This window comes from Janthinobacterium sp. SUN026 (assembly GCF_030397625.1).
Taxonomy (GTDB): Bacteria; Pseudomonadota; Gammaproteobacteria; order Burkholderiales; family Burkholderiaceae_D; genus Janthinobacterium; species Janthinobacterium kumbetense.
In genome coordinates, this window is record NZ_JAPQNU010000001.1 from 1,982,451 (window position 1) to 2,040,121 (window position 57,671).

Consider the following 57,671-nt stretch of genomic DNA (forward strand, 5'->3'; position numbering starts at 1 on the left):
GCGGGACGTGGTGGCGGCCGTGGGACGCGTGAGCCAGATGGTGGCCGACATCACGGCCGCCAGTGCCGAGCAAAGCACGGGCATCGGCCAGGTCAGCCAGGCTGTCGTGCAGATGGATGAAGTGACGCAGCAGAACGCCGCCCTGGTGGAAGAGGCGGCGGCCGCATCGCAATCGCTGGAAGGCGAGGCGGCGAAGCTGCTGCAGGTGGTCAGCGTGTTCCGCCTGCAGCAGGGGCCGGCGCACACCTTGCCGCGCCGGAGCGCGCCGGCCGTGCCGCGCCTGCTGGCCTAGTGGCGCGCCTGGCAAGGTTCTGGCGCGGCTGCGTCGTGCTGTGGCGGGCGCGGTGCCGGGCGCGGGAGGGGCAGGGCGGCAAGCCGAGGGCGTCGGCGCGCAGCCGGGAGTTGCAGGCGCGCCTGGACGGCGCCATCGTCGACGGCGAATTCCGCTTTCACTACCAGGGCAAGTTCGACACGGCGCAGCTGCGCCTGGTCGGCCTGGAAGCGCTGCTGCGCTGGGACCATCCGCGCCACGGCCTGGTCTACCCGAACGAATTCATCGGCCTGGCCGAGCAGACGCAGGCCATCGCCGCGCTGGGCAACTGGGGCATCGATGCGGCCTGCCGCCAGCTGGCGCAGTGGCGCGCGGCGGGCCTGCCCCTGGTGCCGGTCGCGGTGAATGTCTCGGCGCGCCAGCTGTGCCAGCCGCAGTTGCCCGACTTCGTGCTGGACTGCCTGCGGCGCCACGCCATTCCTGCCCGCCTGCTGGAGCTGGAAGTGACGGAAAGCTGCCGCATCGACGACATGGCGCAGGCGGCGCAGGGCTTGCGCCGCCTGCGCGCGCTGGGGCTGGCCCTTTCGCTCGACGATTACGGCACCGGTTATTCGGGCTTGAGCCATGTCCGGATGCTGCCGATTCACACCATCAAGATCGACCGTTCCTTCATCCGCGACGTGGATAGCTGCGGCAGCGACGCCGTGATCGTCGCCTCGACCCTTGCGCTGGCGCGCGGCCTGGGCTTGCAGGCGCTGGCCGAGGGCGTGGAAGACGGTGCACAGCTGGCGCAGTTGCGGCGGCTGGGCTGCCCGCAGGTACAGGGCTTCTATCTGCACCGCCCGGCGCCCGCGGCCGAGGTGGCCGCGCTGCTGTCCGCTGGCCTTGTAACGGTGCCGCAACATGGCGCCATGCGGCATGGCGCGGATGCTCAGTAGAATATGGCCACTGCAAGCCGCGTGCTTTAACACCTACACCCCCACGCAAGAATGATAAACAGTCCCGTCCCGGCCTATGTCTTTGGCCCGTTTCGCCTTTTGCCGCTAGAACGCCTGCTGTTCGAGGGCGACCGCGCGCTGCGCCTGGGCAGCAGGGCCATGGACTTGCTGCTGGCCCTGCTGGAGCGCGCCGGCGACATCGTCGACAAGCATGAACTGGTGGCCATCGTCTGGCCCAATGCCGTGGTCGACGACGCGACCTTGCGCGTGCACCTGGCGGCGTTGCGCAAGGCGCTCGGCGACGGCCGCGACGGCCAGCGCTACATCACCACGATCCCCGGGCGCGGCTACGGCTTCCTGGCGCCGCTGGCGCACACGGGCCGGCCGGCGTCCGGTGCGGCGGGCGCCGAGCCGCGGCATAACCTGCCCGTCATGCTGACGCGCATGCTGGGCCGCGCCGAGGTGCTGCAAACGATGGCCAACCAGCTGCTGCAATTGCGCCTGCTGTGCATTGCCGGCCCGGGCGGCATCGGCAAGACCACCCTGGCCGTCGGCCTGGCCACGCGCGTGCTGCGCCGCTATGCCGACGGCGTGTGTTTCGTCGACCTGTCGCCGCTGGACGAGGGCCGCCTGGTGCCGCTGGCGCTGGCCACGGCGCTGGGGGTGGCGGTGCCGGCCGGCGACGCCATGCCGGTCCTGCTGGCCTACCTGCGCCCGCGCCACATGCTGCTCGTGCTCGATAACTGCGAGCACGTGATCGGCGCGGCCGCCACGCTGGCCGACGCCTTGCTCAAGGGCGCGCCGCTGCTGCACGTGCTGGCCACCAGCCGCGAGCCGCTGCGCCTCACCAGCGAACAGCTGCAGCGCCTGCCCGCGCTGGAATTGCCGCCTGCCGATGCCGTGCCCGATGCGGCGGCCGCCCGGCATTTCTCCGCGGTGCAGCTGTTTTGCGAACGCTGCGCGGCCGTCGACGATGCCTTCGTGCTGGCCGACGCCGACGTGCCCGTGGTGGTGGACATCTGCCGGCGCCTCGACGGCATCCCGCTGGCGCTGGAACTGGCGGCCGGGCGCATCGGCCATTTCGGCCTGCACGAACTGCGCCGCCAGCTCGACGACCGCTTTCGCCTGCTCACGCGCGGCGCGCGCAACATGCCCTTGCGCCACCAGACCCTGCGCGCCACGCTGGACTGGAGCTACGGCCTGCTCGACGCGCGCGAGCGCCAGGCGCTGCAGGCGCTGAGCGTGTTCAGGAGCCGCTTCCGCCTGGAGTCGGCCAGCGCCGTGGCGGGATGCGACGTGTTCGACACACTGGCCGACCTGGCGGCCAAGTCCCTCGTCAGCATCGAGTTTTGCCGCCAGCACGTGTATTACCGGCTGCTCGACACGACGCGCGCCTATGCTGGCGCGCAGCTGTCGGCGGGCGGTGGCGCGGGCGCCGTGCTGCTGCGCCATGCGCGCCATTGCCTGGGACTGGCCGCACGCATCGCCGCCGACTGGGGCTGCATGCCGCCGGCCCACTGGAGCGCGCGCTACGGTCGCCATGTCGACGACCTGCGGGCCGCCATCGACTGGGCCTTCGGCGAGGAGGGCGACGTGGCGCTGGGCGTGGCGCTGACCCTGGCCGCGCAAACCCTGTTCTATCAGCTGTCGCTGATGGATGAATACCGCGTGCGCGTCGAGCGGGCGCTCGAGCGCATGGCCACGCATGCGGTGGACGACCCCGACAGCGAAATGCAGCTGCATGCCTCGCAGGCGCACCTGCTGCTGCATACGCAGGGCATCACCGGCACCATGCTGCGTTCGTTCCAGCGCGGCTATGCGCTGGCCATGCGCACGGACGATGGCAGCCGCCGGGCCGAGGCGATTTGCGGCATGTGGATCTGTTGCCTTAAGCTGGCCGATTTCCAGCGCGCCGACAGTTACGTCATAGAGCTTGCCGTCCTGTGCACAACGCGCGACGACACGGCGATGCACCTGGTGCTGGCGCGCATGCGTTCCGTGGGCGAGTATGTGCAGGGACGCTACGCGCAGTCGGCGGCGCTGGCGCGCATGGTGCTCGCGCATCCCGGGGGCGCGGCGCAGCTGGGCTTCAACAATGCCTTGCTGGCCGATCACCAGGTGTGCCTGCGCGGCACGCTGGCGCGCTGCCTGTGGATGCAGGGCCGCCCCGACGACGCCCTGGCGCTGGCGCGCGAGGCGGTGACGGTGGGCTTCGAGCACAATGGCGTCACGCTGTGCGTGGCGCTGGCCATCCATGCCATTCCCGTCGCCCTGTGGTGCGGGCGGTGGGAACTGGCGCAGGCGTGGACTTGCCTGTTGTGCGAGCACGCGGCCCGCTATGGCTTGTTGTACTGGAGCGCCTGGGGCGCCGCCTACCAGCGCCTGCTCGACGGGGGCGAAGCGATGACGTCATTCCCCTGGCCGTCGGTGCGCAGCTGGCCGATACAGGTCGATTTGATGGCCACCCTGCACGACGCGGCCGCCGATAGCCAGGCGCTGCGGCGCGCGCGCACGGGCCTGGCGCCGTGGAGCGCGCCGGAAGTGCTGCGCCGCGACGCGCACCACCGCTGGCGGGCGCTGGCGCAAGACGATGCGGCCGGGCTGGAAGCGGTGCGGGCGCAGCTGGAAGAAGCGCTGCAGCTGGCCAGGGGCCAGCAGGCGCCGGGCTGGGAACTGCGCTGCGCCACCAGCCTGGCGGCCGTGCTGTTGGCGCAAGGCCGCGGCGCCGCCGCGCACGCCGTGCTGGCCCCTGTGCATGCGCTCTATAGCCAGGGGCGCGACACGACGGACGTGATGGCGGCGGCAGCGTTGCTGGCGCAGCTGGCCTGAGCGCTATTCGTAGGCGCCCAGCCGGCGCTGTTCCTCCGGCGTGAAACTGGCGTCGCGCAGCTGCTGCAGGGCCGCCGCATCCTGCGCGCCGCCGGGCAGGCTGTTTTTTTGCGCCTGGTAGGCGATGATGCGTTGCTGCCACTGCGATTCCTCGCGGTCCAGTTCCGCCAGACGGGCCGCCGCCGCCGGCGTGAAGGTGCTGGCGCGCAGGCGGTAGACTTCATTCTCGCCGCCGCCCTGTGCCCGCAGGGCCTTGACCGATTCATCCAGCCTGGCCACCTGCAGCGGCGCATCGCGCGCGGCGCGCTGGGCCGGCGACATTTTCTGGTCCAGCGCCGTCAGTTGCGCCTGGCGCTGGGCTTCATCGAGCGTCGTGTTGCCGAGGATATCCATGCGCGCCACGGCGTCGTCGTCATACGCGTCGCTGGCGCCGAACAGGCCGGCGCTTTCCTCCGGCGTAAAATAATTGCCGCGCAGGGCGCGCATGGCTTGCAGGCGCGCGCGCGCCGCCACGGCGGGATCGGCCTGCGCCGGCAAGGCCTGTTCCGCGCCGGCCAGCGCCTGCTTGTAGGCCAGATACGCGCCCAGCAGGCGCTTCGCTTCGCGCGCGGGCACGGGCGCCAGGCGCTTGTCCAGCTCCGCCTCGATCTGGCTGCGGATGGCGGCCAGCGGCTTTTCGCCGAGGCCTGCCAGGTAGTAGTCGAACAGGTGGCCCAGTTCCGCATCGACCACCAGCTTGTCGCCGGCGGCCACCGTCACGTCGCCGTCGGGCCGCGTGCCTTGCATCGAGCGCACGAACGCGAACAGGTCCGGTTCCGCCTTTTCCGGCGGCGGGGCGGGCGGCTCGCCCGGGCGCAGCACCAGGTACAGGGCCAGGGCAGCCAGGCTGCCGCCGATGATCCATTTCGCGTGCATGCGCTTCTCCTTACAGTCCCAGGCCTTGCAGGCGGTTGGCTTGCTGGCGGAAGACGGTGACGGGGTTCGTCTCGAACAGGTTGACGATGCCGACGAACTGGTTGACTTCATCGAGGTGGTTCATGGCGTAGTCGTCGCGGATCACCTTGCCCAGGTGGCTGGAGCAGCTGCTCACCAGGCCATCGTTCTTGACGCCGCCGAAGGCCAGGCTGATGGCCGCCAGGGCAGGGTCGCCCACGTCGAGCACGTTCGTGTACGGTTGCGCGCCGCTCCACGAGAAATAGTACACGCCTTGCACCTGGTAGGCGCCTTCGCCGCAGGCGGAGGTGGGCACGCCCTGTGGGTGGCGGCTGTTGAAGGCCAGCGAGCCGGCCGTGGACAGCGACGCCAGCGACGCGCCCGCGTTTTGCGGCAAGCCCTTGTTGCCCGACAAAATGCCGATCAGGGAGGCGAGCGCGTTGCCCAGCGCGCCGCTGGTGTTGGGAATGGCGCCGCTGAGGATATCGGCCACCTTCGAGCCCTTGTTGACGCCGGCCACGCTGGTGACGGACGCCACCAGGTCGGGGCGCACGGAAGCGACATAGCGGGCCGTGGGGCCGCCATGGCTATGGCCGATCAAATTGACTTTGCTTGCCCCCGTGGCGGCGAGGATTTGGCGCACCTGCGATAGCAGCTGCTCGCCGCGCACTTCCGTGCTGTTGGCGGCCGACACGGTGGTCACATACACTTGCGCGCCGCCGCTGCGCAGGGCGGCGGGGACGCCATAAAAATATTCGACGGGACCGAGCTTGTCGAAGCCGAACAGGCCATGCACGAGCACGATCGGGTACTTGGTTTGCGTGTAGCCGGCGGCGCTGGCGCTGCCGGGCAGGATGGCGAGGGAAAACAGCAGGGTGGAAAGCAGTTGCCAGAAGCGAGTCTTCATTTTGTCTCCGTTATGTATTATTAATAGTGGAAATGAGTGGAAATGTCGATGCTGTAGCGATGAACCGTGCACTCCTGTACATTCTCGATGCATTAAAAATAGCGAGCGCTCGGTTTTTTGAATGTAGCACCGCTGGATTTAAATTGCATTTGAATTGCATGATGCAGCGCAATAACTGTGGGAATTTGGCGTTGCTTATGCGCCCATTGCATAGTTGAAAAGTCAAATAGTTGTTTTCCTGAGCTATAATCGGCCCGGCATCAGCCGTCCCGCCATCTTGCAATGCCGCGTACCGGCATGGCATGGATATCGCTCCTACACCGTTACTTGGGAATGCACTTGTCGACCCATTTTAATTTTGAACAGTTTCAGCAGATGACGCCTTTAAATGGCGAAAACATCTGGGAATATATTCTTGACCGCCACGCGGAGCGCATCGGCGTCAAACGCCGCAAGCCGGCGCTGGAAAATCTTGAACGCATCTTCGTCGCCACCTTCCGCCTGGCCAATGACGTGGGTTTCCGCGCCATGAGCTTGCGCGATTTGTGCCGCGAGACCGGCTTGTCGATGGGCGGCCTGTATGGCTACATCACCAGCAAGGATCAACTGGCCGAAATGATCGAGGACGTGGTGCGCCACGCCACGCAAGCCTTGCCCTTGCTGTTTGCCGACGTGAAGTCGCCGCTGGACCGCCTGGAAGCGATGATACGCTCGTCGATCTACCTGTCCGAAGTGCTGCAGCCGTGGTTTTATTTTGTCTTCATGGATTCGCGCGTGCTGCAGGTGGAGCAGCGCAGCATGGCGAAGAATTCGGAACTGTATGTGCAGACCCTGATCGCCGCCACCATCGGGGAAATCGAACCGAAGCCGCAGGGCGATCCCACCTTGCTGGCCGCGCACTGCCTGGCCCTGTTCCAGGACTGGTACGTGAAACGCTGGAAGTACCGCGCAGCGAAGGTCAATGTCGACGATTTCGCCGATAGCGTCGTCAGTACGGTGCGCGGCTACCTGAGCATGGTCAAGGCGCCGTAAGAAGGCCGCCGAAAAAAAAGCCAGGATCGCTCCTGGCTTTTTCACTAGTTCGTTTCCACCGGCACCGTCTCCGGCACGGCCGCCGGATCCGTCGGCGTCTCCGCCTCCATATCCAGCGTCCTGATCCCGTTCATGTCGATGAATTCGTCGTACAGCCACTCGCCGTCGACCTGGCTCAGGCCCGCCGGCACGGCGCGCGTGATTTGCGGGCGCGTCGACAGGGCCGTGCGCATGTAGTCGATCCAGATCGGCATGGCCAGCGAGGAACCGAATTCGCGTCCGCCCAGGGACTTGGGCTCGTCATAGCCCATCCACGCCACCGCCACGATGCCGCCGCCATAGCCGGCGAACCAGCCGTCGACGGCGTCGCTGGTGGTGCCCGTCTTGCCGGCGATGTCGCTGCGGCCCAGTTTTTTCGTCGCCGCCGCGCCCGTGCCGGTGCGCGTGACTTCGCGCAGCATGCTGTCCATCACGAAGGCGTTGCGCGGGTCCAGCGCCAGGGTCTTCTCGTCGTTCGGCGCGGGCGGCTTGGTCTGCATCAGCACCGCGCCCTTGGCGTCGACGATGCGGTCGATCAAATACGGTTCCACCTGGTGGCCGCCATTGGCGAACAGGGCGTAGGCGCCCGCCATCTGCACGGGCGTGACGGAACCCGTGCCCAGCGCCATCGTCAGGTTGCTGGGCTGGCGGGCCGGGTCGAAACCGAATTTTTCCATGAAGTCGTGCGTGTACGACACGCCCAGCGCGCGCAGGATGCGCACCGAGGCCACGTTCTTCGATTGCGCCAGCGCGTAGCGCATGGTGATGGGGCCATCGAACTTGAAGTCGTCATTCTGCGGCGCCCATACCTTGCCGCCCGCTTGCATTTCCAGTGGCACGTCATTGATCAGGGTGGCCGGCGAAAAGCCTTTTTCCAGCGCCGCCGAATACACGAAGGGCTTCATGGCCGAACCGGGCTGGCGCCAGGCTTGCGTCACGTGGTTGAATTTTTGCAGGTTGTAATCGAAGCCGCCCACCATGGCGTGGTAGGCGCCCGTTTCCGCGTCCAGCGAGACGAAGGCGGCGGCCACCAGCGGCACTTGCGTGATGGCCCAGTTGCCCTTGGCGTCCTGGGTGATGCGGATCACGGCGCCCGGGCGCAGCTTGATGCCGGCGCCCGCCTTGGCGGACAAGGCGGGGGCGGCAAAGCGCAAGCCTTCGCCCGTGATGGCCTTGGCGTCGCCGTCGCCGATGTCGGCCACCACCTTGCCGCTAGAGACCTCCGTGACGACGGCGGCGATCAGGCCGTCGCTGTCCGGGCGTTTTTGCAGCGCAGCATCGATGGCGTCGTCGCGCTGCTCGGGGTCGACCGGCATGTCGATGAAGGTTTCCGGGCCGCGGTAGCCGTGGCGCTGGTCGTAGGCGATGACGTTGCGGCGCGTCGAGGCGTAGGCCGCATCCTGGTCCGCCTTCAAGATCGTCGTGTAGACGCTGATGCCCCTGGTATAGCTGTCTTCCTTGTATTGGGCATACACGGCCTGGCGCGCCAGTTCGGCCACGTATTCGGCGTGCGTGTCGAAACCCTGCTTGCCGCGGCTGTTGATATGCAGCGGCTGCGCCAGCGCCTGCTGGTACTGGCCGTCGCTGATGTAATCGAGGTCGCGCATGCGCTTCAACACCAGTTGCTGGCGCGCGTGCGCCTTTTTCGGATTGCTGATCGGGTTGTGGCGCGAGGGGTTTTGCGGCAGGCCCGCCAGCATGGCCATTTCCGCGATCGACAGTTCGGACAAGGGCTTGCCGAAATACGTCTGCGCCGCGCTGCCGAAGCCGAACGAGCGCTGGCCCAGGTACATCTGGTTCATGTACAGCTCGAGAATCTGGTCTTTCGACAGGGCCGATTCGATTTTCAGGGCCAGCATGATTTCATTGAGCTTGCGCGAAGCGACTTTTTCGCGCGTCAGGAAGAAGTTGCGCGCCACCTGCATGGTGATGGTGGAGCCGCCGCCGTGGCCGAAGCCGTGGCGCAGGTTCGACAGCACGGCGCCGCCGGCGCGCACGAAGTCGATGCCGTGGTGTTCGTAGAAGCGGCCATCCTCGATGGCCAGCAGGGCCTTCTTCATCATTTCCGGCACTTGCGCAATCGGCACGAAGTCGCGGTGCTCTTCGCCGAATTCGCCGATCAGCACATTGTCGGCCGTGTAGACGCGCAGCGGGATCTTCGGCTGGTAGTCCGTAATGACGTCCAGTTCGGGCAGGCGCGGGCGCACATACAGGAACAGGTAGGCGGCCAGCAGCAGGGCGGCGGCCAGCGCGGCGCAGCCGGCGATGATGAAACCGCGCACGGTGGCGCGGCGGGAAGGCCAGGGGAATCCGGTTCGTTTGGCAGTCAAGGCAGTCTCACGTGAGCGTGCAAGGCACGGTGGCAGCGATTATAGACCAATGCGCTGGTGCTTCCCGCGCGGGCAGGGCGGCGGGCGGGCCTCGGGGACCGGGAGCAAAAAACCTTTTCATCGAAACGCGGCTGTGCGATAGTCTCGGCTTCAAGAAAATAGCCCGGGCGTCAATCCGGGCTGTTTATTTTTAAAAATTAAGGAAATATCCATGGCAAAAGATGCAACACCGAGCGTCGTGAGGCCCTACATCCCGGCCGATGCGAAGCTGCCCGAGATGACCTTCCGCGCCCTGTTCATGGGCGTCATCCTGGGGATGGTCTTCGGCGCTTCCTCGCTCTACCTGGTGCTGAAAGTGGGCCTGACCGTCAGCGCCTCGATTCCCGTCGCCGTGATCGCCATCACCCTGTTCGGCCTGACCAAGAAGGTGGGCGGCAAGGATTCGTCGATCCTGGAAAACAGCATCACGCAAACGGCCGGTTCGGCAGGCGAATCGCTGGCCTTCGGCCTGGGCGTGACCATGCCCGCCATCCTCATCCTCGGCTTCGACCTGGAAATCTCTAGAGTCATGCTGGTCGGCGTCCTCGGCGGCCTGCTGGGCATACTGATGATGATCCCCATGCGCCGCACCATGATCGTCGACCAGCACAAGGAACTCAAATTCCCCGAAGGCACGGCGTGCGCCGAAGTGCTCAAGGCGGCCGCCACGGAAGAATCGCGCATCGCCGCGGGCGAAAGCATCGAGAAGGATTCGGCTGCCGCGCTGGACGCCAAGCGCCGCGCGAAGATCATCTTCGGCGGTTTTGCCGTCGGCTTGCTGTATAAAGTGTTCAATATCTCGTTCAAGGGCTGGAAGGATACGCCGGGCGTGGAATTTGCCGCGCCGCTCAAGGGCGGCTCCATCGGCGCCGAAATCTCTCCTGAATTGCTGGGCGTGGGCTACATCATCGGCCCGCGCATCGCCGCCACCATGGCGGCCGGCGGCGTGCTGTCGTACCTGCTCTTGATCCCGATGATCAAGTTCTTCGGCGACAGCCTGACCACCGTGCTTTCGCCGGGCACCAAGTTGATCAGCGAAATGGGCGCGGACGACGTGCGCAGCGCCTACGTGCTGTACATCGGCGCGGGCGCCGTGGCCGCCGGCGGCCTGATTTCCCTGGTGCGCGCCATGCCCATGATCTGGCGCAGCCTGTCGGCCGGCCTGAAAGGCATCGGCAAGGGCGTCAAGAGCGATTCCACCCTGCGCACGGACCAGGACATCCCCCTGAAATGGGTCGTCATCGGCTGCCTTTCCATCATCGCCGTGATCACCTTCGCCACGCCGCTGCACATGAATTTCCTCGGCGCGCTGCTGATCCTCGTCTTCGGCTTCCTGTTCGCCACCGTGTCGTCGCGCCTGACGGGCGAAATCGGCTCGTCGTCGAACCCGATCTCCGGCATGGCCGTGGCCACCTTGCTGTTCACTTGCCTGATCTTCCTCATCATGGGCTGGACGGGCGGACGTTACTATGTGACGGCCCTGTCGGTGGGCGCCATCGTGTGCATCGCCGCCAGCAATGCGGGCACCACGTCGCAAGACTTGAAAACCGGCTACCTGGTGGGCGCCACGCCGCGCCTGCAGCAGTATGCGATCCTGGCGGGCGCCTTGTCGTCCGCCCTGATCCTCGGTCCGATTCTGCTGAAACTGAACGAGGCGAGCACCGTCTATGTGCCGGCCGCGCAAGTGGCGCCTGGCCTGACGGTCGATGCGTCGAAGCTGACGGTGACGGGCGAGCTGCATGGCCCGCAAGCCGAGACGGACCACAACACGTATAAAGTCTGGCAAAAGACGGATACCGTGGGCGGCCCGGCCGGCAAGTATTTTGTGAAGGAAGATGGCCAGCTGGCTTACCTGGTCGATCCGGGCATCAATGGCCATTACAGCAAGCGTCCCGACGGTTCGGAAGTCAAAAAATACGATGCGCCGAAGGCCGTGCTGATGTCCTACATCATCAAGGGCATCCTCGACCAGCAGCTGCCGTGGACCCTGGTGCTGTTCGGCGTGATGATCGCCGTGGTGCTGGAAATGGCCGGCATCCCGTCGCTGGCGTTTTCCGTGGGCGTGTATTTGCCGCTGTCGTCCACCTTGCCGATCTTCGTCGGCGGCCTGGTGCGCTGGCTGGCGGACCGCCGCAACAACAAGCTGGAACACAACGCCAAGCTGAACGAGGAAGAGCGCCAGCTGGCGGGCGACCGCAGCTCGGGCGTGCTGCTGGCGTCCGGCTACATCGCCGGCGGCGCGCTGGCCGGCATCATCATCGCCATTACGGCCGGCGTGCTGACGCACTTCGACCAGATGATGGCCGACTGGGCCGAGCACGGCAACCCGTTCTACGCGGGCCTGCATTCGGATGCGTTGTCGCTGCTGCCGTATGCGCTCATCATCGTGCTGCTGTATATCGTGGCGCGCGAGAAGAAAGCGGGCAGTTCGCAGGCTTGATGTCATAGCCACTCCAAGGAAAACCGCCCGGGTCGCACCGGGCGGTTTTTTTATGTGCGGCCGATGGGCCGCGCCGCCAGTTGCGCCGCGCTCGCGTAGATCGTTACGTGCTCGGACGCCAGTTGGCGCAGGTGGTCATAAAAGGCCTGCGCCGGAATGCACCACGACGCCGCGTCGCCCACTTGCCCGTTGACGCGCAGGCCGGCGGCATCGAATTCCCGCTGAAAGTACTCGCGCAGATCCTCCCGGCCGGGATGGTCGATGCGGCGCCGTGCGATAGCTGGATCGAAAGGGCGCACGGGCACGTCCCAGCGCCGGCCGGCGTGGTCCAGGCAAGCGAGCAGCTTTGTCTCTTCCTCCCACACGGGCACGGGAAAGGCCTCGCCCATGGCGTCTTCCAGCGCGTGATAGAACGTCACCGGCCCCATGGAAATGCCGAGGCCCAGCACCTTCGCATGGTCGCAGCCGATGAAGCGCTGCCAGGGAGAGCCCATGCCGAAGATCGAGGGCGCGCGGTGGTGCGCTTCGGTAAGGTCGGCGGCATGGCGGCCCCACGCGCAGACGGAGTGCGTCGGGTGGATGCTGCGCCGGACACCGGGGCTGGCAAGGAAGGCTTCCGGCAGGCGTCCCATGTGCGTGCCGTGGCGGCGCGGGTCGAATACATAGTCCGGCATGGCGCAGGCGGCGCGCACGGTGCCGCCCGGCAGATAGTAGGCGGGCAGCAGCAGGGCGCCTTGCGGGCCGACGGCGTCCTGCAGGGCGGCTATCACGGCTGGCGCGCCGCCTTCCACATAGCCCAGGCTTTTCAGCGAGGAATGCACGAACAGCGTATCGCCTGGCGCGATGCCCAGCCGCGCCAGGCCGGCAGCCAGCCCGGCGCGCGTCACGTGGGGGGCATTCTGGCGCACGTGCCGGGCGCCGGCGGCGCGGCGCCACGCTTGCAGCGCGGCCCTGGCGGCGCGTTTCGCCTGTTCAAGCATCGCCTGTTTCCCGCTCTACTTCCACTTCCAGCAGATTGGCATCGATGCAGAACTTGGCGGCCCAGTTCAGGTAAGCCCAGGTGCCGTAGTCGCCATCGACGGGAAACGAGCCCTTGACGCCGCCGCGCGTGCGCGCGGGACCGTCGATGCTGACCGCGCGCCGCACGTAGCGGTTCAGGCGGCGCCCCGCGTCGAGGTAGGGCCGCTCACCCGTGAGCCGATACAGCAGGAACAGACAATGCGCGTTTTGCGCGGAACCCGTGAGGCAGGCGTAGTTCGCTCCCGGCTGGAAGTCCGGACCGAGGCGGCCGGCCAGGTAGCCGTCGGCCGCCACGGCCCTGGCGACGCTCGCTCCCGTGCGCGCGGCGGCGTCCAGCAGGTCGGCGCGCGCCGAAAAGCGGTGCGCTTCGAGCAGGCCGCGCAAGGCGTAGCCGATGGTATGGGTCAGGGGCAGGAGCGGGTTGTCCAGGCAGTTCGCCGCGAACCAGCCATTGGGCCGCTGTTTTGTCAGCGCCCAGTCGACCTGGCGCAAGCCGGCCGCGCCATAGCCGTGGCCCGGCGCGACGCGGTCCGCTTCGAACAGGCCCCATGCCACATGCGTTTCGTAGGCCTTGTCGCCGGCACTGGCGAACGGCGTCGGATGGCGGCGCCAGCAGCCGTCCGCATCCTGGCTGTCGCGCAGCCAGCTTGCCGCGCGATGCATGGCGTCTGCGTAGGCCGCGCCGTACGCCGCCACGCCGGCGGCCAGGCCGAGCAGGATCTGGCCCGTATTGAAAGTGACGGGCACGCGCGGCGTCGAATCGATCTTCCCGCCCTGGAATCCGCCTTGTGCGAACTGGATGGCCAGGCACCAGTCGAGCATGCGCCGCGCGCGCCCGTGCAGCGCCTCATCCCCAGCCTCATCGCCCGTGCGCTGCGCCAGGGCGATGAGGGTGGGGATGATGTAGCCGGTGGTCTCCGGGTAGGAGCTCGACCACCCTGTGACCAGGCTGTAGTCGCGCGCGACGCCGCCGTCGTTTGAGCTGGAATGGTCCTGCGCCGCGCATAGCCAGGCCGTGCAGGCCTTGACGACGGCTTGCGGGCCGGGGTCGAAGGCGGGCAGGCCGCGCCGGTCCGACAGCCGCTCCATGCGCGCCGCCGCCGGCAGGCTCGCCCGCGGCGACAGCGTGTTCCTGATCTTCGTGAGCAAGGTGCGCATGGCAGTAATGGTCGTAATGGCAGCAGTGGCGTGGTGGTTGGCACAGGCTACTGTAGCGCTGGCAGGCGGCAGGGTTATTGACTTGCCGCAAGGATTGGCCGTCGCATCGCTGCCGCCGGAATTGACGCATAATGGACACTTCACCGTTGTCGACGAGGCCCGCCATGAACAGCGTCACGCTTGAATACACAGTCGTCACCAATCCCGACGCGTTCGTCGGCTTCAAGTATTACGTGAAGGCGGGGCAGGCATTCGATGCCGATGATTTCGCCTATTCCTACAAGCTGAAACGCTCCGACCTGGACCCGGACAGCGTGCTGGCCACGCGCGAGGCGGCGGCGAATTTGCAGCCGGGCGAGTGGCTGAGCGTGTCGCATTCGATTGCGGCGTAGCGCGCAGGTTGCGGGCTTCCTCCCGTCGTACTTTGGCGGCCCGGCAAGCGAGAGATATCGGCGCTGCGAACCGCAAGACTGGAAACGGCTGTTACGTCGGAAGCCAGTGCCAGTGCCAGAGCCAGGGCCGGGTATCGTCGGCACGGATCTTGTCGAGGTGCGCACTTCTGCCTATAATTGAGAATAATTCTCATTAAGTTTGCGCTGCCCGCCAGACCCGCCGCTCCATGTCCGCCGACCACGTCTCCCTGCATGATTTCGATGACATCGCCATCCTGTATCGCCAGCACCATGGCTGGCTGCGCGGCTGGCTGCAGCGCAAGGTGGGCAACGCCTTCGACGCGGCCGACCTGGCGCAGGCCACCTTCCTGCGCGTGCTCGCGCCGCAGGGCATGCAGGGCGTGCAGGAGCCGCGCGCCTACCTGACGACGATCGCCCGCAACCTGCTGATCAACCATGTGCGCCGGCGCGCCATCGAGCAAGCCTACCTCGACGCTCTTGCCCTGATGCCGGAGCCGGTGGCGCCGCCGCCCGAAGTGCGCCTGATGTTCCTCGAACGGCTGGTGGAGCTGGACCGGCGCCTGGCCGGGCTGCCGGCGCAGGCGCGGCAAGCCTTTTTGCTGGTGCAGCTCGACGGCCTGGGGCAGCAGGAGGTCGCCGCCGAATTGGGCATTTCCCTGTCCACCGTCAAGCGCCATCTGGCCAGGGCGGCCCTGCGCTGCTTTTTCCCGGAGCAGCATGATGGATGAAGAGGCAAGCTTCGCCCTGGACGGAACGGGTGTCGCCGCAAGCGTGGCGCCCGCCGTGGCGCGGCGGGCCGTGCAGTGGTGGCTGGCGCTGCAGGGCGGCGACGCCACTGCCGCACAGCTGCAGGCATGGCAGCGCTGGCGTGCCGAGGAAGTCGAACATGAGCGGGCCTGGCAGCGCATCGAAGCCGTCAGCGGCCAGCTGGCCGGCATTCCGCCGCCGCTGGCCAGCGCCGCCCTGGCCGCGCCCGCAGGCGCGCAGCGGCGCCGCGCGGTGCGCCTGCTCACGGCGCTGGTGGTGGCGGGCGGCAGCGCCGCCATGCTGCGCCAGACACCGGCGTGGCAGTCGTGGAACGCCGATGCCAGCACGGCCACGGGCGAGCGGCGCACGGTGCGCCTGCCGGACGGCGGCACGCTGGTGCTCAATACCGATAGCGCCATCAAACTGCGCTATGACGCCAGCGAGCGCGCGGTGCAGCTGCTGCGCGGCGAGGTGCTGCTGCAGACGGCGCCCGATGCGCAGCAGCGGCCCTTCCGCGTGCACACGGCCGACGGCACGGCGCGCGGGCTGGGCACGCGATTCATCGTGCGCCAGCACGCGGGCTTCGTGCAGGTGGGCGTGCTGGAGGGGGCCGTCGAGTTGCGGCCTGCGTCGGCCGACGGCCAGCCACGCGTGCTGCGGGCGGGCGAGGAGGGCAGTTTTACGCGCGACGGCGTGGGCGCGGCGCATGCGCTCGATGCCGGCGCCGGCGCCTGGGCCGACGGCATGCTGGTCGCCGCGCACATGCGCCTGGACGATTTTCTGCTGGAGTTGTCGCGCCACCGGCGCGGCCACCTGGGATGCGATCCGGCGCTCGCGCACATGCTGGTGTCGGGCGCCTATCCGCTGGCCGATACCGACAGGGTGCTATTGGCGCTGGTGGAAGCCTTGCCCGTCGAGCTGCACTACTTGACGCGCTACTGGGTCACCGTGCGGTCGCGCGCGGCGAAAAAATAAACTGAAAATACATGGACTGTTTTTGCACGCTGCCTTGTCAAGGAAAGTGAGGGCGCAGGTATTGGCCCGTTCCACCCATCCCATGATACGAAGGCATGCCATGAACAACCGCAGTACATTCCCCCCATCCACGCGCTTGCTGGCCATGACACCGCTGGCCCACCTGGTGCACGCCCTGTGCCTGGGCGCACTGGCCAGCCTGGCCGGCGCGCCGGCGCACGCGCAAACGGCCGGACAGCCCGCGTCCTTGCGCCATTACGCCATCCCGGCGGGGCCGCTGGAAGCGACGTTGAACCGGCTGGGGCGTGAAGCGGGCTTGCTGATCGCCTTTGGCTCGGCCGCGACGGAAGGGCTGCGCAGCGGCGGCGTCAGCGGCAGCTACACGGTGGACGACGCGCTGGCGCGGGCGCTGGCCGGCACCGGGCTCGCTGCCGTGCGCACGGCCGGCGGCGGCCACGCGCTGCGTGCCGCCTCCGCATCCGCTGCCGGCGCGGCGGCGGATGGCGTGCAGACGATGGCGCCCGTGACCGTCAGCGCGCAGGCGGAAGAGGAAAACACGTGGGGCAAGGCCAGCGGCTATGTGGCGCGGCGGGCCAGCACGGCCACCAAGACCGACGCTTCCCTGCTGGAAGTGCCGCAATCGGTGTCCGTCATCACGCGCGACCGCATGGATGACCAGGGCGTGCGCACCCTGAACGATGCCATCCAGTACACGGCCGGCTTGCGCAGCAACACGGCAGGCGCCAATCCTGCCGACGACAGCCTGTCGGTACGGGGCTTCAGCCAGTTTTCGGGCGCGTTCTACCTGGACGGCATGCGCCTGATGCCGATGGGGACGCTGGGCTTTTTCGGCGTGGAGCCGTACGGCGCCGAGCGCGTGGAAGTGCTGAAGGGTCCTTCGTCCGTGTTGTACGGCCAGAATGCGCCGGGCGGCATCGTCAATTTCGTCGCCAAGCGCCCCGCGGCGGACCAGGTAAACCAGGTCGAACTGTCGCTCGGTAGCTATGCGCGCAAGCAGCTGGCCCTCGACGTGGGCGGCAAGCTGGCCGACGACGGCAGCCTGCAATACCGGCTGGTGGGGCTGGCGCGCCAGGCGGACCAGCAGATCGATTACATGCAGGACGACCGCTACTATCTGGCACCCAGCCTGACGTGGGCGCCGAGCGCCCGCACCAGCATCACCTTATTGGGCTTTTTTCAGCAGAATCGCGCCATGCAATCGTCGAACGTGCAGTGGGAAGCCTTGAACGGCAGTAATCCCAACGGCCGCCTGCCGCTGACGCGATTCCTGGGCGAGCCCGGCTTCGACCACGAGGAAACGCGCGTCGCGTCGGCGGGCTACGCGGCGCGCCACACGTTCGACAGCGGGTGGACGCTCCGGCAGAACTTCCGCTTCCTGCACGCGAATAACCATGAACAGTATATGTTTCGTTACGGCAACTTAATCGACCATGCAGTCACCAACCGCGAGATCGATACGCGCGACGGCAAGGGCAGCGTGTACTCGCTCGACACCAGCGTGACGGGCCAGGTGGCGACGGGCGCGCTGCGCCATGAGGTGGTTGCCGGCATCGATTACAGCCGCAGCAGTACGTCGTTCAGCTCGTATATCGCCGACGGTCCGCAGATCGATATCTACCGCCCCGTCTACGGCGGCGCGCTGGACCTGGCGGCGCTGGCGCCCGATGCCCTGCGCCGCGAGCATAACCGGCAGCTGGGCGCCTACCTGCAAGACCGCATGCAGTACCGTCAATGGGTCTTCACCGTGGGCGGGCGCCAGGACTGGACGCGCCAGGAACAGCGCAATCTGCTGGTATCGCCATCGGTCACGACGGTGCGCAAACCCACGGCATTCACGGGCCGCGCCGGCATCACTTACCTGGCGGCGAACGGCCTGGCGCCTTACGCCAGCTACAGCGAATCGTTCTCGCCCGTCTCCGGCGCGGACCGCCTTGAGCGTCCGTTCGAGCCGGAAACGGCCCGGCAAGTGGAAGTCGGCGTGAAATACGCGCCTGGCGCGCATCTGTCCGTGACGGCCGCCGCATTCGAACTGCGCCGCCAGAACGTGCTGACGACGGACCCGGACGACCCGAATTTCTCCATCCAGCAGGGGGAGGTGCGCTCGCGCGGCATCGAACTGGAAGTGGCGGCGCAGCCGGGCAGCCAGCTGAAACTGCTGGCGTCCCTCACCTACAATCCCCTGACAGTGACGAGGGCGCATCCGGACATGTGGGGCACGAATGTGCAGGGCAAGTCGCCGTATGAAGTGCCCCGGCAGATGGCTTCCGCGTGGGCCGACTACGCCTTCGCTGGCGGCTTGCGCGGCCTGTCGGCCGGCGCCGGCGTGCGCCACGTGGGCGCCAGCTGGGGCGACGCGGAGAACACCTTCCAGGTGCCGGCGTTCACCCTGGCCGACCTGTCGCTGCGCTATGATCTGGGCCAGGCGCGCAGCGACTGGCGCGGCTTGAGCGTGAGCATGACGGTGAAGAACCTGTTCGACAAATACCATGTCGCCTCGTGTTTCTCTGCGCGGGCCTGCAATTACGGCGAACAGCGCAATGTCGGCGTGCGCGTGGCCTACCTCTGGTAGCGCGCAGCCTTACGCTGGCGCAAACCAGGCGCGCAATTCCGCCTCGGCCCTCTGCGCCGTTGCCTGCGTCAGGGTCAGCACGATGATTTTTTCCCGTGCCGGGCGGTGCCCGTCGTCGCCGGCCAGCTCGATGGCCTGTTCGAAGCTTGTGTAGCCGTGGCCGCATTCATGCGGGCATTGCTGCACGATGCGTGCCGCCTTGCCGGCGTGCCGGTCCGCCAGGTTGACGATGGGATTGCCGTCATAGAACGGCTGGCCATTGGCGAACGCGGTGCGCAGATACGGCGTGCATTGGCCGTCGAGGAAGGCCAGGCGCGCCTGCCACCAGGCCTCTGCCGCCGCATACGCGGCATGGTCCTCGAGGAAATCGGCAAACAGGAAATCGTCCATCGTATTTTCGCGGCTAGATGCCGAACACTTTCAATATGGCGTCCGTGAATCCCTCGAACCAGCTGCCCGCCTTGCCCGGCTGCTTGCCGTGGCGCGGGGTTTCTTCGTACAGGTAGACGCCGTGCTCGCCGTCGAAGCGGTCGTTGAGCAAGGCTTGCTGGCCGCGCAGGTAGGGGATGAAGGTTTCGCTGCGCAGGGTCGAGTACAGCACGTCGGTGGTGAAACCCAGGGTGGCGGACTGGCTGATGGAGCGTCCCTGGCCGGCCCGTTCCAGGCGCACGCCGCGGCAGCCGCGCACGATCAGCGTGACGGGGCCGCGAAAGACGATGAAGCGCAGCTGCAGGGTGAGCCAGGCATGCAGGCTGCCCAGGCGCCAGTGGCTCGATATCGCCAGCGGCTGATTCGAGTCGCAGACCAGGCCCACGAGTCCCCGCGGCTGGAAGACCAATGCGCTGCCGGGCGGCAGCCGGACGACGGCCACTTCCAGCAGCGGGTCGTCGCTGGCGGAAATCGTCACGCACGCTTCCTCGTCGCTGTGCAGGCGCGTCAGCGCCACCATGCCGGCGGCCAGGCTGGTAAATGGAAAGCGCCAGTCCAGCAGCCATTGCGTGCGCTTGGTGCTGCTCACGGGCGACGATTGCAGGTATTCGGGATGGATCAGCATCTGCTGGCCGGGCTGCAGCAGCAAGCCCTGCGAGACGGCGGAAATGCGCGATTCGCCCAGCGGCGGCAGTGGCAGTGAACTGCCCGCGACTTGCAGTTCGCGCGCGATCGACAGCGGCGGCAAACGGGAAGCGAGGGGCGCCAGCACGAAGTAAAAGAAGGCCTTGATGGCGGCGGGCAGCAGGATGGCCGACAGCACCAGCAGGGCGGCCGTGGGCGCCACGTCCATGACTGGCGCGCGCCAGCGCCCGATCCAGTTGCGCGCCAGCTGGCTCTCGCCGGCCGCGATGGCCTTTTGCACGGGTGCCAGGGCGCCGGCCAGCGCGGTGGTATCGATGGCAAACGGCGCGGGGCGGGCGGCATCGCCGGTGCCGGCGCGCTGCGCCGCCCAGGCCTGATACGCTTGCAGGTTGATCTCGCGCAAACGCTGACCCTGCGCTTCCAGCTGCGACAGCTGTGCGTAGGCGTCGCTGCCGGGCAGGCGCGCCGCCAGCGGGTGCTGTGCTTCCAGCTGCCGGCGCTGCTGCAGATTATTTTGCAGTGCAGCATATGCGCCCACGTGTTCCGCGTGCAGGCGCGCCAGCGTGTGCCGCGCATCTTCGCCGCTGATCGCCGCTTGCAGGGCGGTCAGATAGCGGGCTTCCTGCACCAGCACTTCGATCTCCACGCGGCGCGCCGCTTCCTCCTGCGCATGCCGGGCCAGGGTGCTCGCGTCGGGCAGGGGAAGGGTGAACAGCGACGCTTGCTGCCGCGCGCGCAAGGCCGTTAATTGCGCCTGCACTTGTGCCAGGCGCGCGGCGATGGCCGCGTGCGAGGCCGTTTGCAGGGCGTTGACCCGCGCCGTGGCCGCAGCGGCCAGGCCGGCGCCATGGCTGTCGGCGCCGTCGGCGGCCAGCCTGAGCACGGCCACGGCCTCGCTGCCGGCGCTGTAGGCGCGCCATTCGGCCAGCAGCAGGCGTCCGGCCAACAGGATGACGATGAACAGGGCGAACTGCAGCGCGTGGCGCAGCAGGAAGCGCAGGATGGCCGTCAGCAGCTGGCGCAAGGAGGGATCGCCTTAGTTCGCCGCGCTATCGGCGTCGGCGCAGCATTTTTTGTATTTCTTGCCGCTGCCGCAGTGGCACGGGTCGTTGCGGCCCGTCTTCGGCACTTCGCGCAGGACGGTGGCGCCGGGCTGGCTTTGGGCCTGGCTTTTCAGGTGGCGCTGGCGCGCCCAGGCCGCGTTGATGGCGATCACGGATGGAATCACGCCATCCATGGCCGTTTCGGCCGCATCGTCGTCGAGCTCGCCGGCCGTGGCCAGGTGCTGGAACGGCGCCAGGTATTCCGGGTGGCTGACGGCCAGGGCCGCCCACTGGGGCTTGTCCAGGCTCGTGCCAAGTACAAAACCGGCGCACCAGGCGGGCACGCTCCATTCGGGGCCGCACACATAGATGGGCTCGAAGCTGTCCGGGTCCTTCGCCAGCCATTCGACCATGTAGGCGTGGTGGCGTTGCGCCAGGCTGGCCGCCCGTTCGCTGGCCTCGTCCTGTGCCGGCAAGGCGCTGCCGGCCGCCTTGTCCCAGACCCAGGGCAGCCATTGTTCCGGCGCGATCTGTTTCGGGCTCAGGGCGACGGCCGTGAGAAAACCTTCCAGCATCGACACATCCATGGCATGGCCGGCCAGGGCGGGCGCGGCCAGCAGGGTGTCGAGTTCGGCGTATTCGTCGTCGGAGAGGGGCGTGGTGGTGGAGATGCTGGACATGGAATTTTTCAGTAATGTGGGTGGATGGCCGCTGGCCCTGGCGGTATTGTACCGTCCGGCAAGGGGGAAACGGCTGCCGAATGAAAAACGGCGGCCCGCAGGCCGCCGTTTTGATCTACAACAAGACGCTTACTTCACGCCGTGCATCAGTTTGTTGATCAGCGGTGCGATCAGGAACAGGATCACGCCGGCGCCCAGCAGAGACCAGAAGCCGAAGGTGTAGCCGGACAGGGCCGACTGTACCGACATGCCGCTTTCGCCGCTGACGTGGCTGGCGAAGATGCCGGACAGATTGTTGCCGATACCGGTCGACAGGAACCAGCCGCCCATGCCAAGGCCGACCAGGCGTACTGGCGCCAGCTTGGTGACCATCGACAGGCCGATAGGCGACAGGCACAGCTCGCCGATCGATTGCAGCATGTACACGGTCGCCAGGGTCCAGAACGGGATCTTGTTGTCGGCGCCAACCAGGCTCGACAGTGCGAAGATCAGCAGGCCGAAGGCCAGCGCATTGCCCAGCAAGCCCAGGCCGAATTTGCGCGGGATCGATGGATTGACGTTGTGGCGCGCCAGGAAGACCCAGACGGCGGCGATGATCGGCGCAAAGACGATGATGGCGACCGAATTGACGGTCTGGAAGTAGGCGGTCGGGAAGATGGCGAAGCCCAGGTCGCGGTTGACGATCTTGTCGGCCAGGAAGGTAAACGAACTGCCTGCCTGTTCGAAGAACATCCAGAACAGGATGTTGAAGACGAAGATCAACAGCATGGCGATGACGCGGTCGCGCGCCACTTTACCGTTGCGTATGCCTTCGATCATCAGCATCACGGCCAGGCCGACGAACAGCACGGTCAGGACGATTTGCAGCTTTTCAGCGCCGACGGTCAGCAGGAAGTACATCAGCGGGATCACGCACAGGGAGCCGACGGCCACCCAGACGACGCGCATCGGGCTGCCGGCACCGGCTTCCGGTGCGCCGATGCCCTTCAGGGCGCGGCGGCCGATGGCGAACCATACCAGGCTGATCAGCATGCCGAAACCGGACGCCATGAAGACCATCTTGTACGCAGGCATGTCGCTGGTGCCGAAGATCGACCCGGCCAGCCATTGCGTAAAGACGGGGGCGACCATGGCGCCCATGTTGATACCCATGTAGAAGATCGTGAAACCGCTGTCGCGGCGCGGATCGGCCGTCGTGTACAGCTTGCCGACCATGGTCGAGATGTTCGGCTTGAACATGCCGTTACCGACGATCATGGTGGCCAGGCCCAGGTTGAAGATGTCCTGGTTCGGTACCGAGATGCAGAACAGGCCGGCAGCCATGAAGACGGCGCCCAGCAGGATGGAGCGCTGGTAACCGATGACCCGGTCGGCGATGTAACCGCCGAACAGGGCGCCGGCGTACACCAGCGCGAGGAAGGAACCGTAGGTAAGGTTGGCCGCTGCCTGTCCCGAACCGTCGCCGCCGTGGAACTGGGCCACGATGTACAGTACCAGCGCCCAGCGAACTCCGTAGAACGCGAAGCGTTCCCAGAATTCAGTCATGAACAACATCCACAATGGGCTTGGATGGCCCATAATCTGCTTGAACTCGGGAATAACGGCTTCCTTGTTGGGCGTAGTCGCACCGCTCATGCGGTTCCTCCTGAAAAATTATTATAGTCAATCGATACAACGAACTTATGGAAGCCTGCGGGCGGCGGGGACTCTCATGAAGAACCTCACGCACGGGAATTCCAATAGGCTGGCATTCTAATCTACAAATTGCGCTGAGCGAAGATTTCGATTCGCATTAGCAAGAATGACTGTTTCATATTGGTCAAACCGGTTTGCAGGCAAGGGCGGCCCCGGCGATTTTGCGGCGGCACAGCACAACTTGCCTGACTTGTCGTATATTGAGGCTGCAAGACCTTCGAGCATCGATTTTTAAAGGGATTTTTCGCATTATGGAACACGACGTTATCGATACTCTGGTTTCACCGGAAGGCCGCCTGGACGTGCTCTCCAAGACTGAAGTCAACAAACTGCTCGACACCAGCCAGGGCGGCCTGTACAACACTTTCCGCCGCTGCGCGCTGGCGGTCCTGAATTGCGGCAGCACCATCGACGATGGCCGCGCCCTGCTGGAGCGCTACCAATCGTTTGAAATTTCCATCATCCAGCGCGAGCGCGGCATCAAGCTCGACATCAAGGGCGCGCCGGCCATTGCCTTTGTCGACGGCAAGATGATCAAAGGCATCCACGAGCACCTGTTTGCCGTGCTGCGCGACATCATCTTCGTCAGCGATGAAGTGACGGGCAACCCGAAATTCGACTTGCAGAGCACGGAAGGCGTGACGGACGCCGTCTTCCACATCCTGCGCAACGCCAACGTGCTGCAAACCCAGCTCAACCCGAACCTGGTCGTGTGCTGGGGCGGCCACTCGATCAACCGTGCCGAATACAATTATTCGAAGGAAGTGGGCTACCAGCTGGGCTTGCGCGGCCTCGACATCTGCACCGGCTGCGGCCCCGGCGCCATGAAGGGCCCCATGAAGGGCGCCACCATCGGCCACGCCAAGCAGCGCCTGCACAATGGACGGTATCTCGGCATCACCGAGCCGGGCATCATCGCGGCCGAGTCGCCGAACCCCATCGTCAACGACCTCGTCATCATGCCGGACATCGAAAAACGCCTGGAAGCGTTCGTGCGCGCGGGCCACGGCATCGTCGTGTTCCCGGGCGGCGCCGGCACGGCCGAAGAGATTCTGTACATCCTCGGCATTTTGTTGCACCCAGACAATGCCGAGATTCCATTCCCGCTGATCTTCACGGGTCCGGAAACGTCGCGCGAGTATTTCGTGCAGATCAACCAGTTCATCAGCGACACCCTGGGTCCGGAAGCGCAGCAGCGCTACAAGATCATCATCGACGACCCGGAACTGGTGGCGCGCGAAATGCTCGAAGGTATCCGCCAGGTGCGCGAATTCCGCAAGGCGCACAGCGACGCGTATTACTTCAATTGGCTGCTGAAGATCGACCACGAATTCCAGAAGCCGTTCCAGCCCACGCATGAAAACATGCGCAACCTGAGCCTGCACAAGAACCAGCCCACGCACTTGCTGGCGGCCCAGCTGCGCCGCGCGTTTTCGGGCGTGGTGGCGGGCAACGTCAAGGATGACGGCATCCGCTCGATCGAAAAGCACGGCAATTTCGAGATCCACGGCGACAAATCCATCGCCGGCCCCATGGATGCGCTGCTGGCCTCGTTTGTTGCGCAGCACCGCATGAAATTGGCGGGCACGGCATACGTGCCTTGCTATACCGTGGTCCAGTAAGTCGTTTTTCAAGCAGCGCCGCCCGCTCCCTGCGTTTGCCGGGGGAGGGCGGCGCCTTTTCATCCGCGTTCCCAGCCATGCCCCCATCGTGTTCCTTCGCCGCCACAGGCAATCAAATCGCTTGCGTCATCGATTCGTGGGTGCTATCTTTGGAACCGGTTCCAAAATAAAAATATGCATATCAACAGGTAGTGGAGAGCAACCTTGGATTCAGTACGCGGCAATAAAAAGACAGTCTCCGGCGAGCCGGCACGACCGGTGACCATCGCCCAGGTGGCGCGCGAGGCGGGCGTGTCGAAGACGAGCGTGTCGCGCTTTCTCGGCGGCGAACTGGACGCCCTGTCCGAAAACATCCGCCAGCAGATCACCAGCACCATCGCGCGCCTCGGCTACCAGCCGAACCAGATGGCGCGCGGCCTCAAGCGTGGCCGCACGCGCCTGATCGGCATGGTCGTGGCGGACATGCTGAACCCTTATACGGTGGCTGTGCTGCAAGGCGTGGAAGCGGCTTGCCAGCAACATGGCTATACCTTGATCTTGTGTAATACCGGCAATGACGAACAGCGGGAGCGCCAGTCGCTTGCCGCGCTGCGCTCGTACAGCGTGGAAGGGCTGATCGTCAACACGCAGGGGCGCAATATCCAGTCGTCCGACTTGCAGCAGGCGGGCATGCCCATCGTGCTGGTCGACCGCCGCATCGAGGGTAGCGATTTCGACCTGGTGGGCCTGGACAATGTGCAGGCGGGCCGGCTCGCCACCGCGCATTTGATCGAACAGGGTTTCGACGCCATCGCCTTCGTCGCGCCGCCCTTGACGGGCGTCAGTTCGCGGCTGATGCGCGCCGAGGGTTTCCAGGCCGTGATGGCCGAATATCCGGATTGCGTGGGCGAAGTGCTGGCGGTGGACCTGGACGACCGGCCCTCCATCGACGCGCAGGTGCGTCTATGCCTGGCGCAGTGGCGCGGCCGCCGCGTGGCGCTGCTGGCGTCGAACGGCATGGTGGCGCTGGAACTGGCGCTGATGCTGCAGCGCCTCGAATTGCGCATGCCGCAGGACGTGGGCTTGCTGGGTTTTGACGAACTGCCGTGGTCGCCGCTGGCGGGCCTGAGCACGATCGAGCAGCAGACCTATGAAATCGGCTTTTCGGCGATGACGTGCATGCTGTCGCGCCTGCAGGGCGATCAGTGCCCGCCGCGTGAGGTGCTGTTGCCAGGCAAGTTGATTGTGCGCAATTCCACCCAGCGGACAAATGCGGGCAAGGGCGGCGATTGACGGGGAAGAGGGCGTTGCCCTTTTTTTTGGAAAGGTAATGGAACCGGTTTCATAAATTGTATTCACACTGGAAAGGGGCGTGGATAGTCAGGCAGGGCAATGGCAGGAGGTTGGTACGACACGGCAAGAGACGATCTGAATCGTCCATTTGACAATATTCCCGGAAGCGCCTCGACGAGGCCGGTACCGGGATCACAGGAGACGGAAACATGAAGATGACCACACTGTTCTATTCGAAAATACTGGCTTGCGCACTGGCAGCCACGTGCGCCCTCGGCGCGGCGGCCGACGCCGGAGCGCAGACGCTTGGCGACCTGATCAAGAAAGGCAAGCTGACCATCGGCGTGGTCAGCGGCACGCCGCCGTTTGGCAGTATCGACGCCAAGGGCGCGCCCGTCGGCTATGACGTCGACGTCGCCAACCTGATCGGCAAATACCTGAACCTGCCCGTGGAAGTGGTGCCCTTGACGGCGCCGTCGCGCGTGCCGTCGCTGGAGTCGGGTAAGGTCGATTTCCTCGTGGCAACTTTGGCACCCACGCCGGAACGGGCCAAGACCTTGATGTTCACCATGCCCTACAGCGCGTTCGAACTGGCCATCGTCGCGCCGGTCGGCGGCAAACTCAAGGCCCTGGCCGACTTGAAGGGCAAGAAGGTGGGCGTGACGCGCGGCACCACGAATGACACGGCGCTGAGCCGCATGGCCCCGGCTGGCACCAGCATCGTGCGTTTCGAGGATGACGCCACCGTCACCCAGGCCTTGCTCAGCAAGCAGGTCGACGCCGTCTCGATTCCCAGCACGATGGCGCTCGACATCATCAAGACGCGCGGCGCGGGCAAGATCGAAGTCCGCTTCGCCTACTCGCTGCAGCCGAACTCGATGGCCGTGCGCCGCGGCGACTTCGAGCTGCACCAGTGGCTCAACAACTTCATCTACTACGTCAAGCTGAACGGCGAACTCGACGCCATCGCGCGCAAGTGGAGCGGCGCGCCGCTGCCGGCGCTGCCGACCTTCTGATACCGCGACCCGCACAGGGAGAGTGTTCGTCCGCACGGCGCGCCGCCATGGTGGCGCGGCCGGGGATGCGCACGTAGACAAGGAGTTGAGTATGCCGTATGAATTTCATTTCGAACTCGTCATGCAATCGCTGGACCGCCTGCTGTGGGGCGCGGCGCTGACGATACGCCTGAGCGCCCTGTCCATGGTGCTGGGGCTGGCGGTGGGCGTGTGCGCCGCCGTCATCCTGAAGAACGGTCCCGCCTATGCCCGCGCGGCGGTACGCGCGTATGTCGAGGTGATCCGCAGCACGCCGTTCCTGGTGCAGCTGTTCATCATCTACTTCGGCTTGCCGTCGCTGGGCTTGCAGCTCGACGCGAACGGCGCCGCCCTGGTCGCCATGACGGTCAACCTGGGCGCCTACGCGGCGGAAATCGTGCGCGCCGGCATCGGCGCCGTGCATCCGTCGCAGCTGGAAGCGGCCCAGGCGCTGGGCATGACGCGCTGGCAGGTGATGCGCCACGTGGTGCTGCTGCCGGCGCTGGAAAAAGTGTATCCGGCGCTGGCCAGCCAGTTCACGCTGATGATGCTCGCCTCGAGCGTCGTGTCGGCCATTTCCGCCGAAGAGCTGACCGCCGCCGCCCACCTGCTCGACGCGGAAACCTTCCGCAGCTTCGAGATCTACATCGTCGTGATGGTGCTGTACATCCTGCTGGCCCTGCTGTTCCGCTTCGGCTTCTGGGTGCTGGGCCAGATCGTCTTCAAACGCCGCCGCCGTCTGGGCGCGGTGCGCATGGGAGCATGACATGATCAGTGACTTTTCCTGGGATAACCTGCAATTCCTGCTCGAGGCCACGCGCTGGACCATCGGCCTGTCGCTGATCGTCTTTATCACGGGCGGCATCGCCGGCTTCGCGGTGGCGCTGCTGCGCACGGCGCGCAGCCGATTCCTGCGCTGCATCAGCGCCCTGTACATCCAGCTGATCCAGGGCACGCCCGTGCTGATCGTGCTGTTTTTGACTTATTACGGGCTGGCCCTGTTCGGCTACAAGCTGTCGCCGGTCATCGCGGCCGGCGCGGCGATGACGATCTTTGCCAGCGCCTACCTGGGCGAGATCTGGCGCGGCTGTATCGAAGGCGTGCAGCGGCAGCAGTGGGAGGCGTCCGCCGCGCTGGCGCTGAACCGCTACCAGCAGCTGCGCTACGTCATCCTGCCGCAGGCGCTGCGCCATTCGCTGCCGCCGACGGTGGGCTTCATGGTGCAGATCATCAAGAACACTTCGATCACCTCGATCATCGGCGTGGTGGAACTGACGCGGGCAGGGCAACTGGTCAGCAATGCGACCTTCCTGCCTTTCATCGTCTTCCCCATCGTCGCCCTGATCTATTTCGCGCTGTGCTATCCGCTGTCGCGCTACAGCCATTCACTGGAAAGGAAATTCCATGCCCATCGTTGAAATCGACCATATCAGCAAGAGCTTCGGCGCCAACCACGTGCTCAAGGGCGTGTCGTTCGCCGTCGAGCGGGGCCAGGTGATCGCCGTGATCGGCCGCAGCGGCTCCGGCAAGAGCACCATGTTGCGCTGTATCAATGGCCTGGAAACCATCGACAGTGGCAGCATCGTCGTGGCCGGCCACACGCTGACGGCGCGCCAGGAACATCTGCTCGACTTGCGCAAGGATGTCGGCATGGTCTTCCAGAGCTATAACCTGTTCCCCCACCTGACCGTGGAAGAAAACGTCATGCTGGCGCCGCGCATCGTCAAGAAGGTGCCCGACGCCCAGGGCCGCGCCACGGCGCTGCGCGTGCTCAAGCAGGTGGGCCTGGACCACAAGCGCGAGGCCTATCCCGAGCAGCTGTCGGGCGGCCAGCAGCAGCGCGTGGCGATCGCCCGTTCGCTGGCGATGGAGCCGCAGGTGATGCTGTTCGACGAAGTGACGTCGGCGCTCGATCCGGAACTGACGCAGGAAGTGCTGAAGGTGATGGAAGAGCTGGCGCAGGCGGGCATGACGATGCTGCTGGTGACGCACGAGATGGAGTTCGCGCGGCGCATGGCCGACGTCACCGTCTTCATGCACCAGGGATTGGTGTGGGAGAGCGGGCCGTCGGAAGCCTTTTTCAGCAATCCGCAAACGCCCGAAGCGCGCCAGTTCGTCGGCGCGGGAGCGATCAAGTGAGCCCCGTCCTGGTGGCGGCGTCGGCCTACGGCGCAAGCAGGGTAAGGCAGCTGGGGCAAAGCCAGTTCGTCGACGTGGTGGCCGATGCGGGCGGCGCCGGCATCGAGATCCGCCGCGAACTGTTTACTTCCGACTTGCCGGACCTGGCGCGCATGGGCGCGGCGGTGGCCGCGCGCGGCCTGTACTGCGTGTATTCCACGCCCATCGAATTGTGGGGCGCGGACGGCTTGCCGCAGCACGCGCTGCTGCAGCAGATGCTGGACGAGGCGGCGCGGCTGGGAGCGCGCTACCTGAAGGTGTCGCTCGGTCATTACCCGGCCGCGCCGGACCTGGCGGCCTTGCACGCCCAACTGGCTGCCGCGCCCGTGGTGCTGCTGGTGGAAAACGACCAGACGGCCCATGGCGGCAAGCTGGCGACTATGGCGCGCTTCCTGGCGGCGGCGGACAAAGCGGGGCTGCCCGTGGGGCTGACCTTCGACATCGGCAACTGGCGCTGGGTGGGCGAGGATGCGCAGCAGGCGGCGCGCCTGCTGGCGCCGTACGTGCGTTATGTGCATTGCAAGGCTGTCCTTGACGACGGCGGAAGGCTGTCCGCCTGCGCCGTTTCCGACGCCGATCCGGCCTGGCGCGCCGTCTTCGCGCATTTTGCGCCGGGCGTGCAGCGGGCCATCGAATTCCCGCTCGAGGGTGCCGACCTGGTGGCCGAAACGGGCCGCTACATTCAGATGCTGGAGGCCGCATGATGGCGCAGGAACCGAATCAAGGGGCGCACGCGCTCGACGTCGTCACCTATGGCGAGGCGATGGCGATGTTTGTTGCCGAGCAAACGGGCGACCTGGCGGCCGTGGCGCACTTCACGCGCCGCCTGGCCGGTGCCGAGACGAATGTCGCCATCGGCCTGGCGCGCCTGGGCTTGCGGGTCGGCTGGCTGAGCCGGGTGGGCGACGATTCTTTCGGCCGCTTCATCCGCACCAGCGTGCAGGCCGAAGGCGTCGATTGCAGCCGGGTCGTCACCGTCGCCGGCCAGTCCAGCGCCTTCCTGCTCAAGGAAAAGGCCGAGAACGGCGCCGATCCGCTGGTCGAATACTTCCGCAAGGGTTCCGCCGCCAGCCGGCTGGCGCCCGAGCATTTCGACCCCGCCTATTTCCTGTCCGCGCGCCACCTGCACGCCACGGGCGTGGCCGCGGCGCTGTCCGAGACCAGCCTGGCGTTCGCCGGCCAGGCGCTCGACTTCATGCGCGCCAACGGCCGGAGCGTGTCGTTCGACCCGAACCTGCGGCCCTCGCTGTGGCCGTCGCAAGCCGTCATGGTCGAACAGATCAACCGCCTGGCCGCCAAGGCGGACTGGGTGCTGCCCGGCCTGGGGGAGGGAAAAATCCTCACCGGCCACGACCTGCCGCACGACGTCGCCGGCTTTTACCTGCAGCGCGGCGCGCGGCTGGTGGTTGTCAAGCTGGGCGCCGACGGCGCCTATTTCCGCACGGCCGAGGGCGACAGCGGCATGGTGCCGGGCGAGCGCGTGGCCAACGTGGTCGACACGGTGGGCGCCGGCGACGGCTTCGCGGCCGGCCTGGTCAGCGCCTTGCTGGAAGGCTTGCCGCTGGCGCAGGCGGTGGGGCGCGGCAACCGGGTCGGCGCCTTCGCCATCCAGGTGGCCGGCGACATGGAAGGCTTGCCGACCCGCGCCCAGCTCGATGCGCTGGTTCCATCTTGAACCGTACAGGGGAAATACTCGTGAAAAAACATGTGGTTGTGTACAAAAAACTGGCCGAGCCGCTGCTGGCGCGCCTGCGCGCCGAATGCGAGGTGACGTATTTCGAGGCGATCGATGCGGGCAACCGCGCCGCATTCGCCGCCGCCATCCGCGGCGCGCACGGCTTGCTGGGTGCCAGCGTGCGCCTGGACCGCGAACTGCTGGACCCGGCGGAAGAGCTGCGCATCATTTCCACCATTTCGGTGGGCGTCGACCAGTTCGACGTCGATTACTTGCGCGAACGGGGCATCTTGCTGGCCAATACGCCGGACGTGCTGACGGAAACGACGGCCGACACGATCTTCGCGCTGATCCTCGCCAGCGCGCGGCGCGTCGTTGAGCTAGCCGAATTCGTCAAGGCGGGACGCTGGACGCGCAGCGTGGGCGAAAGCCAGTATGGCGTCAACGTGCATGGCAAGACCATCGGCATGCTGGGCATGGGCCGCATCGGCCGCGCCGTCGCCCGCCGCGCCGCGCTGGGCTTCGGCATGCAGGTGCTGTACGTGAACGGCGAAGCCGTGCCCGAAGTGGAGGCGGCGCTGGGCGCGCGCCAGGTGGCGCTCGACGACTTGCTGGCCGGGTCGGACTTCGTCTGCGTGGTGCTGCCGCTGACGGCGCAGACGGAACGCATGATGGGCAGGCGCGAGTTCGCGCTGATGCGCCCCGGCGCCATCTTCATCAACGGTTCGCGCGGGCGCATCGTCGACGAGGCGGCGCTGATCGAGGCGCTGCAGCAGGGCAGCATCCACGGCGCCGGTCTCGACGTGTTCGAGCGCGAACCGCTGGCGCCGGACAATCCGCTGCCGCGCATGGCGAACGTGGTGGCGCTGCCGCATATCGGCTCGGCCACGCACGAAACGCGCTACGCCATGGCGCAGCAGGCCGTGGACAACCTGCTGGCCGGTTTGCGCGGCGAGCGTCCGCGCCACCTGGTGAGCCAGGAACAGTTTTCACAAGAAGATCGACAGGGCAAGACATGAAGAAGAAGGTAGTAGGGGCAATGATCATCGGCGCCGGCAGCGGCTTGTGCTGCGCGCAGTCGAACGTGGCCGTGTACGGCATCATGGACATGGGCGTGGTGTCCGAGAGCGGCGGCGCCGGCGGCAGGGTGCTCAAGGTGACGAGCGGCATCGCCAATGGCTCGCGGCTCGGTTTCAAGGGCAGCGAAGACCTGGGCGGCGGCATGACGGCGCTGTTTACGATGGATGCGGGCATTCTGGCCGACACGGGCGCTTCGGCCCAGGGCGGCCTGCTGTTCGGGCGCCAGGCCTTCGTCGGCCTGGGCGGCGCGGCGGGCACGCTGCGGCTGGGCCGCCAGTATACGTTCATCGACAGCAGCCTGGGGGCGCTGGACCCGTTCTACCTGGGTTTTGCGGGCAGGATGAGCAACGTCTTCACGGCCGGCTACATCAGCCGCGTCGACAACAGCATCACCTACAGCTCGCCCGTGCGCGGCGGCCTTTCCGGCGAACTGGCGTACGGTTTCGGCGAAGTGCCCGGTGATGCTTCGGCCAGGCGCTACACGGGCGCGGCGGCCACCTATGCCAGCGGGCCGCTGTATGTGCGCCTGGCGCACCAGGATGCCAACACCCTGTCAAACGCGCTGGTGGCGGGCAGGGCGCGCAACACGGTGCTGGGCGCCACCTGGGACTTCGGCGTGGTCAAGGCGCATGGCGCCGTCGCCGTCAGCGAGAGCACGGCGGGCGCCGCCACCACGGTCGACAGCGCGGACCTGATGCTGGGCGCCACCGTGCCTTTTGGCCCGCACCGCGTCCTGTTCTCGTACGTGCGGCGCGACGACCGGCGCGCCGCCAACGGCGACGCTTCCCAGGTCGGCATCGGCTACACCTATGCGCTGTCGAAGCGCAGCACCTTGTACGCGGCTTACGCGCATATCGATAACCGCAACGGCGCCGCCTACGTGGTGGGCAACGCCACCGACAACGGCACCGGCAACCAGGCCTGGAACCTCGGCCTGCGCCACACTTTTTAACGGGAGAATCGAATGAAGAAAATCGGATGGATACTGGTCGGCGCCAGCACCGTGGCGCGCGAATGGATGGTCGACGCGATCCGCCAGCAGGGCGACGCGGAAGTGCTGGCCGTGGTCAGCCGGGACGCTGCGCGCGGCGCCGCCTTTGCCGAGCAGTTCGGCATCGCCGCCAGCTATACCGACCTCGATGCGGCGCTGGCCCATCCGGGCGCGGACGCCGTCTACATCAGCACCACCAACGAGTGGCACATGGCGCAGACCTTGCAGGCGGCGCGCGCGGGCAAGCACGTGCTGTGCGAGAAGCCGCTGGCGCTGAACCTGGACGACGCGCGCCGCATGGTGGACGGTTGCGCCGAGGCGGGCGTGGTGCTGGGGATTAACCACCACCTGCGCAACGCCGCCAGCCACGGCAAGGTGCGCGAGCTGATACGCGCGGGAGAGATCGGCCAGCCCCTGTATGGCCGCGTGCTGCACGCGAATAATCTGCCGCAGCATTTGCGCGGCTGGCGCCTGGACGCGCCGGAGTCGGGTGGTGTCACGCTCGACATGTTCGTGCACGATGTCGACACCCTGCGCTTCCTGCTGGACTCGGAACCGCGCCACGTCACTGCCTGCGCCACCAGCGGCGGCATGACGGTGGCCGGGCTGGAAGAGGGCCTGATGGCCGTCATCGAATTCGACAACGGCACCCTGGTGCAGGTGCACGACGCGTTCAACGCGCCGTATTCGCTGTCCGGCGTGGAAATCATCGGCACCAAGGGCACCATCTTCGCCACGGGCGTGATGACGCAGCGTCCCGTCGGCAGCATTACCCTGACGAGCGACGGCGGCAGCGTCGACATCCCCGTCGAGCATGAAAACCTGTACGTGCGCTCGGTGCGCGCCTTCCAGCGCGCCATGCGCGGCGAAGGGCAGCCTGCCGCCACCGGCGACGACGGCATGCGCGCGCTCGCCACCGCATTGGCGGCGCAGCAGGCCAGCCGCAGCCACCAGCGCGTGACCGTGGCCGGCTGACGGCCTGCGGGAGACGTAAAAAAGCCGCCTGATCGCAAGACCAGGCGGCTTTTTTTTGCCTTGAAGCATCGAACGCCTGAAAAATTGTAGCGAGCGGATGGGAGTTGCGGCTAAGAAGCGCAACTGTGCTAGGCACGGGGCCGCCGAGGCAGTGAGCATCGCAGGCCGCAAATCGCGACGCGCAGTAGATTTTTCAGGTGTTCATCACTCTTCGCGGCGCAGGTGCGGGAACAGCAGGACGTCGCGGATGTTCGGCGAATCCGTGATGATCATCATCAGGCGGTCGATACCGATGCCGCAGCCGCCGGCTGGCGGCATGCCGTATTCCAGCGCGCGGATGTAGTCGGCGTCGTAGAACATCGCCTCTTCATCGCCGGCGTCCTTGGCGGCGACTTGCGCCAGGAAGCGGGCCGACTGGTCTTCCGCGTCGTTCAACTCGGAGAAGCCGTTGGCGATTTCGCGGCCCACCATGAACAGCTCGAAGCGTTCCGTGATGCCAGCCACCGTGTCGGAAGCGCGCGCCAGTGGCGACACTTCGACCGGGTAGTCGATGATGTAGGTCGGTTCCCACAGCTGCGCTTCAGCCGTTTCTTCGAACAGCGCCAGTTGCAGCGCGCCCAGGCCGGCCGTGGCGAACGGCTTGACGCCGAATTTTTTCAGCTCTTCCTTGATGAATTCGGCATCGTTCAACTGCTCGGCGGTGTAACCTGGAGCATACTTGTTGATCGCTTCGACGATGGTCAGACGGTGGAACGGTTTTGCCAGATCCAGTTCGCGGCCGCCGTAGGTCAGGGTGGCGGTGCCGTGCGCGTCGATGGCGGCCTGGCGGATGACGGCTTCCGTGAAGTCCATCAGCCATTTGTAGTCGGTGTAGGCCGCGTAGAATTCCATCATCGTGAATTCAGGGTTGTGACGGATCGACACGCCTTCGTTGCGGAAGTTGCGGTTGATCTCGAACACGCGGTCGAAGCCGCCCACGACCAGGCGTTTCAGGTACAGCTCGGGCGCGATGCGCAGGAACATCTGCATGTCGAGCGCATTGTGGTGCGTGATGAACGGTTTTGCCGCGGCGCCGCCCGGGATCGTGTGCAGCATCGGCGTTTCCACTTCCATGAACTCGTTCTTTTCCATGAAGCGGCGGATCGACGAGATGGCGGCGGTACGCGCCTTGAAGGTGCGACGCGTCTCTTCGTTCATGATCAGGTCGACGTAGCGCTGGCGGTACTTCGTTTCCTGGTCGGCCAGGCCGTGGAATTTGTCCGGCAGCGGGCGCAGCGACTTGGTGATCAGGCGCAGTTCCGTGACCTTGATGGTCAGTTCGTCCGTCTTGGTCTTGAACAGGGTGCCCGTCACGCCCAGGATATCGCCCAGGTCATAGTGGTGCAGGGCGGCCATGGCCGCTTCGCCGGTCAGGTCCAAGGTGGCGTAGATCTGGATGCGGCCGTCGGCCTTCGGGCCGGAGGCGTCTTGCAGGGTGGCGAAAGCGGCTTTCTTGCCCGCTTCGCGCTTGAGCATCATGCGGCCGGCCAGCACCACGGTGACAGGTTCGGCTTCCAGCTCTTCGCGCGTCTTGCCGCCGTATTGCGCGTGCAGGTCGGCCGCCTTGTGCTCGGGGCGGAAATCGTTCGGGAAGGCGACGCCTTGTTCGCGCAGTGCTGCCAGCTTGACGCGGCGCTCGGCGATGATCTTGTTTTCATCGGGGGCGGCGGCTTGTTCTTGGATATCCGTAGTCATGGTGTTCTTCGTTGGTGATTATTGATGATGTGGCGCCAGCGCTGGCGCCACGCTGGCAAACAGTGCGTCGACGTCGAGTGCGGAGAAATCCGGCACGATGGCAATGACGTTGTCGAAGGCGGCAAACGCCTCGGCCGGCAGGGTGGTGGTAAGCACCACGACCCGCATGCCGGCGCGGCGCGCCGCTTCCACGCCCAGGGGCGCGTCTTCGAAGACGATGCAGTCTTGCGGCAGCACGCCGGCCAGCAGCGCGCCTTTCAGGAAAACGTCCGGGTGCGGCTTGCCCCGCTCCACGTCGGCGGCGCCGACGATGGCGTCGAAGCGGTGGCGCAGGTCCAGGCCATCGAGCGTGAACGCGATGTTCTCGTTCGGCGCTGCCGTGCCCACCACCAGCCCGACGCCAGCCTGGCGCGCGCTGGCGATCAGCCGGTCGAAGCCAGGCACCGTGGCCAGATGCGGGCCATACAGTTCGCGGTAGACGACTTCCTTTTCCGCCAGCAGGGTGACGTGGTCGGCATCCGCGCCCAGGTACTTGGCGATGATTTCGTGTCCCTGCCGTCCCGCCGTGTCGCGGAAAAAGGCATCCGCGTCCAGCGCATGGCCGTGGCGTTCAAAGAACGCCAGCCACGATGTCGTGTGGAAGGCCATGTTGTCGACGATCGTGCCATCCATGTCGAACAGGAAGGCGCGCTGCACCGGAGCGGATGCGTTCATCCTTATACGCCTTGCTTGAGCGAGGCGGAAATGAACTCGTCGATGTCGCCATCGAGCACTCCCTTGGTATTGCCCGTCTCGAAACCGGTACGCAAGTCCTTGATGCGGGACTGGTCCAGCACGTAGGAGCGGATCTGGTGACCCCAGCCCACGTCCGTCTTCGAGTCTTCCAGCTTCTGCTGTTCGCTCATGCGCTTGCGCAGTTCATGCTCGTACAGTTTCGCTTTCAGCATTTCCATCGCTTCGGCGCGGTTGCGGTGCTGCGAACGGTCGTTCTGGCACTGCACCACGATGCCGGTCGGCGCATGGGTCATGCGGACGGCGGAGTCGGTCTTGTTGATGTGCTGACCGCCGGCGCCCGACGCGCGGTAGGTGTCGACGCGGATATCGGCCGGGTTGACGTCGATCTCGATCGAATCGTCGACTTCCGGGTACACGAACAGCGACGTAAACGAGGTGTGGCGGCCGTTGGCCGAGTCGAATGGCGACTTGCGCACCAGGCGGTGCACGCCCGTTTCCGTGCGCAGGAAGCCGTAGGCGTGATCGCCCTCGACCTTCAGGGTGGCCGTCTTGATGCCGGCGACCTCGCCGTCGGACTGCTCCAGGATTTCGACCTTGAAGCCCTTGCGTTCGCAATAGCGCAGGTACTGGCGCAGCAGCATCGAGGCCCAGTCCTGGGCTTCCGTGCCGCCGGCGCCGGCCTGGATGTCGATGAAGCAGTTGTTCGGGTCCATCGGATTGTTGAACATCCGGCGGAATTCCATGCTTTCGATGACCTTGCGGATTTCCTGCACGTCCTGCTCGATCGCTTCGAGCGTCTCGTCGTCGCCTTCTTCGCGGGCCATGTCGAACAGGTCGCGGGTGTCGCGCAGGTCGGCATCGGCCTTGGCCAGGGTGAAGACGATGGCTTCCAGCGCCTTCTTCTCTTTACCGAGGTCCTGGGCGCGCTTGGGATCGTTCCAGACGGTTGGATCTTCCAGCTCTTCGTTGACTTGCTCTAGTTTCTCCGACTTGACAGTGAAGTCAAAGATACCTCCGAAGTTCGGCTTCGCGGACCGTCAGGTCGTTGAGCAGGGCGGAGATGATATTGATGCGTTCGGCTTCCATAATGTTCTGGTCTTCTATGGTGAAATCAAACCTTGAATTATACGCGAGCGCGGCCGGTTTCTGATGCCGGCGGCGCCGAATCGATGCCGCGCGGGGCAATAATATGGCGATTTTGCTGTATTTGCGACAATATTTTTGCCTTGATGATGGCTGCCGTGCTGCGTATGATGCTGGCGATATTGTCTTTCCACAGGAATACATCATGCTTCAACTTCCCCGTCTCGCCCTGTTACCGCTGCTGCTGGCCGGCTGCGGCGCCTTGCCGCCCGCCGCCACCGGACCTGCCCGGGCGCCATCGGCCGCGCCGGCCGGCAGCAGCGCCACGCTGGCCCTGCTGGAGACGACGGACTTGCACGCGAATGTGCTCAGTTATGATTACTACAAGCTGCAGGCGGAACCCTCGATCGGCCTGGAACGCACGGCGGCCTTGATCGCGCAGGCGCGCGCGCAGTATCCGAACAACCTTTTGCTCGACAACGGCGACACCATCCAGGGCACGGCGCTGGCCGACTACCAGGCCCTCGTGAAACCGCTGGCCTGCGACCAGACCCTGGCCATCTACAAGGCCATGAATCTGCTGAAGGTGGACGGCGGCGGCATCGGCAACCACGAATTCAACTACGGCCTGGCGTTTTTGAGCCAGGTGACGGGCAACCAGTTTGACGTCGACAGCGTCGATGCTAGTAAGCCGCGCTGCGCCGGCCCCGCGTTCCCGCAAGTGCTGGCCAACGTCTACAGCGTCAAGACGGGCAAGCCCCTGTTTGCGCCATATCACATCATCGACAAGCAGATCACGGCCACCGGCCCCGATGGCAAGGCCATCACCGCCACCGTGAAGGTGGGCATCATCAGCTTCGCGCCGCCCACCATCATGGCCTGGGACAAGCGCTGGCTCGAAGGCCGCGTCTACACGCAGGGCGTGCGCGAGACGGCGGAAAAATTCATTCCGGAGATGCGCGCCAGGGGCGCCGAGCTGGTGGTGGCGATCTCGCACGGCGGCCTCGATGACAGCCCGTATTCGCCGACCATGGAAAACGGCAATTACTACCTGTCGCAAGTGCCGGGCGTGGACGCCATGCTGATCGGCCATTCGCACCAGCTGTTCCCGAACGCGGCCAGCACGGTGCCGCAGTTTAATCTGCCCGGCGTCGACAAGGCCCGTGGCTTGGTCAACGGCGTGCCCACCGTGATGGCCAATTTGTGGGGCAAGCACCTGGGCGTGATCGGTTTGCGCCTGCGCCACGACGGCAAGCAGTGGGTGGTCGACAAGAGCGCCACGACGGTGGAAGCGCGCGGCATCCAGAATGCGGACAAGAGTTACGTCCAGCCCGACGCAGCCATCGCCGCACTGGTGGCGGAGGAGCACGCGGCCACCATCGCCTACGTGCAGACGCCGGTCGGCGCCACCGACTTCCGCATGTCGACGTATTTCGCCGACGTGGGCGACGTCAGCGCCATCGAGGTGGTGAACCAGGCGCAGGCGGGCTATCTGGCCGCGTATGTGAAGGCGAACCTGCCGCAGTACGCGCACCTGCCCGTGCTGTCGATGTCGTCGCCATTCAAGAGCGGTTCGGCCGGCGTGTCCGATTACACGGACGTCAAGGCGGGCAACGTGGCGCTGAACAACGCGGCTGATTTGTATCTGTATCCGAACGCGCTGTACGGCGTGAAGATGACGGGCGCGGAACTGAAAGCGTGGCTGGAGCAGTCGGCGCGGCGCTTCAATACCATCGATGTCAACAAGACCGAGCCGCAGGAACTGGTCAACACGGCCCATCCGAGCTACAACTTCGACACGCTCACGAGCGCCGACGTGCGTTACCAGATCGACGTCACGCAGCCGCCGGGCCAGCGCATCCAGGGCTTGACGTTCAAGGGCAAGCCGGTGGACGCCAGCCAGGAATTCCTCATCGCGACGAATAACTACCGCGCCAGCGGCGGCGGCAATTTCCCCGGCCTCGATGGCAGCAAGACGGTGGTGGCCTCGCCCGACAACAACCGCGAACTGCTGATCGCCTACGTCACGCAGCAGAAAAACCTGACGCGCGCGAAAAACGGCTCGGCGCGCAGCTGGACCTTCGCCAGGGCCGCGACGAAAGGCCCGGTGGTCTTCCACTCCGCGCCGAACGTGATCGAGCTGGCGAAAGCGGCCGGCATCGATAACGTCACGCAGTTGAAGCTTGACGACGGCGCCGGCAAGGGCTTTGCGCTGTATCAGCTCGACCTGTCGAAATGAAGGCATGGGTGTTTGTCGTCGCCCTGGCCGTATCGCCGCTGGCATCGGCAGGGCCGGACCTCACGGCCCAGGCCAAGGTCTTGATGCGCGCGGGCGAGGCGACCCAGCCGCAGGCGCGCGCCCTGTTCGAGCACGCGGCGGGGCAGGGCAGCGGTCCTGCCGCGTATTACCTGGGCTTGATGCACAAGAACGGCATGGGCGGCCCGCAGGACAGCGCCGCCGCGCTGCGCTGGCTGGAACTGGCCGCGCAACGCGGCGTGGCGCCAGCCATGTTCATCGTGGCGAACATGCTGCAGGACGCCGATGAAACACGGGCGCGTCACTGGCTGGACGCCGCCTGCGACCTGGACTACCCGGAAGCGCTGCAGCAGAAATCCGTCGCCCTGGGCGAAGGGCGCATGGGCTATGCGCACAGCGAAGAACAGGCGAACCTGTACCTGAAAATGGCCACGCATGCGATGGGGCACCGTCCTCCCGAGCCCTGAGGCGCCCGCCTACGCCGCTTCTTCTTTCTTCGGCCTGGCCCGCAGGCTGGCCGCCGCCTCGCCGATGGCGAACGGGTCGCGAGACAGGATGGCGGCGCCCAGGTCGACCAGCCTGGCGGCCGCGCTGATGGCGGCCTTGACGTCGGCGATGCGCTTGAGCTGCTGCTTGCCCCTGGCGATGGCGCCCTCGATATCGCCGCGCGCCTGCTCGGCGCCGGCGGCCGTCAGCGCGATGCCGTAGGCGCGGAACAGCGCCACCATCTGGTCCAGGTGGTTTTCATATTGTTCCAGCAGTGCGCGCTCGTCCGGCGTGAGCGCTTCCCGTTCGCGGATGCGCAATTCCAGCACCAGGCTCGATGCCTGCGCCAGGCTGTCGGCGATGGCGTAGCTTTGGTCTTTCGTCAGTTCGGTCAGTTGGGCCATGGGATTCTCCGGTGGGCCTGTCATTTACCAGCGGGCGGGGGCATAGAACGCCGCCTGCCGCTGCAGCGTGGCGACGTCGCGTGAAAACTGCGCCAGCTGCCGTTCCAGTTCGGGCGCCTGCAGGCGCTCGAGATTGGTCCGCAGCGCCGCCACGCTCGCTTGAAGCGTGTCGACGGCGACGACGTAGGCGGCGACGATCTTTTCCCTTTCCTGCAATTGCCGGCCTTCCAGGTGCAATCGCGTGCGGATGTAATTGGCGGCCAGCGGTTCGCGCGGCGCGGCGTTGTCGACGGCGCCGCGCAACTGGGCCAGGTCGCGCAATTCATCCTGCAGGCCGGCACGGTAGCTGCGCTGGGCATATTCCTTGAGCGCATTGCTGACGATATCGACGGCTTCCTGCTCGTCGAGCAATTCGCGCAATGCCGATTTCTGCAGGCGCTGCGTGGCCAGGCGGCTCAGGTGTTCGCTCAATTTGACGACCTTGGCCAGCTTGTCCGCATCGAGCAGGGGCGCGCCGCCGTCCGGCTGCGCCAGGCCGCCCAGCGCATTGCCGAGTCCGCCAAATTCTTCCTTGTAGACGGGAAGCTTGTCGTCGGCCAGCGCCGCCAGGGTATGGGCGTAGCGCAGCAGGACGTCGTTCAGGCTGGCGATCGATACGCTGGCTTGCGCGATGGCGGCGCAATCGGCGCGCGCCGCCTGTTCGCTCGCTTGCGCATCGAAACGCTCTGCCAGGATCAGGCGCTTGCGCATGGACTTGTCCATGCAGCTGTGGACGCCGCCCGCCAGCATGGGTTCGAAGTGGACCGACATCTTTTGCGTCTGCTCGGCAAAGGTGCGCACGGGCGCCAGGTCGGTGGCGCAGCCGCCCAGCAGCAGGCTGGCGCCGGCGCCGAGTAGCAAGGGAAAAATGAGTGAATTTGACGCGCGCTGCATATCGCCTCCATGCGGTGGGAGTGGCTGACGGGGCCGGCGCGCATGCGCTGGCATGGCCGACGTTAGCATGCTGAGCAGTGGCGGTATTGCGCCAGATCAGCATGCTGTCGCAGTCGTCGGGCGGCCCTGTACCGGCGGCAGGACTGTTGCCAAATGGCGCAGGTGCGCCAATTTGCGCCATATTTTCCTTACAAAAGACTGACAACAGGCCTGCAATTGCGGCTTTTCCGCATGTTGCGACGCGTCATATGTAGTTGTTGCTGGTGCATGTTTACTCACCTACAATGATTTATCGATGGGGCGGTTATCCAGCGTACGACTATAAAAATAAGTGGCATTAAAAACGTTGTATCAGAGGAGATGACAATGAATTTGAAACAGAAATTGCTCGTGGCAAGTTTGGTTTTGGGTTTCTCGCAGGCGGCAGTCGCAGCCGACCCCATCAAGATCGGCGTGTCCGGACCGTTTACGGGCGGTTCCGCGCCGATGGGCGTGTCGATGCGCGACGGCGTCAAGCTGGCCGTCGCTGAAATCAATGCCAAGGGCGGCGTGCTGGGCCGTTCCCTGCTGCTCATCGAGCGCGATGACGAAGCGAAGAACGAACGCGGCGTGCAGATCGCCCAGGAACTGATCAACAAGGAAAAGGTCGCCGCCACCGTCGGCTACATCAACACGGGCGTGGCCCTCGCTTCGCAGCGTTTCTACCAGGAAGCGAAGATTCCCGTCATGAACAATGTGGCGACGGGTTCCATCGTCACCAAGCAATTCGCCGACCAGCCGGAAAACTACATCTTCCGCAATGCGGCCAATGACACCATCCAGTCCGGCATGATCGTGCACGAGGCGATCGAAAACCGCAAGTTCAAGAAAGTGGCGATCCTGGCCGACTCCACCAACTATGGCCAGCTGGGCCGCGAAGATCTGGAAAAGGCGCTGGACAAGAAGGGCATCAAGCCCGTCGTCGTGGAAAAATACAACATCAAGGACGTCGACATGACGGCCCAGTTGCTGAAAGCCAAGCAGGCGGGCGCGGAAGTCGTGCTGACCTACGGCATCGGCCCGGAACTGGCGCAGATCGCCAACGGCATGGAAAAACTGGGCTGGAAAGTGCCGCTGATCGGCAGCTGGACCCTGGCCATGGGTAACTTCATCGACAACGCGGGCAAGAACGGCAACGGTACGCGCATGCCGCAAACCTTCATCCAGGACGCCAGCACGCCGAAACGCAAGGCCTTCATCGACGCCTACGTGGCCGCCTACAAGCCATCGGGCGGACGCATGCCGTCGGCCGTCTCGGCTGCGCAAGGCTACGATTCCATCTACCTGCTGGCCGCGGCCATCACGCAGGCGGGCGGCACGGACGGCCCGAAAGTGCGCGCCGCGCTGGAAAACCTGAACGAAAAGGTGGAAGGCGCCGTCACCACCTACAACAAACCGTTCAGCAAGACCAACCATGAAGCGATCACGGCCGACCTGACCGTGTTTGGCGAAGTCAAGGACGGCAAGGTCGTCCTCGCGAAATAAGCCTGGCGGACAGTCGCCGCGCAGTGGCCAGCCTTGAGGAATCAGGACTGGCCATTTTTTCATCTTTCGTCTTCCGGGGAATACCATGGAAATCTTCCTGCAGCTCGTCTTCAGCGGCATCGCGCTGGGCATGATCTATGCCGTCATCGCCTTCGGCTACCAGCTGACCTTTGCCACTTCCGGCACCCTCAATTTCGGCCAGGGCGAATCCCTGATGCTGGGCGCGCTCGTGGGCCTCTCCCTGGTGGGCACCATCCATGGCGGGCCGTACATGAGCTATCTGCTGATGATCCCCATCGTCATCGTCTTCGGCGCCTTGCAGGGCGTGTTCGTCGAATGGATAGGCGTGCGGCCCGCCATCAAGATCAAGTCCGAATTCGGCTGGATCATGTCGACCATCGCGCTGGCCATCATTTTCAAGAACGTGGCGGAAAACATCTGGGGCAAGGATGACCTGATGTTCCCGTCGCCGCTGTCGGCCGCGCCGTTCCAGGTATTCGGCGCCAATGTGCAGCAGATGCAGGTGGCCGTCATCGTCGGCGCGCTGGCCATCATGCTGGCCGTGGAAGTATTTAACCGCAAGTCGATCTATGGCAAGGCCGTCGTGGCGACGGCCAATGACCGCGACGCGGCCGGTTTGATGGGCATCAACACGGGCATGGTCATCACGTTTTCCTACGCGCTGTCGTCGGCCACGGCCGCCTTTGCGGGCGTGCTGGTGGCGCCGCTGACCCTGACGGGCGCGACCATGGGCGCTTCGCTGGGCTTGAAAGCGTTTGCCGTGGCCATCATCGGCGGCCTGACGTCGGGCGTGGGCGCCATCGTCGGCGGGCTGATCCTGGGCATCGCCGAGACGACCACCGGCTACTACATCTCCACCGGCTACAAGGAAGTGCCTGGCCTGCTGCTCCTGCTGCTGGTGCTGGCCATCAAGCCGTCCGGCCTGTTCGGCAAAGCCGCGATCAAGAAAGTCTGAGGACGACATGAACAAGAAAATCACCATGCTGGCGTTGAGCGCGGCGGGACTGGCCGTGCTCGCGCTGTTCCCCATCGTCATTCCGAACCCATATTACATCCACCTGGCCGAGACCATATTGATCTATGCCATCCTGCTGTTCGGTCTCGATATCGTCGTCGGCTACACGGGGCAGGTGTCGCTGGGCCACGCGGGACTGTTCGGCATCGGCTCCTACGCCACGGGCGTGCTGGTGTTCAAGCTGGGCGCGCCGTTCTGGCTGGCCATCCCCGCCAGCATCCTGGGCGCGGCCGTCTTCGGCGCCATCCTGGCCTTGCCGGCCCTGCGCGTGACGGGGCCCTACCTGGCGATGGTGACCCTGGCCTTCGGCACCATCGTGCAAATCCTGATCAATGAAATGAGCTTCCTGACGGAAGGGCCGATGGGCATTAAGATCCACAAGCCCGTCCTGTTCGGCCACAAGCTTTCCGAGGTCGAGTACTACTACATGGTCGCCGCGCTGCTGGTGATCTCGCTGGTGGTGGTGCACCGCATTCTGAAATCGAACCTGGGCCGGGCCTTCGAAGCCTTGCGCGACAGCCCCATCGCCTCGGACTGCATGGGCGTGTCCGTGTACCGCTACAAGGTGTATGCCTTCGTCATCAGCGCCGGCTTCGCGGGCCTGGCCGGCAGCCTGTATGCGTATTCGGAAGAGTACATTTCGCCCAATACCTACAACTTCGAGCTGACGATATTGTTCCTGCTGGCCGTCATCATGGGCGGACGCAAGACGCGTTCCGGCGCCCTGATCGGCGCCCTGATCGTCGTCATGCTGCCCAGCCTGCTGTCGGATATCGAATTGTTCCGCAAGATCGCCGTCGGCGCCGCCGTGCTGGGCGTGATCGGATCCATCATCATGCTGGCGAAGAAGCGCTCCACCGTGCGCGGCGTGCTCGTGCCCCTGGTGGCCACCATCGGCCTGGCCGCGTATTCGTACAAGCTGGAAAACATGGTCGACTGGCGCCTGACCATCTTCGGCCTGATGACCTTATTTGTCGTGTACTACCTGCAGGACGGCATCGTCGGCTTCCTGATGAGCTTTATCGGCAAGGGCCGGCGCCATGTGGAAGCCGTCGCTTCGCACGGCGTGGCGCCGTTCGACCATGCCCAGGGCGGGCAGCAGGGCGCGACCCTGCTGCGCGTGGAGCAGGCCCTGATGCAGTTCGGCGGCCTGAAAGCGCTGAACCAGGTGGACTTGAACGTCACGCAGGGCTCCGTGCACGGCTTGATCGGGCCGAACGGCTCGGGCAAGAGCACGATGATGAACGTGCTGACTGGGATCTACAAGCCGACGGCGGGCAAGGTGGAATTTGCCGGCGTGGTGATTTCCGGCCGCACGCCGTCCGAAATCGCCCTGGGCGGCGTGGCGCGCACCTTCCAGAACGTGCAGCTGTTCGGCGAGATGACGGCGACGGAAAACGTGCTGGTGGGCTTGCACAACACGTTCAAATCGAACGTGCTGGACGTGATGCTGCATACGCCCCGCTACAAGCGCGAAGAGAAGGCGGCGCGCGAGCGGGCCGCCAGCATCCTCGAATTCGTCGGCCTGGCCGACCTGGCCAACGAAGAGGCGCGCAATTTGCCGTACGGCAAGCAGCGGCTGCTGGAAATCGGCCGCGCGCTGGGCCTGAACCCGCGCCTGCTGCTGCTCGACGAGCCGGCGGCGGGCCTGACGGCGCCCGACATCAAGGAATTGATGGCCATCATCCGCAAGATCCGCGAGCACGGCATCACCATCATCCTGATCGAGCATCACATGGACGTGGTGATGGCCCTGTCGGACGTGGTGACGGTGCTGGACTTCGGCCAGAAGATCGCCGAAGGCGTGCCGAGTGCCGTGCAGGGTGACCCGAAGGTGATCGAAGCCTACCTGGGCGGCAGCGCCGAAACCCTGGCGCCAGCGGCGCATTGAGAGGAAGACCATGCTGACCATTAACAATCTGCACGCCGCCTACGGCAAAGTCGAAGTCTTGCACGGCATTTCGCTCGACGTCCCGAAGGGCAAGCTGGTGACCCTGATCGGCTCGAACGGGGCCGGAAAGACCACCACCATGCGCGCCATTTCCGGCATGCTCAAACCGAAATCCGGCACTGTCACCCTGGGCGGCAAGGATGTCACGGGGCTCGATTCGCACCGCATCGCCCGCGCGGGACTGGCCCATTCGCCGGAAGGCAGGAGGGTGTTCGCCTCGATGTCGGTGACGGACAACCTGCTGCTGGGCGCCTTCCCCCGTTTTACGCGGGCGCGCCCGAAAGGCGACATCAAGGGCGACCTGGACAAGGCGCTGGAACTGTTCCCCCGCCTGAAGGAGCGGCGCGACCAGCTGGCCGGCACCTTGTCGGGCGGCGAGCAGCAAATGCTGGCCATGGCCCGCGCCGTGATGCTGAATCCGGAAGTGATCCTGCTGGACGAGCCGTCGATGGGCCTGGCGCCGATTCTGGTGGAAGAAGTCTTCCGCATCATCACGCGCTTGAAGGCCGAAGGCGTGACCATGCTGCTGGTCGAACAATTCGCCGCCGCCGCCCTGAACGTGGCCGATTACGGCTATGTGCTGGAAAACGGCAGCATTTCCGTGCACGGGCCGGCGGAAAGCCTGAAAAACGATCCGAAGGTGATCGCGGCGTATCTGGGCGGCGGGCATTGAGCATGGCTGGACAATGCGCTTGCTGCGCATTGTCAAATCCTCTACACTGCGCTTCCCAACCCGCAGTGTAGAAAAAGGCATCATGCGCAGCGCCAGCCCGTTTTCCCCGCTTTTCCCTCCGCTTTTATCCCCGCTTTTTTTCCTGCTCTTGCCCGCCGCGGCCTGCGCCGACGATGCGCCGCTGCAAAAGGTTGAAATTACCGCCGCCAGCGGCGTACAGCAGCGGCGTGACGACACGGCCGCGAAGATCATCGTCAGCCGCGACGACCTGGCCCAATATGGCGACAGCAGCCTGGCCGCGACGTTGAAACGCCAGCCCGGCGTCTCCGTCGTCGGCGGCGAGGTGCGCATGCGGGGCCTGGGGGGCGGCTACACGCAGATGCTGATCAACGGCGACCCTGCGCCACCAGGGTTTTCCATCGAATCGATAGCACCCGAGATGATCGAGCGCATCGAGATTTTGCGCAGCGCGACGGCCGAATACAGCATGCAGGCCGTCGCCGGCAGCATCAACGTGGTCTTGCGCAAGGGCGCCAGCGGCGCCGAGCGCGAAGGGAAGCTGGGCGCGGGCCGGCAGGATGGCCGCTGGCAACCTGCCGCGTCGCTGCGCGTGGCGGACAAGCTGCCCGGTTTCGCCTATGCGCTGACGGGCGCGCTCGAGCGCACTGCCGACGACGTGGCGGGAAGGATGACTGAAACAAGCGCCGATGCCACCGGCACGCTGCTGGCGCAGCGCGACACGCGCACGCGCAATGCTTCGTCCGTCAACAAGGCCAGCCTGACGCCGCGCCTGCACTGGACCCTGGACAAGGGCGATACCATCACCTGGCAAAGCCTGCTGGACTGGTACCGCACGGGGTTTGACGGCGTGGCGCGCGAAACGACCTTGCTGGGGGCGGCCTCCAGCTATCCGCGCAATGGCGCCACCTCGCAAGCCAGCGTGTTTTCAGCGCGCAGCGATGTGAGCTGGGCGCACTCGCTGGGGACGGCGGGCAAGCTGACGGCCAGGCTGGGCGTCAACCACAACCGGCGCGACACGGATTACCTTTTCCATGGCGAGGCGGCCGCCGGCGCACCCCTGCTGCTGCGCGGCGTGGTTTCCGACGCCGTCGACGACAGCGTCAACAGCAGCGGCAAGTACCTGGGCCGGCTCGGTGGCGGCCACGCCCTGAGCCTGGGCTGGGATGGCAGCCTGATACGCCGCAGCGAGTCGCGCCGCCAGCGCGACACGTATCTTGCCGGCGGCGCGCCGTATGCGCTCGATGAAGACTATACGGCCGACGTGCGGCGCCTGGCCCTGTATGCGCAGGATGAATGGGAGGTGACGGCCCGGCTGCAAATGTATGTGGGCGTGCGCTGGGAAGGCTTGCAGACGGCGACCGAGGGCCGCACCTTGAGCGAAGTGCGCACGCGGGCCAGCGTCTGGAGTCCCGTGGCGCAGCTGCTGTGGAAGTTGCCGCAGCAGGAGCGCGACCAGCTGCGGCTGGCGCTGGCGCGCACCTACAAGGCGCCCACCACGCGCAACCTGGTGCCGCGCCGCTATACCGTCAACAATGGCAACAGCGCCAACAATCCCGATTTCCAGGGCAATCCCGACCTGCGCCCGGAATTGGCGTGGGGGCTGGACGCGGCGTATGAAAGCTATTTTGGCAAGAGCGGCGTGGCCAGCCTGTCGGCATTCACGCGGCGCATCAGCGACGTCACCGTGCAGCGCCTGGTCCTGCACGACGGCGTCTGGACGGCCAGCCCGTTCAACAATGGCGCGGCCACGGTGCGCGGCATCGAACTGGATGTGAAATTCCCCGTGCGGACCTGGTGGGCGCAGGCGCCCGACGTCGACGTGCGCGCCAATGCGGGGCGCAACTGGTCCAGGGTCGCCGCCGTGCCGGGTCCCGGCAACCGCCTGGCCAGCCAGGTGCCGGCCACGCTCAACCTGGGACTCGATTACCGGCGCTCGCCGGGGATGAGCATGGGCGGCAATCTGAACGTGCAGACGGGCGGCCTGGCGCGGCTCGATGCGCACGCCGGCAGCCATGCGGGCGTGCGGCGCACCCTCGACGCGTATGCGCTGTGGCAGCCGGACGCGAAAACGCGCGTGCGCCTGTCGGCCGCCAACCTGCTGCACCAGCAACAGGTGCAGGGGCAATCCTGGGGGGATGGCGAAGGCCGCAGCGACCGCGTGACGACCCTCGATGGCAGCGTTGCGCTGCGCCTGATGCTCGAGCGCAGCCTGTAGGCATCAGTGTTTGGTGGGCTTTTCCTGCTGCACCAGAATGAACGGGCTGACGACGACGGCCCACAGCGCGGCATCGGCTGCCTGCCAGTCCAGCGCCTGCTGGTCCGACACCTTGGCGACCTTGCCATCGACCATCCATTGCGTGATGGTGGCCTTGTCGTCGTGCGAGATGCGCACGGCCACTTCGACCAGGTCCAGTTCATTGGCGACCCAGACGACGTTGCCTTGGGCGAAATGCTTTTCCAGCTCGCTCCAGGCCAGGCGGGCCGTTTCGCTGTTCACTTTGAGGCGCAGTTCGGTGTCTTTTTCAGGATTGGTTTGCATGCGAAATATCAGGTTGCGGTGAGTCGGGTGCCGGTGCGCGCGGTTTATTTGCCTGGCAAGGCTTCCACCTGCGGCGTCGGCGTACCCCGCCATGTTAACCGATAGGCGGCGCCTTTGCGAACATTGCCCACCAGGGCAGGGCGGAAGCAGGCCAGGTTGGTGCCGCTGGCGTGCCGCACGCTGGGGAAGATCACGCCCATGGAGCCCGCTTCGAGCAGGATGGCGGCCAGGTCTTGCGAGGCGATGTAGCTGGCCGGGTCCAGGCAAGCCTGGTAGCGCTGCTGGCCGCGCAAGTCGTGGAAACTGGCGGAAAAATCGGCCAGCAGCGACTGGTAATTGACGCTGTCGTCGAAATAGTCGATTTCCTGGTATTCCACGGTTTTATGGAAAATGATCTCGGCCAGCGCCGTTGGCATGTCGAAGGCGCAATACCAGGCGCCCCGTTCGCCATCGTTGAAACGCGCCCCTTCCGGGCGGGCATACGTGTAGGCGGCGTTGATGATGCGAAAGTGCGGCACGCCAAAAACCAGCTCGTCCACGCCAATTCCTGGCGCGCCGCCGTACTCGGCCACCAGGCGCGCGTTGGTCGCGTTGTCGAGCTCGAACAGCTCGCGCAGGTGATCGTCGTTCTCGGCCAGGGGCGCCAGCACGGAGTCTTCCATGTCGGCGAAGCGCGAGGGAATCAGGCGGCAAGTGTCGATCTGGCGCAAGGCGGCCAGCGGCGGCAGGTGCTCATTCTGGGTGGCAGGCACGATCACAGCCCTCCGCGGCGCGCGTCGAGCAGCTTGCGCACCGTCTGCATGGCCAGCAAGCCGCCGGCCAGCATCTGCGACAGGGGCGTGCGGCCGCCGAAGATGGGATTCTTGTTGGGCAAACTCACCCATTCGTCGGCCAGCTTGTCGCCGTACAGGATGTGCAAGGCCTTGTAGATGCCCAGCAAATAGGAAATGCGCGTGATGCGGTCCACTTCCAGCACGCGGTCCGGGTGCTTCTTCCACTCGTACCAGGCGCTGCTGGACAGACCGCCCAGCAATTCGCGCGCATCGTCGTCGCGCAGCTTCCAGGCGGCGGCCAGCTTGAAAAATCCTTTCAAGGCCGCCTGCGACAATCGCTCGCGCTCGGCTTTGGCATTCAGGTCGACGAGCACGGCCGGCTCGAAGCGGCTCTTGGGGTAGGCGTAGGCGAGATTCATGACATATCCTTCATTAAAACTCTGTATATGGACTATTTATACTCCTTTTCTGGATTCGTTGCAACGGCTGCGCGCATGCAAAACGGGGCGCACCAGGACTGGAGTCCCGGTGCGCCCCGTTGGCGGGCCCCGTTCGCTTATCTGGCCGTGACGGTGACGGGTACGTTGAGTTGCGCCGTCAAGCCGTTACTGTCCACTGCCACGACCTTCAGCGCATAGCTGCCGGCCACCGGTTGCGGCCAGGTGGCCGTGATGGTCATGCCGCTCATGGAAAACTGCATGCCCAGCGGCGCGCCGAGGATGGAGATCCACAGGGCGTTCGCGCCCGGCGCCGTCAGCACGATGCTGCCGCTCATGGCCTTGCCGGCCACGCCCGTCATGGCGGCGGCGCTGATCGTGGGGCCGGCGGCGGCGATTTTCACCGTGGCCACGGCCTGGCCCGTCAAGCCCGTCTTGCTATCTTTGGCGATGACGGTCACGCTGTAGCTGCCCAGCACGGGGCTGGCCCAGCTGACGACGCCGGCGGCGCTGACGGCCATGCCGGACGGCGCGCCTGACAGGCTGTACGTGACGGGGTTGGGCGCCACCGTCGTGGCGGTGAACGACAGGGCCACGCCCGGCTTGCCGCTCACGCTGGCTACCGTGACGACGGGGGGCAGCGGGGCGGCGATGGCCACCGTATAGATACCCTTGCCGCTCAGGCCAGTCTTGCTGTCCGTGGCTGTCACGGTGACGGCATAGGTGCCGGCCACGGGCGCGGCCCAGCTCACCAGTCCGGCGCTGCTGATGGTCATGCCGGCCGGCGCGCCGGCGAGCGTGTAGCTGACGGGATTGGGGGCGGAGACGCTGACATTGAACGCCAGGGCCGTGCCAACCTTGCCCGTGATGGCGCCGGCGCCGACGACGGGCGGCGCGACGGGGGTAATGACGATGGCGTACACGCCCTGGCCACTGAGGCCGCTGACGGTATCCTTGGCCACCATGGTCACGGCATACGTGCCCGCGACGGGGGCGGCCCAGCTGACCACGCCCGTGGCGGCGATGCTCATGCCGGCCGGCGCGCCCAGCATGGTGTAGCTGAGGGGATTGGCGGCGGTGGCCGAGACGGTGAACGACAGCGGCTTGCCGGCCGCGCCGCTGATGCTGGCCGGCGCCACCACGGGCGCGGTCGGTGCAATCTGCGTGCCCGACAGGCCGGCCAGCAGGCTTTTCACGTTCGGCGTGCCCAGGCCGCCCAGCGGGTCATAGCCGACCCTGGCCGTGCACACGCTGCAGGTGCCGTTGCTGCCGCGCGTGATGTCGGCAAAGCTGCTGGCAAAGGTGCCGGGCACGCTGGCGATCTGGCCGTACAAGATGTTGTGCGGCAGGCCGAGCGCCGCCTTCGCCTGCAGCGCGCGGCTGGCGTTGGCGATGGCGACCAGGCCGGCCCATTGCGGCGTGGACAGGCTGGTGCCGCCGATGCTGAGCCAGCTGGCGGTGCTGCTGCCGGGTGTCATCACGGCCGTGTACTGGCCGGTGGCGGGGTCGGCATTGAAGGCCACGTCGGCGACGTTGCGGCGCAGCAAGTTGGTCAGGCCGGGCACGCTGGCCGTCTGGTAGGCGGGCAGTGCCGTATAGGCGCTGATGCCGCCGCCCGTGCCGGACCAGGCCGTTTCGCTGCGCACGCCGCTGCCGCTGTAGCTGAGCGTGGTGCCGCCCACGGCCAGCACGTTGGACGACACGGACGGCCAGGACACGCCGCTGCCCGAATCGCCCGTGGCGGCCAGGTAGCTCATGTTCTTGCCCGTGAAGGCGCTGTCGACGGATGCTGTCCAGTTGCCTTCGGCGGCGCCAAAGCTCATCGACACGACGCCAGGCCCCATCTGGTTGGCCAGGCGCACGGCGCCCAGCAGGCTGTTGATGGAAGCGTCGGGCGCCTCGATCAGCACGATGCGCGCCAGCGGCGCCGTGGCATGCGCCCACTGCACGTCGAGTGCGATTTCCATGGCCCAGCCCGAGTTATAGGCGGGCGCCGTGGCCGTCATGGTGCTCGATGGCGTGTTGTAGACAACAGAAAATTCACAGCCGCTGGCCGGGGCGGGCGGCAAGGGCAGGGTGGCATTCGTGGCGATAGCCTTGGTGGTGCAGCCGGGTAAGCCGAATTTCTGGTTGAAGATGGCCAGTTCGGCCGCTGCGTTCGGGTTGTGCATGGCGTCGACGATGTAGATCGTCTGTCCCGCGCCCAGCTGGGCCGCCTGGGCTGGCGTCAGCGCCGTGCCGGCCGCCGGCAGGGCGGGCAAGTCGTAGGCGGCGCGGATTTGCGCGGGAGAATAGGTCGCCACCACGCTGCTGCCGGCCATGGGCGCGGCGATGTCGCCCGCGCCGCCGTCCAGCAAGGGGGCGATATCCTGTGCCGCCTGTTCCGAGGCGGCGATTTTTTGCGCCGTCAGGCGGCGCGTGGTCATTTCCCGCATGGCGCCGGGCACGTTTTGCAAGTGCGGCCGCCAGTGGGCCGAGCCGCTGCTGTTGGCGCTGTCGCGCCCGTCAGGCGCATCGAGCAGGGCCGGGGCTGCATGGAACATCGGTTGCACCACCAGCGCGCCGACGGCGGCGGGGACGACGGGCACCTCGACGGTGAACTGTGTCGCTGCCGTGGCGATGGCGGCGGGCGGCGTGGAAGTCTCCTGGCCGGGGCCGCAAGCGGCCAGCAGGAGGGCGGTTGTGGCGCCCAGCAGCAGGCGCCCGTGACGGTGATGCGGGGGAATGATTTTTTTCATGGCGAAACTCTCCGAGTTGGGCGAGGGCCACATCTCGACAATGCTTCCAGGCTGGCGCCGCGCGCTGGCGGTCCCGGCCCTGCATTGGCAGCCCCGCTGCCGTGGCGCTTGCGCGCGGTAGGCCGGTGGCTTTGCGTCCCCGCCTTTCGACGGGTTTGCCCTCAAAACTGATCATGCATCATTGGGAATTTCCTGATGCGTCATCGATTTTAGTGAATTTGCCAAATAAGTGTTAACTATTTTCAATCAATATTTTTATTTATGCAATAAAATGTGGCAAATTTGCCTATTGATGGATGGAATCTTGTCAGGCTGATTAAGTCTTAAAAGCAAGGTTATCAAGGGTATACCGAGGCGTGACAGTGTTTTTTCACGGCAACGGTGCTTGCATTTTTCGTTTTCTAATGAATCTAACGAATTCAATAAATATGCGATCTTGCCGGTCTCAATCCTCGAACACCATGCCCTGATACGGCGCTGCGCGGCAGGCCGCCAGCCGCTGCGCCAGGCTGCCAGCATGGGCTTCCAGCCGGTGGCCGTCCGGGTCGAGAAAATACAGGGAATCGCCGGCGCTGCGGTTTTGCTGCCATTCGGGCACGCCGACGGCGCGCAGGCGGGCGGCAAAGGCGGCGAAGTCTTCCGTGGAAATGGAAAACGCGTAGTGCGTGTAAGCCGGGCTGGCCAGCGCGGCCGTGCCCTGTCCATCCAGCGACAGGCACAGCCACAAATCCCCGGCCGACAGATACGCGCCCCTGTCCCAGCGCGCATGCAGGTGCAGGCCCAAGGTGTCGCGGTAAAAGGCCACGCTGCGCGCCAGGTCGCGCACGGACAGGGTGAGGTGGTTCAGGCCGGTCAACATGGGGCTGCTTTCAGGTGGAGTGGAGGCCGGTTCCAGCTTCCGCAGTGGTTTGATGCGACGTTGCTGCAGGTAAGCATGAGACACAGAGTAATAAGACCGCAAACGTCGCAACACCTGACACAACCGTAGCGAGCGGAAGGAATAGGTGGTCGGGAAGCGCAACCGTACTTCCAGTACGGTGAGCATCGCCGGCCGCAAAGCGCGACGCGCAGTAGGTTTGGGCAGGTGCCATCAGACAGGCTCGGCGTGCTCTACCATGAGTTGTACTTTGGTCGTGCCATTGTATTCATTCGCATCGAGCCGGAAGGCGACCCGCGTGCGCTCGCCCAGGGCGTCCGTGTGGCCGAACCAGATGGCGTCGAAGCGCACGCCGTTCTTTTCCAGCAACAGTTTCAAATGGCGCTCTTTTAATATGCGCTGGCTGACGACGCGGAATTCGTCGCAAAAGACGGGCGGGGCGAAGCCCTGGCCCCACACTTGCTCATCCATCAGCTCGATGAAGGCCGTCGTGTAATACGCGTCTTCCAGCGGGCCGTCCGTTTCCACCACCCGTTCCAGCTGTTGCTGGCTGAGCCAGGCCTGGCCCACGGCTTCGAAGGCCTGGGAAAAGGCGTCGAAGGCGTCGGCGCGGATGGTCAAGCCGGCCGCCATGGCGTGGCCGCCGAACTTGTCGATCAGGCTGGGCGCCCGTTTCGACACGAGGTCGAGCGCGTCGCGCAAGTGAAAACCGGGGATCGAGCGTCCGGAACCCTTGATCCAGCCGTCGGCGCCTGGCGCGAACGTGATGGTCGGACGATAAAACTTTTCCTTCAGGCGCGAGGCGACGATGCCGATCACGCCCTGGTGCCAGGACTCGTCGAAGACGCTGATGGTGCTGCTGTTGGCCGGCTCGAAAGCATCGAGGTGCAGCAGGGCCGTATCCTGCATTTCCGCCTCGATTTCGCGGCGCTTCAGGTTGATGTCGTTGAGTTGCTGGGCCAGCGCCCAGGCGCGGCCTTCGTCGTCCGTGACCAGGCATTCGATGCCCAAGGACATGTCTTGCAGGCGGCCGGCCGCATTCAGGCGCGGTCCCAGCGCAAAACCCAGGTCGAACGGCGTGGCGCTGCGCGCTTCGCGGCCCGCCACGCGGAACAGGGCGGCCACGCCCGCATGCATATTGCCCTTGCGCATGCGCTTGAGACCTTGCGCGACGAGGATGCGGTTGTTCGTATCGAGACGCACCACGTCGGCCACCGTGCCCAGCGCCACCAGGTCGAGCAGGTTGTCGAGCTTGGGTTGCGTTTGCGCATCGAAGATGCCGCGCCGGCGCAGCTCGGCGCGCAAGGCCAGCAAGACGTAGAACACGACGCCCACGCCCGCCAGATGTTTACTAGGGAAACCGCAGGCGGGCTGGTTCGGGTTGACGATGACGGCTGCGTCGGGCAGGGTGTCGGCCGGCAAATGGTGGTCGGTGACAACCACCTGGATGCCGCGCCGGTTGGCCTCGGCCACGCCGTCGATGCTGGCGATGCCGTTGTCGACGGTGATGATGATGTCGGGCGACTTTTCGCGCGCGGTGAGTTCGACGATTTCCGGCGTCAGGCCGTAGCCGTATTCAAAACGGTTGGGCACGATGAAGTCGACGTCGGCGCCCATGGCGCGCAAGCCGCGGATGGCCACGGCGCAGGCGGTGGCGCCGTCGCAATCGTAGTCGGCCACGATGACCATGCGTTTCTTGGCGGCAATGGCGTCGGCCAGGAAGACGCCGGCCGCGCCGATGTGCAGCAAGCCGGACGGCGGTATCAAGTCCTTCGGCTCGATCGAGAGCTCTTTCGCGTCGGACAGGCCGCGCGACGCGTACAAGCGGGCCAGCACGGGGTGGATGCCGCCCTGGCGCAGCAATTCGGATTCGCGGTAAGGGCAGGGACGGGTGGCGATGCGGGTACGGGTCATGATGCTTTCAACTTGTTCAGGGTAATCGCGCGCCAGAATTTGCGCTGCGCATGCTTGCTGGTGGTGCAGTCCAGCCAGGCGTCGCGGTGGCTCAGCACCAGGCGCAACTGGCCCAGGCGGCCATCCTTGACGGCCGCCAGCAGGGGCGCGAACCAGTCCGCCTCCAGCGCTTGCAACTGTTGCAGCCACATGCCCCATTCCTGCGCCTGCGCCGCTTCGGTCAATCCGCCCAGCACGACGATGGCGTCGGCCTGGTCCGCCAGCACACTGCTTGGACTGGCATCGCGCCGCGCCGGTTCCGCCAGCGCGGCCAGCCAGCCGGGCGCGTCCTTCGTATGCAGGCTGGCCGCGCAGCGCGCAGGCGCAGATGCAGCCAGGCTGCCGCCCCAGATCCAGAAGGAATTGATGGCTTTCAAGCCCCGCGCTTCGCGTGCCGCGTTGACGGGATGTTCATGCCACAGCATCTGCACTTCATTCTGCAGGCGACGCGCGGCGCGCGCATGCTCGCCTTCCGGCATCCACACGGACAGGTCTTGCGTGGTGGCGGCGTCCGGCGTGGCGCACTGCAAGTCGCTCCAGCCATCGGCGCGCATGAACCAGGTGCCCGCGTCGCCATACGCCAGGGGCTGGCCGATTTCGTCGAAATACGGACGCGCCGTCTCGAACAGCGTGCGGCCATCGGCCTCGCTCAGCTTGAGCTGGCGCAAGTCTTCCAGGCTGATATGGCTGCGGGCGATGGCCAGGTGGGCCGGCTGCAGCAGGAAGTAACGCGCGCCCGCTTCCGGCGCCAGGCCGTAGCCGCGCATGGCCTGGGCCGCGAAGGCCGCCTGCGCCGCCTCGCCGTTGGGCGCGGGCGACAGGGTCAAGGCATGCGCCAGCCACGCTTCGTGCGGCAGCAGGCGGTTGGCGTTGTCAAAAGTTTCCAAATTGCAAGTCGAGGTGCGCGACAGCAGGGCCGCCAGGGCGGGTGCCTGCAAGACCTTGAACAGGTCGGCAGCCAGTTCGGCATTGGGCAAGGCGAAGGGCAGGACGAGGGTAAGTTGATTCATCCCGAGATTGTAGGCGATTGTGGCGGTAGGGGAGTAGTTCCTGCGCTTTTTCCCTTGACGGCGGGCGCGGGAAAAGTCGCGCCACGGTGATGTGTTTCACGCATGAGTGTCATTTGTGTGGCACACTGCGCGCTCGCATATTACGTTGTCGCGGGAGCGCATGAGCATCATCAAACAATTTCCTTTTGAGTGGCAGGTTGGCGTGCGCTATACGCGTGCCGGGAAGCGCAGCGGCCGCAACAGCTTCATTTCCTTCATCTCCCTCATTTCCGTGGCCGGCATCGGCCTGGGCGTGGCCGCCCTGATCGTCGTCCTCTCCGTCATGAACGGCTTCCAGAAGGAAGTCACCGACCGGCTGATGTCGGTGCTGGCCCACGTCGAGGTGTTCGATACCAGCGGCTCGATGCCGAATTGGCAGGCGCAGGAGCGCGCCGCCTACGCCAACCCGCAAGTGAAAGCCGTGTCGCCGTTCGTGGAAACCCAGGGCATGCTGCTCAACGACGAAACCATGCGTCCGTCCGTCGTGC

Annotated in this window: 49 protein-coding genes and 1 riboswitch (2 of these 50 cut by a window edge); of the genes, 28 read left to right on the forward strand and 21 right to left on the reverse strand. The window is 65.7% G+C overall.

The window, feature by feature from the left end; all coding sequences use genetic code 11:
* The 3 genes from OX459_RS09070 to OX459_RS09080 all read left to right on the forward strand — a co-directional run.
* Positions 1–292 carry the 3' portion of a methyl-accepting chemotaxis protein gene (locus OX459_RS09070; RefSeq protein ID WP_289904708.1) on the forward strand. It extends 1,307 nt beyond the left edge of the window, so only the last 292 of its 1,599 coding nucleotides appear in the window; the start codon falls outside the window, past its left edge; its stop codon occupies positions 290–292.
* A gap of 110 nt (positions 293–402) precedes the next feature.
* Positions 403–1,209, forward strand: a complete 807-nt coding sequence (locus OX459_RS09075; protein ID WP_289904709.1) for an EAL domain-containing protein — start codon at positions 403–405, stop codon at positions 1,207–1,209.
* A 99-nt stretch (positions 1,210–1,308) separates the two neighbouring features.
* Positions 1,309–4,038 (forward strand): winged helix-turn-helix domain-containing protein, encoded by a 2,730-nt coding sequence (locus OX459_RS09080; RefSeq protein WP_289904710.1) that lies wholly within the window; start codon positions 1,309–1,311, stop codon positions 4,036–4,038.
* Positions 4,039–4,041: 3 nt separating this feature from the next.
* Here the strand turns inward: OX459_RS09080 and OX459_RS09085 are convergent, their stop codons facing one another.
* On the reverse strand, positions 4,042–4,953 hold the full coding sequence (locus OX459_RS09085; protein WP_289904711.1) for a lipase secretion chaperone: 912 nt from the start codon (positions 4,951–4,953) through the stop codon (positions 4,042–4,044).
* Positions 4,954–4,963: 10 nt separating this feature from the next.
* Positions 4,964–5,878: a triacylglycerol lipase gene (locus OX459_RS09090; RefSeq protein ID WP_289904712.1), complete on the reverse strand. Its 915-nt coding sequence runs from the start codon at positions 5,876–5,878 to the stop codon at positions 4,964–4,966.
* A gap of 375 nt (positions 5,879–6,253) precedes the next feature.
* Between OX459_RS09090 and OX459_RS09095 the strand changes: the two genes are divergently transcribed.
* Positions 6,254–6,910 (forward strand): helix-turn-helix domain-containing protein, encoded by a 657-nt coding sequence (locus OX459_RS09095; RefSeq protein WP_052140174.1) that lies wholly within the window; start codon positions 6,254–6,256, stop codon positions 6,908–6,910.
* A 44-nt stretch (positions 6,911–6,954) separates the two neighbouring features.
* Here the strand turns inward: OX459_RS09095 and OX459_RS09100 are convergent, their stop codons facing one another.
* Complete coding sequence (locus OX459_RS09100) at positions 6,955–9,279, reverse strand: PBP1A family penicillin-binding protein (RefSeq protein ID WP_289904713.1); 2,325 nt, start codon at positions 9,277–9,279, stop codon at positions 6,955–6,957.
* 211 nt (positions 9,280–9,490) lie between these two features.
* Between OX459_RS09100 and OX459_RS09105 the strand changes: the two genes are divergently transcribed.
* Positions 9,491–11,758 (forward strand): oligopeptide transporter, OPT family, encoded by a 2,268-nt coding sequence (locus OX459_RS09105; protein WP_289904714.1) that lies wholly within the window; start codon positions 9,491–9,493, stop codon positions 11,756–11,758.
* Between the two features lie 50 nt (positions 11,759–11,808).
* Here the strand turns inward: OX459_RS09105 and OX459_RS09110 are convergent, their stop codons facing one another.
* Both OX459_RS09110 and OX459_RS09115 read right to left on the reverse strand, forming a co-directional pair.
* A complete protein-coding gene (locus OX459_RS09110) occupies positions 11,809–12,738 on the reverse strand; it encodes an AAC(3) family N-acetyltransferase (RefSeq protein WP_289904715.1) in 930 nt (309 codons plus the stop codon).
* Positions 12,731–13,936: a hypothetical protein gene (locus tag OX459_RS09115; protein WP_289904716.1), complete on the reverse strand. Its 1,206-nt coding sequence runs from the start codon at positions 13,934–13,936 to the stop codon at positions 12,731–12,733. The genes OX459_RS09110 and OX459_RS09115 overlap by 8 nt, the downstream gene beginning before the upstream one ends.
* A 164-nt stretch (positions 13,937–14,100) precedes the next feature.
* On the opposite strand from OX459_RS09115, the gene OX459_RS09120 reads away from it, so the two are divergent.
* The 4 genes from OX459_RS09120 (at position 14,101) to OX459_RS09135 (ending at position 18,661) form a co-directional block, all read left to right on the forward strand.
* Positions 14,101–14,328 (forward strand): hypothetical protein, encoded by a 228-nt coding sequence (locus OX459_RS09120; RefSeq protein ID WP_077405728.1) that lies wholly within the window; start codon positions 14,101–14,103, stop codon positions 14,326–14,328.
* 227 nt (positions 14,329–14,555) lie between these two features.
* Positions 14,556–15,077, forward strand: coding sequence for a sigma-70 family RNA polymerase sigma factor (locus OX459_RS09125; protein ID WP_099667559.1), 522 nt, complete (start codon positions 14,556–14,558; stop codon positions 15,075–15,077).
* On the forward strand, positions 15,067–16,071 hold the full coding sequence (locus OX459_RS09130) for a FecR domain-containing protein (RefSeq protein ID WP_354669654.1): 1,005 nt from the start codon (positions 15,067–15,069) through the stop codon (positions 16,069–16,071). Before OX459_RS09125 ends, OX459_RS09130 begins: the two co-directional genes overlap by 11 nt.
* A gap of 100 nt (positions 16,072–16,171) precedes the next feature.
* Entirely contained in the window at positions 16,172–18,661 is a 2,490-nt protein-coding gene (locus OX459_RS09135; protein WP_289904717.1) for a TonB-dependent siderophore receptor, read from the forward strand.
* A 9-nt stretch (positions 18,662–18,670) separates the two neighbouring features.
* Here OX459_RS09135 and OX459_RS09140 read toward each other — a convergent pair whose 3' ends face one another.
* From OX459_RS09140 to OX459_RS09155, 4 genes are all read right to left on the reverse strand, one after another.
* Positions 18,671–19,051, reverse strand: coding sequence for a hypothetical protein (locus tag OX459_RS09140; RefSeq protein WP_289904718.1), 381 nt, complete (start codon positions 19,049–19,051; stop codon positions 18,671–18,673).
* 13 nt (positions 19,052–19,064) lie between these two features.
* A complete protein-coding gene (locus OX459_RS09145) occupies positions 19,065–20,759 on the reverse strand; it encodes a hypothetical protein (protein WP_289904719.1) in 1,695 nt (564 codons plus the stop codon).
* A 12-nt stretch (positions 20,760–20,771) separates the two neighbouring features.
* Complete coding sequence (locus OX459_RS09150) at positions 20,772–21,458, reverse strand: UPF0149 family protein (RefSeq protein ID WP_289904720.1); 687 nt, start codon at positions 21,456–21,458, stop codon at positions 20,772–20,774.
* Positions 21,459–21,587: 129 nt separating this feature from the next.
* Positions 21,588–23,093, reverse strand: coding sequence for an oligopeptide:H+ symporter (locus tag OX459_RS09155; protein ID WP_099667564.1), 1,506 nt, complete (start codon positions 23,091–23,093; stop codon positions 21,588–21,590).
* Positions 23,094–23,404: 311 nt separating this feature from the next.
* Between OX459_RS09155 and ppnN the strand changes: the two genes are divergently transcribed.
* The 11 genes from ppnN to OX459_RS09210 all read left to right on the forward strand — a co-directional run bounded on the left by ppnN (position 23,405) and on the right by OX459_RS09210 (position 33,980).
* The gene (gene ppnN / locus OX459_RS09160; protein ID WP_070254173.1) at positions 23,405–24,775 is read left to right on the forward strand and encodes a nucleotide 5'-monophosphate nucleosidase PpnN; all 1,371 of its coding nucleotides are present in this window, start codon (positions 23,405–23,407) and stop codon (positions 24,773–24,775) included.
* 204 nt (positions 24,776–24,979) lie between these two features.
* Positions 24,980–26,047 (forward strand): LacI family DNA-binding transcriptional regulator, encoded by a 1,068-nt coding sequence (locus tag OX459_RS09165; protein WP_289904721.1) that lies wholly within the window; start codon positions 24,980–24,982, stop codon positions 26,045–26,047.
* Positions 26,048–26,256: 209 nt separating this feature from the next.
* Entirely contained in the window at positions 26,257–27,063 is an 807-nt protein-coding gene (locus OX459_RS09170) for a transporter substrate-binding domain-containing protein (protein WP_289897570.1), read from the forward strand.
* A 91-nt stretch (positions 27,064–27,154) separates the two neighbouring features.
* Complete coding sequence (locus OX459_RS09175; RefSeq protein WP_099667567.1) at positions 27,155–27,847, forward strand: amino acid ABC transporter permease; 693 nt, start codon at positions 27,155–27,157, stop codon at positions 27,845–27,847.
* A gap of 1 nt (position 27,848) precedes the next feature.
* Positions 27,849–28,499 (forward strand): amino acid ABC transporter permease, encoded by a 651-nt coding sequence (locus OX459_RS09180; protein ID WP_251348358.1) that lies wholly within the window; start codon positions 27,849–27,851, stop codon positions 28,497–28,499.
* Positions 28,486–29,220: an amino acid ABC transporter ATP-binding protein gene (locus tag OX459_RS09185; RefSeq protein ID WP_099667569.1), complete on the forward strand. Its 735-nt coding sequence runs from the start codon at positions 28,486–28,488 to the stop codon at positions 29,218–29,220. Before OX459_RS09180 ends, OX459_RS09185 begins: the two co-directional genes overlap by 14 nt.
* Positions 29,217–29,963: a TIM barrel protein gene (locus OX459_RS09190; protein ID WP_289904722.1), complete on the forward strand. Its 747-nt coding sequence runs from the start codon at positions 29,217–29,219 to the stop codon at positions 29,961–29,963. The genes OX459_RS09185 and OX459_RS09190 overlap by 4 nt, the downstream gene beginning before the upstream one ends.
* Entirely contained in the window at positions 29,960–30,934 is a 975-nt protein-coding gene (locus OX459_RS09195; protein WP_289904723.1) for a sugar kinase, read from the forward strand. Before OX459_RS09190 ends, OX459_RS09195 begins: the two co-directional genes overlap by 4 nt.
* A 20-nt stretch (positions 30,935–30,954) precedes the next feature.
* Positions 30,955–31,953, forward strand: a complete 999-nt coding sequence (locus OX459_RS09200; RefSeq protein WP_289904724.1) for a D-glycerate dehydrogenase — start codon at positions 30,955–30,957, stop codon at positions 31,951–31,953.
* Complete coding sequence (locus OX459_RS09205) at positions 31,950–32,966, forward strand: porin (RefSeq protein WP_289904725.1); 1,017 nt, start codon at positions 31,950–31,952, stop codon at positions 32,964–32,966. Before OX459_RS09200 ends, OX459_RS09205 begins: the two co-directional genes overlap by 4 nt.
* Before the next feature lie 12 nt (positions 32,967–32,978).
* Complete coding sequence (locus OX459_RS09210; RefSeq protein WP_289904726.1) at positions 32,979–33,980, forward strand: Gfo/Idh/MocA family oxidoreductase; 1,002 nt, start codon at positions 32,979–32,981, stop codon at positions 33,978–33,980.
* Positions 33,981–34,184: 204 nt separating this feature from the next.
* Here OX459_RS09210 and lysS read toward each other — a convergent pair whose 3' ends face one another.
* From lysS to prfB, 3 genes are all read right to left on the reverse strand, one after another.
* Positions 34,185–35,714 (reverse strand): lysine--tRNA ligase, encoded by a 1,530-nt coding sequence (lysS, locus tag OX459_RS09215; RefSeq protein ID WP_099667574.1) that lies wholly within the window; start codon positions 35,712–35,714, stop codon positions 34,185–34,187.
* Between the two features lie 18 nt (positions 35,715–35,732).
* Complete coding sequence (locus OX459_RS09220; RefSeq protein ID WP_289904727.1) at positions 35,733–36,428, reverse strand: HAD family phosphatase; 696 nt, start codon at positions 36,426–36,428, stop codon at positions 35,733–35,735.
* 2 nt (positions 36,429–36,430) lie between these two features.
* Positions 36,431–37,535, reverse strand: a protein-coding gene (gene prfB / locus OX459_RS09225; protein WP_150130978.1) for a peptide chain release factor 2 whose coding sequence is annotated in 2 segments (ribosomal slippage) — positions 36,431–37,453 and positions 37,455–37,535 — 1,104 coding nt in all. Because the reading frame shifts where the segments join, the coding sequence is not laid out codon by codon here.
* A 202-nt stretch (positions 37,536–37,737) separates the two neighbouring features.
* Here prfB and OX459_RS09230 point away from each other — a divergent pair.
* Positions 37,738–39,771, forward strand: a complete 2,034-nt coding sequence (locus OX459_RS09230; protein WP_289904728.1) for a bifunctional 2',3'-cyclic-nucleotide 2'-phosphodiesterase/3'-nucleotidase — start codon at positions 37,738–37,740, stop codon at positions 39,769–39,771.
* Positions 39,768–40,256 (forward strand): hypothetical protein, encoded by a 489-nt coding sequence (locus OX459_RS09235; protein ID WP_289904729.1) that lies wholly within the window; start codon positions 39,768–39,770, stop codon positions 40,254–40,256. Before OX459_RS09230 ends, OX459_RS09235 begins: the two co-directional genes overlap by 4 nt.
* A gap of 9 nt (positions 40,257–40,265) precedes the next feature.
* Here OX459_RS09235 and OX459_RS09240 read toward each other — a convergent pair whose 3' ends face one another.
* Positions 40,266–40,679, reverse strand: a complete 414-nt coding sequence (locus tag OX459_RS09240) for a hypothetical protein (protein ID WP_289904730.1) — start codon at positions 40,677–40,679, stop codon at positions 40,266–40,268.
* A gap of 24 nt (positions 40,680–40,703) precedes the next feature.
* Positions 40,704–41,612: a hypothetical protein gene (locus OX459_RS09245; protein ID WP_289904731.1), complete on the reverse strand. Its 909-nt coding sequence runs from the start codon at positions 41,610–41,612 to the stop codon at positions 40,704–40,706.
* 366 nt (positions 41,613–41,978) lie between these two features.
* Between OX459_RS09245 and OX459_RS09250 the strand changes: the two genes are divergently transcribed.
* From OX459_RS09250 to OX459_RS09270, 5 genes are all read left to right on the forward strand, one after another.
* Positions 41,979–43,136, forward strand: a complete 1,158-nt coding sequence (locus OX459_RS09250; protein ID WP_046682990.1) for an ABC transporter substrate-binding protein — start codon at positions 41,979–41,981, stop codon at positions 43,134–43,136.
* Between the two features lie 85 nt (positions 43,137–43,221).
* Positions 43,222–44,112, forward strand: a complete 891-nt coding sequence (locus OX459_RS09255) for a branched-chain amino acid ABC transporter permease (RefSeq protein WP_034782923.1) — start codon at positions 43,222–43,224, stop codon at positions 44,110–44,112.
* Between the two features lie 7 nt (positions 44,113–44,119).
* On the forward strand, positions 44,120–46,063 hold the full coding sequence (locus OX459_RS09260; protein ID WP_289904732.1) for a branched-chain amino acid ABC transporter ATP-binding protein/permease: 1,944 nt from the start codon (positions 44,120–44,122) through the stop codon (positions 46,061–46,063).
* A gap of 10 nt (positions 46,064–46,073) precedes the next feature.
* Positions 46,074–46,796 carry an ABC transporter ATP-binding protein gene (locus OX459_RS09265; RefSeq protein WP_099667581.1) on the forward strand — a complete coding sequence of 241 codons (723 nt, stop codon included), beginning with the start codon at positions 46,074–46,076 and terminating at the stop codon, positions 46,794–46,796.
* A 148-nt stretch (positions 46,797–46,944) separates the two neighbouring features.
* Positions 46,945–49,032, forward strand: coding sequence for a TonB-dependent receptor (locus OX459_RS09270; protein ID WP_289904733.1), 2,088 nt, complete (start codon positions 46,945–46,947; stop codon positions 49,030–49,032).
* Between the two features lie 3 nt (positions 49,033–49,035).
* On the opposite strand, the gene OX459_RS09275 is transcribed toward OX459_RS09270, so the two are convergent.
* The 7 genes from OX459_RS09275 to OX459_RS09305 all read right to left on the reverse strand — a co-directional run bounded on the left by OX459_RS09275 (position 49,036) and on the right by OX459_RS09305 (position 57,144).
* A complete protein-coding gene (locus OX459_RS09275; protein WP_251348370.1) occupies positions 49,036–49,356 on the reverse strand; it encodes a DUF2288 domain-containing protein in 321 nt (106 codons plus the stop codon).
* 44 nt (positions 49,357–49,400) lie between these two features.
* Complete coding sequence (locus tag OX459_RS09280; RefSeq protein WP_289904734.1) at positions 49,401–50,108, reverse strand: RES family NAD+ phosphorylase; 708 nt, start codon at positions 50,106–50,108, stop codon at positions 49,401–49,403.
* Between the two features lie 2 nt (positions 50,109–50,110).
* Positions 50,111–50,548 (reverse strand): MbcA/ParS/Xre antitoxin family protein, encoded by a 438-nt coding sequence (locus tag OX459_RS09285; RefSeq protein WP_071076812.1) that lies wholly within the window; start codon positions 50,546–50,548, stop codon positions 50,111–50,113.
* Between the two features lie 137 nt (positions 50,549–50,685).
* Positions 50,686–53,304 carry a S53 family peptidase gene (locus tag OX459_RS09290; RefSeq protein WP_289904735.1) on the reverse strand — a complete coding sequence of 873 codons (2,619 nt, stop codon included), beginning with the start codon at positions 53,302–53,304 and terminating at the stop codon, positions 50,686–50,688.
* 83 nt (positions 53,305–53,387) lie between these two features.
* Positions 53,388–53,474, reverse strand: a riboswitch (cyclic di-GMP riboswitch).
* Between the two features lie 275 nt (positions 53,475–53,749).
* A complete protein-coding gene (fos, locus tag OX459_RS09295) occupies positions 53,750–54,163 on the reverse strand; it encodes a fosfomycin resistance glutathione transferase (RefSeq protein ID WP_289904736.1) in 414 nt (137 codons plus the stop codon).
* Positions 54,164–54,394: 231 nt separating this feature from the next.
* A complete protein-coding gene (recJ, locus tag OX459_RS09300) occupies positions 54,395–56,095 on the reverse strand; it encodes a single-stranded-DNA-specific exonuclease RecJ (protein ID WP_289897584.1) in 1,701 nt (566 codons plus the stop codon).
* The gene (locus OX459_RS09305) at positions 56,092–57,144 is read right to left on the reverse strand and encodes a hypothetical protein (RefSeq protein ID WP_289904737.1); all 1,053 of its coding nucleotides are present in this window, start codon (positions 57,142–57,144) and stop codon (positions 56,092–56,094) included. The genes recJ and OX459_RS09305 overlap by 4 nt, the downstream gene beginning before the upstream one ends.
* A gap of 160 nt (positions 57,145–57,304) precedes the next feature.
* Between OX459_RS09305 and OX459_RS09310 the strand changes: the two genes are divergently transcribed.
* Positions 57,305–57,671 carry the 5' portion of a lipoprotein-releasing ABC transporter permease subunit gene (locus OX459_RS09310; protein WP_251348375.1) on the forward strand. The gene runs 911 nt beyond the window's last position, so only the first 367 of its 1,278 coding nucleotides appear in the window; the start codon lies at positions 57,305–57,307; its stop codon lies off the right edge, out of view.

What these genes read in the sequence shown, in the direction of transcription:
- OX459_RS09235 (WP_289904729.1), top strand. Translation starts at nt 39,768, where the DNA reads ATGAAGGCATGGGTGTTTGTCGTCGCCCTGGCCGTATCGCCGCTGGCA.
- OX459_RS09110 (WP_289904715.1), bottom strand. Translation starts at nt 12,738, where the DNA reads ATGCTTGAACAGGCGAAACGCGCCGCCAGGGCCGCGCTGCAAGCGTGG.
- OX459_RS09220 (WP_289904727.1), bottom strand. Translation starts at nt 36,428, where the DNA reads ATGAACGCATCCGCTCCGGTGCAGCGCGCCTTCCTGTTCGACATGGAT.
- OX459_RS09085 (WP_289904711.1), bottom strand. Translation starts at nt 4,953, where the DNA reads ATGCACGCGAAATGGATCATCGGCGGCAGCCTGGCTGCCCTGGCCCTG.
- OX459_RS09105 (WP_289904714.1), top strand. Translation starts at nt 9,491, where the DNA reads ATGGCAAAAGATGCAACACCGAGCGTCGTGAGGCCCTACATCCCGGCC.
- OX459_RS09095 (WP_052140174.1), top strand. Translation starts at nt 6,254, where the DNA reads ATGACGCCTTTAAATGGCGAAAACATCTGGGAATATATTCTTGACCGC.
- OX459_RS09120 (WP_077405728.1), top strand. Translation starts at nt 14,101, where the DNA reads ATGAACAGCGTCACGCTTGAATACACAGTCGTCACCAATCCCGACGCG.
- OX459_RS09255 (WP_034782923.1), top strand. Translation starts at nt 43,222, where the DNA reads ATGGAAATCTTCCTGCAGCTCGTCTTCAGCGGCATCGCGCTGGGCATG.
- OX459_RS09130 (WP_354669654.1), top strand. Translation starts at nt 15,067, where the DNA reads ATGATGGATGAAGAGGCAAGCTTCGCCCTGGACGGAACGGGTGTCGCC.
- OX459_RS09180 (WP_251348358.1), top strand. Translation starts at nt 27,849, where the DNA reads ATGATCAGTGACTTTTCCTGGGATAACCTGCAATTCCTGCTCGAGGCC.
- OX459_RS09230 (WP_289904728.1), top strand. Translation starts at nt 37,738, where the DNA reads ATGCTTCAACTTCCCCGTCTCGCCCTGTTACCGCTGCTGCTGGCCGGC.
- OX459_RS09140 (WP_289904718.1), bottom strand. Translation starts at nt 19,051, where the DNA reads ATGGACGATTTCCTGTTTGCCGATTTCCTCGAGGACCATGCCGCGTAT.
- OX459_RS09195 (WP_289904723.1), top strand. Translation starts at nt 29,960, where the DNA reads ATGATGGCGCAGGAACCGAATCAAGGGGCGCACGCGCTCGACGTCGTC.
- OX459_RS09240 (WP_289904730.1), bottom strand. Translation starts at nt 40,679, where the DNA reads ATGGCCCAACTGACCGAACTGACGAAAGACCAAAGCTACGCCATCGCC.
- OX459_RS09185 (WP_099667569.1), top strand. Translation starts at nt 28,486, where the DNA reads ATGCCCATCGTTGAAATCGACCATATCAGCAAGAGCTTCGGCGCCAAC.
- OX459_RS09155 (WP_099667564.1), bottom strand. Translation starts at nt 23,093, where the DNA reads ATGAGCGGTGCGACTACGCCCAACAAGGAAGCCGTTATTCCCGAGTTC.
- OX459_RS09275 (WP_251348370.1), bottom strand. Translation starts at nt 49,356, where the DNA reads ATGCAAACCAATCCTGAAAAAGACACCGAACTGCGCCTCAAAGTGAAC.
- OX459_RS09150 (WP_289904720.1), bottom strand. Translation starts at nt 21,458, where the DNA reads ATGTCCAGCATCTCCACCACCACGCCCCTCTCCGACGACGAATACGCC.
- OX459_RS09175 (WP_099667567.1), top strand. Translation starts at nt 27,155, where the DNA reads ATGCCGTATGAATTTCATTTCGAACTCGTCATGCAATCGCTGGACCGC.
- OX459_RS09260 (WP_289904732.1), top strand. Translation starts at nt 44,120, where the DNA reads ATGAACAAGAAAATCACCATGCTGGCGTTGAGCGCGGCGGGACTGGCC.
- OX459_RS09205 (WP_289904725.1), top strand. Translation starts at nt 31,950, where the DNA reads ATGAAGAAGAAGGTAGTAGGGGCAATGATCATCGGCGCCGGCAGCGGC.
- OX459_RS09245 (WP_289904731.1), bottom strand. Translation starts at nt 41,612, where the DNA reads ATGCAGCGCGCGTCAAATTCACTCATTTTTCCCTTGCTACTCGGCGCC.
- OX459_RS09125 (WP_099667559.1), top strand. Translation starts at nt 14,556, where the DNA reads ATGTCCGCCGACCACGTCTCCCTGCATGATTTCGATGACATCGCCATC.
- OX459_RS09250 (WP_046682990.1), top strand. Translation starts at nt 41,979, where the DNA reads ATGAATTTGAAACAGAAATTGCTCGTGGCAAGTTTGGTTTTGGGTTTC.
- ppnN (WP_070254173.1), top strand. Translation starts at nt 23,405, where the DNA reads ATGGAACACGACGTTATCGATACTCTGGTTTCACCGGAAGGCCGCCTG.
- OX459_RS09210 (WP_289904726.1), top strand. Translation starts at nt 32,979, where the DNA reads ATGAAGAAAATCGGATGGATACTGGTCGGCGCCAGCACCGTGGCGCGC.
- lysS (WP_099667574.1), bottom strand. Translation starts at nt 35,714, where the DNA reads ATGACTACGGATATCCAAGAACAAGCCGCCGCCCCCGATGAAAACAAG.
- OX459_RS09290 (WP_289904735.1), bottom strand. Translation starts at nt 53,304, where the DNA reads ATGAAAAAAATCATTCCCCCGCATCACCGTCACGGGCGCCTGCTGCTG.
- OX459_RS09305 (WP_289904737.1), bottom strand. Translation starts at nt 57,144, where the DNA reads ATGAATCAACTTACCCTCGTCCTGCCCTTCGCCTTGCCCAATGCCGAA.
- recJ (WP_289897584.1), bottom strand. Translation starts at nt 56,095, where the DNA reads ATGACCCGTACCCGCATCGCCACCCGTCCCTGCCCTTACCGCGAATCC.
- OX459_RS09135 (WP_289904717.1), top strand. Translation starts at nt 16,172, where the DNA reads ATGAACAACCGCAGTACATTCCCCCCATCCACGCGCTTGCTGGCCATG.
- OX459_RS09170 (WP_289897570.1), top strand. Translation starts at nt 26,257, where the DNA reads ATGAAGATGACCACACTGTTCTATTCGAAAATACTGGCTTGCGCACTG.
- OX459_RS09285 (WP_071076812.1), bottom strand. Translation starts at nt 50,548, where the DNA reads ATGAATCTCGCCTACGCCTACCCCAAGAGCCGCTTCGAGCCGGCCGTG.
- fos (WP_289904736.1), bottom strand. Translation starts at nt 54,163, where the DNA reads ATGTTGACCGGCCTGAACCACCTCACCCTGTCCGTGCGCGACCTGGCG.
- OX459_RS09265 (WP_099667581.1), top strand. Translation starts at nt 46,074, where the DNA reads ATGCTGACCATTAACAATCTGCACGCCGCCTACGGCAAAGTCGAAGTC.
- OX459_RS09090 (WP_289904712.1), bottom strand. Translation starts at nt 5,878, where the DNA reads ATGAAGACTCGCTTCTGGCAACTGCTTTCCACCCTGCTGTTTTCCCTC.
- OX459_RS09115 (WP_289904716.1), bottom strand. Translation starts at nt 13,936, where the DNA reads ATGCGCACCTTGCTCACGAAGATCAGGAACACGCTGTCGCCGCGGGCG.